At 65.7% G+C, this 55,914-nt stretch carries 58 protein-coding genes, 1 tRNA gene and 1 pseudogene (2 of these 60 cut by a window edge); 27 read left to right on the top strand and 33 right to left on the bottom strand.

Annotated elements, in window-relative coordinates; genetic code table 11:
• The 3 genes in view from RW112_RS09370 to RW112_RS09360 are tightly spaced (at most 4 nt apart) and all read left to right on the top strand, a layout consistent with a single transcriptional unit that may run on beyond the window.
• On the top strand, positions 1-36 hold the final stretch of the coding sequence (locus tag RW112_RS09370) for a class E sortase (protein WP_317781477.1). 759 nt of this gene lie to the left of the window's left edge; 36 of the gene's 795 nt are visible here — the last part of the coding sequence; its start codon lies beyond the left edge, outside the window; the stop codon is at positions 34-36.
• Positions 37-40: 4 nt separating this feature from the next.
• A complete protein-coding gene (locus RW112_RS09365) occupies positions 41-211 on the top strand; it encodes a hypothetical protein (protein WP_305942939.1) in 171 nt (56 codons plus the stop codon).
• Positions 208-846 carry an aminodeoxychorismate/anthranilate synthase component II gene (locus tag RW112_RS09360; protein WP_317781476.1) on the top strand — a complete coding sequence of 213 codons (639 nt, stop codon included), beginning with the start codon at positions 208-210 and terminating at the stop codon, positions 844-846. The genes RW112_RS09365 and RW112_RS09360 overlap by 4 nt, the downstream gene beginning before the upstream one ends.
• Before the next feature lie 25 nt (positions 847-871).
• Here the strand turns inward: RW112_RS09360 and pknB are convergent, their stop codons facing one another.
• From pknB to RW112_RS09325, 7 genes are read right to left on the bottom strand one after another with little or no spacing between them, the layout of a single operon-like run.
• On the bottom strand, positions 872-2,764 hold the full coding sequence (gene pknB / locus RW112_RS09355) for a Stk1 family PASTA domain-containing Ser/Thr kinase (RefSeq protein ID WP_411709888.1): 1,893 nt from the start codon (positions 2,762-2,764) through the stop codon (positions 872-874).
• Positions 2,765-2,820: 56 nt separating this feature from the next.
• A complete protein-coding gene (locus RW112_RS09350; RefSeq protein ID WP_317781474.1) occupies positions 2,821-4,647 on the bottom strand; it encodes a protein kinase domain-containing protein in 1,827 nt (608 codons plus the stop codon).
• Positions 4,644-6,104: a penicillin-binding protein 2 gene (locus RW112_RS09345; protein ID WP_317781473.1), complete on the bottom strand. Its 1,461-nt coding sequence runs from the start codon at positions 6,102-6,104 to the stop codon at positions 4,644-4,646. The genes RW112_RS09350 and RW112_RS09345 overlap by 4 nt, the downstream gene beginning before the upstream one ends.
• Positions 6,101-7,570: an FtsW/RodA/SpoVE family cell cycle protein gene (locus RW112_RS09340; RefSeq protein WP_317781472.1), complete on the bottom strand. Its 1,470-nt coding sequence runs from the start codon at positions 7,568-7,570 to the stop codon at positions 6,101-6,103. The genes RW112_RS09345 and RW112_RS09340 overlap by 4 nt, the downstream gene beginning before the upstream one ends.
• On the bottom strand, positions 7,567-9,228 hold the full coding sequence (locus RW112_RS09335) for a PP2C family serine/threonine-protein phosphatase (RefSeq protein ID WP_317781471.1): 1,662 nt from the start codon (positions 9,226-9,228) through the stop codon (positions 7,567-7,569). The genes RW112_RS09340 and RW112_RS09335 overlap by 4 nt, the downstream gene beginning before the upstream one ends.
• Positions 9,229-9,230: 2 nt before the next feature.
• Positions 9,231-9,713, bottom strand: a complete 483-nt coding sequence (locus tag RW112_RS09330; RefSeq protein ID WP_011689896.1) for an FHA domain-containing protein — start codon at positions 9,711-9,713, stop codon at positions 9,231-9,233.
• Positions 9,710-10,456, bottom strand: coding sequence for a DUF3662 and FHA domain-containing protein (locus tag RW112_RS09325; RefSeq protein WP_317781470.1), 747 nt, complete (start codon positions 10,454-10,456; stop codon positions 9,710-9,712). Before RW112_RS09325 ends, RW112_RS09330 begins: the two co-directional genes overlap by 4 nt.
• Positions 10,457-10,822: 366 nt before the next feature.
• On the opposite strand from RW112_RS09325, the gene RW112_RS09320 reads away from it, so the two are divergent.
• From RW112_RS09320 to RW112_RS09300, 5 genes are all read left to right on the top strand, one after another.
• A tRNA-Leu gene (locus RW112_RS09320) sits at positions 10,823-10,905 on the top strand.
• A 350-nt stretch (positions 10,906-11,255) separates the two neighbouring features.
• On the top strand, positions 11,256-12,350 hold the full coding sequence (locus RW112_RS09315; protein ID WP_317781469.1) for an ABC transporter substrate-binding protein: 1,095 nt from the start codon (positions 11,256-11,258) through the stop codon (positions 12,348-12,350).
• Between the two features lie 5 nt (positions 12,351-12,355).
• Positions 12,356-13,189: an ABC transporter ATP-binding protein gene (locus RW112_RS09310; protein WP_317781468.1), complete on the top strand. Its 834-nt coding sequence runs from the start codon at positions 12,356-12,358 to the stop codon at positions 13,187-13,189.
• Positions 13,186-14,043 carry an ABC transporter permease gene (locus tag RW112_RS09305; protein WP_317781467.1) on the top strand — a complete coding sequence of 286 codons (858 nt, stop codon included), beginning with the start codon at positions 13,186-13,188 and terminating at the stop codon, positions 14,041-14,043. The genes RW112_RS09310 and RW112_RS09305 overlap by 4 nt, the downstream gene beginning before the upstream one ends.
• Complete coding sequence (locus tag RW112_RS09300) at positions 14,040-14,861, top strand: ABC transporter permease (RefSeq protein WP_317781466.1); 822 nt, start codon at positions 14,040-14,042, stop codon at positions 14,859-14,861. Before RW112_RS09305 ends, RW112_RS09300 begins: the two co-directional genes overlap by 4 nt.
• Here the strand turns inward: RW112_RS09300 and RW112_RS09295 are convergent.
• The 4 genes from RW112_RS09295 to RW112_RS20870 form a co-directional block, all read right to left on the bottom strand.
• Complete coding sequence (locus RW112_RS09295) at positions 14,789-16,168, bottom strand: MFS transporter (RefSeq protein WP_317781465.1); 1,380 nt, start codon at positions 16,166-16,168, stop codon at positions 14,789-14,791. The genes RW112_RS09300 and RW112_RS09295 overlap by 73 nt on opposite strands.
• 172 nt (positions 16,169-16,340) lie before the next feature.
• Positions 16,341-16,733 carry a universal stress protein gene (locus tag RW112_RS09290; RefSeq protein ID WP_317781464.1) on the bottom strand — a complete coding sequence of 131 codons (393 nt, stop codon included), beginning with the start codon at positions 16,731-16,733 and terminating at the stop codon, positions 16,341-16,343.
• Entirely contained in the window at positions 16,730-17,680 is a 951-nt protein-coding gene (locus RW112_RS09285; RefSeq protein ID WP_317781463.1) for a 2-hydroxyacid dehydrogenase, read from the bottom strand. Before RW112_RS09285 ends, RW112_RS09290 begins: the two co-directional genes overlap by 4 nt.
• Before the next feature lie 124 nt (positions 17,681-17,804).
• Positions 17,805-17,972 (bottom strand): hypothetical protein, encoded by a 168-nt coding sequence (locus tag RW112_RS20870; protein ID WP_411709887.1) that lies wholly within the window; start codon positions 17,970-17,972, stop codon positions 17,805-17,807.
• Between the two features lie 18 nt (positions 17,973-17,990).
• Between RW112_RS20870 and RW112_RS09280 the strand changes: the two genes are divergently transcribed.
• Genes RW112_RS09280 through RW112_RS09255 form a run of 6 tightly spaced genes read left to right on the top strand, consistent with a single transcriptional unit; the run spans position 17,991 to position 24,423 of the window.
• Positions 17,991-19,547, top strand: coding sequence for an ABC transporter substrate-binding protein (locus RW112_RS09280; RefSeq protein WP_317781462.1), 1,557 nt, complete (start codon positions 17,991-17,993; stop codon positions 19,545-19,547).
• Positions 19,548-19,572: 25 nt separating this feature from the next.
• Positions 19,573-20,502: an ABC transporter permease gene (locus tag RW112_RS09275; RefSeq protein ID WP_317781461.1), complete on the top strand. Its 930-nt coding sequence runs from the start codon at positions 19,573-19,575 to the stop codon at positions 20,500-20,502.
• 8 nt (positions 20,503-20,510) lie between these two features.
• The gene (locus tag RW112_RS09270; protein WP_317781460.1) at positions 20,511-21,509 is read left to right on the top strand and encodes an ABC transporter permease; all 999 of its coding nucleotides are present in this window, start codon (positions 20,511-20,513) and stop codon (positions 21,507-21,509) included.
• Positions 21,506-22,654 (top strand): ABC transporter ATP-binding protein, encoded by a 1,149-nt coding sequence (locus tag RW112_RS09265; protein ID WP_317781459.1) that lies wholly within the window; start codon positions 21,506-21,508, stop codon positions 22,652-22,654. Before RW112_RS09270 ends, RW112_RS09265 begins: the two co-directional genes overlap by 4 nt.
• Positions 22,647-23,696, top strand: coding sequence for an oligopeptide/dipeptide ABC transporter ATP-binding protein (locus RW112_RS09260; RefSeq protein WP_317781458.1), 1,050 nt, complete (start codon positions 22,647-22,649; stop codon positions 23,694-23,696). The genes RW112_RS09265 and RW112_RS09260 overlap by 8 nt, the downstream gene beginning before the upstream one ends.
• A gap of 10 nt (positions 23,697-23,706) precedes the next feature.
• Complete coding sequence (locus RW112_RS09255) at positions 23,707-24,423, top strand: sulfite exporter TauE/SafE family protein (protein WP_317781457.1); 717 nt, start codon at positions 23,707-23,709, stop codon at positions 24,421-24,423.
• On the opposite strand, the gene RW112_RS09250 is transcribed toward RW112_RS09255, so the two are convergent.
• Both RW112_RS09250 and RW112_RS09245 read right to left on the bottom strand, forming a co-directional pair.
• A complete protein-coding gene (locus RW112_RS09250; protein ID WP_317781456.1) occupies positions 24,424-25,455 on the bottom strand; it encodes a 2-hydroxyacid dehydrogenase in 1,032 nt (343 codons plus the stop codon). It abuts the gene before it with no gap.
• Positions 25,449-26,750, bottom strand: a complete 1,302-nt coding sequence (locus tag RW112_RS09245; RefSeq protein WP_317781455.1) for a glucarate dehydratase family protein — start codon at positions 26,748-26,750, stop codon at positions 25,449-25,451. The genes RW112_RS09250 and RW112_RS09245 overlap by 7 nt, the downstream gene beginning before the upstream one ends.
• A gap of 121 nt (positions 26,751-26,871) precedes the next feature.
• On the opposite strand from RW112_RS09245, the gene RW112_RS09240 reads away from it, so the two are divergent.
• Positions 26,872-27,807: a LysR family transcriptional regulator gene (locus tag RW112_RS09240; RefSeq protein ID WP_317781454.1), complete on the top strand. Its 936-nt coding sequence runs from the start codon at positions 26,872-26,874 to the stop codon at positions 27,805-27,807.
• A 37-nt stretch (positions 27,808-27,844) separates the two neighbouring features.
• On the opposite strand, the gene RW112_RS09235 is transcribed toward RW112_RS09240, so the two are convergent.
• The 9 genes and pseudogenes from RW112_RS09235 to RW112_RS09200 all read right to left on the bottom strand — a co-directional run bounded on the left by RW112_RS09235 (position 27,845) and on the right by RW112_RS09200 (position 36,747).
• Complete coding sequence (locus RW112_RS09235) at positions 27,845-28,540, bottom strand: FadR/GntR family transcriptional regulator (protein ID WP_317781453.1); 696 nt, start codon at positions 28,538-28,540, stop codon at positions 27,845-27,847.
• A gap of 10 nt (positions 28,541-28,550) precedes the next feature.
• Positions 28,551-29,678 carry an L-talarate/galactarate dehydratase gene (locus tag RW112_RS09230; RefSeq protein WP_317781452.1) on the bottom strand — a complete coding sequence of 376 codons (1,128 nt, stop codon included), beginning with the start codon at positions 29,676-29,678 and terminating at the stop codon, positions 28,551-28,553.
• Between the two features lie 156 nt (positions 29,679-29,834).
• Positions 29,835-29,995: pseudogene (locus tag RW112_RS20865) on the bottom strand (transcriptional regulator); the annotation flags it as partial.
• Positions 29,996-30,036: 41 nt separating this feature from the next.
• Positions 30,037-30,489, bottom strand: a complete 453-nt coding sequence (locus tag RW112_RS09225; RefSeq protein WP_317781451.1) for an SRPBCC family protein — start codon at positions 30,487-30,489, stop codon at positions 30,037-30,039.
• 281 nt (positions 30,490-30,770) lie between these two features.
• Positions 30,771-31,691, bottom strand: coding sequence for an AEC family transporter (locus tag RW112_RS09220; protein ID WP_317781450.1), 921 nt, complete (start codon positions 31,689-31,691; stop codon positions 30,771-30,773).
• 106 nt (positions 31,692-31,797) lie between these two features.
• Positions 31,798-33,126 carry an enolase C-terminal domain-like protein gene (locus tag RW112_RS09215; RefSeq protein ID WP_317781449.1) on the bottom strand — a complete coding sequence of 443 codons (1,329 nt, stop codon included), beginning with the start codon at positions 33,124-33,126 and terminating at the stop codon, positions 31,798-31,800.
• Positions 33,123-34,739: an aldehyde dehydrogenase (NADP(+)) gene (locus RW112_RS09210; RefSeq protein WP_317781448.1), complete on the bottom strand. Its 1,617-nt coding sequence runs from the start codon at positions 34,737-34,739 to the stop codon at positions 33,123-33,125. Before RW112_RS09210 ends, RW112_RS09215 begins: the two co-directional genes overlap by 4 nt.
• A gap of 42 nt (positions 34,740-34,781) precedes the next feature.
• Positions 34,782-35,696, bottom strand: a complete 915-nt coding sequence (gene kdgD, locus RW112_RS09205) for a 5-dehydro-4-deoxyglucarate dehydratase (protein WP_317781447.1) — start codon at positions 35,694-35,696, stop codon at positions 34,782-34,784.
• 166 nt (positions 35,697-35,862) lie between these two features.
• Positions 35,863-36,747 (bottom strand): LysR family transcriptional regulator, encoded by an 885-nt coding sequence (locus tag RW112_RS09200; RefSeq protein ID WP_317781446.1) that lies wholly within the window; start codon positions 36,745-36,747, stop codon positions 35,863-35,865.
• Between the two features lie 143 nt (positions 36,748-36,890).
• On the opposite strand from RW112_RS09200, the gene RW112_RS09195 reads away from it, so the two are divergent.
• From RW112_RS09195 to RW112_RS09180, 4 genes are read left to right on the top strand one after another with little or no spacing between them, the layout of a single operon-like run.
• Entirely contained in the window at positions 36,891-37,895 is a 1,005-nt protein-coding gene (locus RW112_RS09195) for a tripartite tricarboxylate transporter substrate binding protein (protein WP_317781445.1), read from the top strand.
• 5 nt (positions 37,896-37,900) lie between these two features.
• Entirely contained in the window at positions 37,901-38,419 is a 519-nt protein-coding gene (locus RW112_RS09190; protein WP_317781444.1) for a tripartite tricarboxylate transporter TctB family protein, read from the top strand.
• A 9-nt stretch (positions 38,420-38,428) separates the two neighbouring features.
• Entirely contained in the window at positions 38,429-39,961 is a 1,533-nt protein-coding gene (locus RW112_RS09185; protein WP_317781443.1) for a tripartite tricarboxylate transporter permease, read from the top strand.
• Positions 39,958-40,362, top strand: a complete 405-nt coding sequence (locus RW112_RS09180) for a universal stress protein (protein WP_317781442.1) — start codon at positions 39,958-39,960, stop codon at positions 40,360-40,362. The genes RW112_RS09185 and RW112_RS09180 overlap by 4 nt, the downstream gene beginning before the upstream one ends.
• An 11-nt stretch (positions 40,363-40,373) precedes the next feature.
• Here RW112_RS09180 and RW112_RS09175 read toward each other — a convergent pair whose 3' ends face one another.
• The gene (locus RW112_RS09175) at positions 40,374-41,084 is read right to left on the bottom strand and encodes a TetR/AcrR family transcriptional regulator (protein ID WP_317781441.1); all 711 of its coding nucleotides are present in this window, start codon (positions 41,082-41,084) and stop codon (positions 40,374-40,376) included.
• Between the two features lie 141 nt (positions 41,085-41,225).
• On the opposite strand from RW112_RS09175, the gene RW112_RS09170 reads away from it, so the two are divergent.
• Together RW112_RS09170 and RW112_RS09165 are read left to right on the top strand one after the other, a co-directional pair.
• Entirely contained in the window at positions 41,226-42,611 is a 1,386-nt protein-coding gene (locus tag RW112_RS09170) for an NAD(P)/FAD-dependent oxidoreductase (protein ID WP_317781440.1), read from the top strand.
• 93 nt (positions 42,612-42,704) lie between these two features.
• A complete protein-coding gene (locus tag RW112_RS09165) occupies positions 42,705-43,187 on the top strand; it encodes a pyridoxamine 5'-phosphate oxidase family protein (RefSeq protein WP_317781439.1) in 483 nt (160 codons plus the stop codon).
• 3 nt (positions 43,188-43,190) lie between these two features.
• Here the strand turns inward: RW112_RS09165 and RW112_RS09160 are convergent, their stop codons facing one another.
• Together RW112_RS09160 and RW112_RS09155 are read right to left on the bottom strand one after the other, a co-directional pair.
• Positions 43,191-43,799: a DUF6919 domain-containing protein gene (locus RW112_RS09160; RefSeq protein ID WP_411709886.1), complete on the bottom strand. Its 609-nt coding sequence runs from the start codon at positions 43,797-43,799 to the stop codon at positions 43,191-43,193.
• A gap of 68 nt (positions 43,800-43,867) precedes the next feature.
• On the bottom strand, positions 43,868-44,452 hold the full coding sequence (locus RW112_RS09155) for a hypothetical protein (RefSeq protein WP_317781438.1): 585 nt from the start codon (positions 44,450-44,452) through the stop codon (positions 43,868-43,870).
• Positions 44,453-44,558: 106 nt separating this feature from the next.
• Here RW112_RS09155 and RW112_RS09150 point away from each other — a divergent pair, with 106 nt between their 5' ends.
• Both RW112_RS09150 and RW112_RS09145 read left to right on the top strand, forming a co-directional pair.
• On the top strand, positions 44,559-44,948 hold the full coding sequence (locus RW112_RS09150; protein WP_317781437.1) for a VOC family protein: 390 nt from the start codon (positions 44,559-44,561) through the stop codon (positions 44,946-44,948).
• A 51-nt stretch (positions 44,949-44,999) separates the two neighbouring features.
• A complete protein-coding gene (locus RW112_RS09145) occupies positions 45,000-45,179 on the top strand; it encodes a PspC domain-containing protein (RefSeq protein WP_317781436.1) in 180 nt (59 codons plus the stop codon).
• Here RW112_RS09145 and RW112_RS09140 read toward each other — a convergent pair.
• Positions 45,163-46,224 (bottom strand): LacI family DNA-binding transcriptional regulator, encoded by a 1,062-nt coding sequence (locus RW112_RS09140; RefSeq protein ID WP_317781435.1) that lies wholly within the window; start codon positions 46,222-46,224, stop codon positions 45,163-45,165. The two genes, RW112_RS09145 and RW112_RS09140, sit on opposite strands and share 17 nt — an antisense overlap.
• 39 nt (positions 46,225-46,263) lie before the next feature.
• Here RW112_RS09140 and RW112_RS09135 point away from each other — a divergent pair, with 39 nt between their 5' ends.
• On the top strand, positions 46,264-47,262 hold the full coding sequence (locus RW112_RS09135; RefSeq protein ID WP_317781434.1) for a hypothetical protein: 999 nt from the start codon (positions 46,264-46,266) through the stop codon (positions 47,260-47,262).
• Here the strand turns inward: RW112_RS09135 and RW112_RS09130 are convergent.
• Positions 47,249-47,872 (bottom strand): thymidylate kinase, encoded by a 624-nt coding sequence (locus RW112_RS09130; RefSeq protein ID WP_317781603.1) that lies wholly within the window; start codon positions 47,870-47,872, stop codon positions 47,249-47,251. The two genes, RW112_RS09135 and RW112_RS09130, sit on opposite strands and share 14 nt — an antisense overlap.
• 178 nt (positions 47,873-48,050) lie before the next feature.
• Here RW112_RS09130 and RW112_RS09125 point away from each other — a divergent pair, with 178 nt between their 5' ends.
• A complete protein-coding gene (locus RW112_RS09125) occupies positions 48,051-48,530 on the top strand; it encodes a hypothetical protein (RefSeq protein WP_317781433.1) in 480 nt (159 codons plus the stop codon).
• 5 nt (positions 48,531-48,535) lie between these two features.
• Here the strand turns inward: RW112_RS09125 and RW112_RS09120 are convergent, their stop codons facing one another.
• The gene (locus RW112_RS09120; RefSeq protein ID WP_317781432.1) at positions 48,536-48,940 is read right to left on the bottom strand and encodes a DUF5997 family protein; all 405 of its coding nucleotides are present in this window, start codon (positions 48,938-48,940) and stop codon (positions 48,536-48,538) included.
• 66 nt (positions 48,941-49,006) lie between these two features.
• Between RW112_RS09120 and RW112_RS09115 the strand changes: the two genes are divergently transcribed.
• Complete coding sequence (locus RW112_RS09115) at positions 49,007-49,756, top strand: substrate-binding domain-containing protein (RefSeq protein WP_317781431.1); 750 nt, start codon at positions 49,007-49,009, stop codon at positions 49,754-49,756.
• Between the two features lie 2 nt (positions 49,757-49,758).
• On the opposite strand, the gene RW112_RS09110 is transcribed toward RW112_RS09115, so the two are convergent.
• The 5 genes from RW112_RS09110 to RW112_RS09090 form a co-directional block, all read right to left on the bottom strand.
• Positions 49,759-50,094: a hypothetical protein gene (locus tag RW112_RS09110; RefSeq protein ID WP_317781430.1), complete on the bottom strand. Its 336-nt coding sequence runs from the start codon at positions 50,092-50,094 to the stop codon at positions 49,759-49,761.
• Between the two features lie 142 nt (positions 50,095-50,236).
• Positions 50,237-51,244, bottom strand: a complete 1,008-nt coding sequence (locus tag RW112_RS09105; protein ID WP_317781429.1) for an ABC transporter permease — start codon at positions 51,242-51,244, stop codon at positions 50,237-50,239.
• Positions 51,241-52,770: a sugar ABC transporter ATP-binding protein gene (locus RW112_RS09100; RefSeq protein WP_317781428.1), complete on the bottom strand. Its 1,530-nt coding sequence runs from the start codon at positions 52,768-52,770 to the stop codon at positions 51,241-51,243. Before RW112_RS09100 ends, RW112_RS09105 begins: the two co-directional genes overlap by 4 nt.
• A gap of 5 nt (positions 52,771-52,775) precedes the next feature.
• Positions 52,776-53,774 carry a sugar ABC transporter substrate-binding protein gene (locus RW112_RS09095; protein WP_317781427.1) on the bottom strand — a complete coding sequence of 333 codons (999 nt, stop codon included), beginning with the start codon at positions 53,772-53,774 and terminating at the stop codon, positions 52,776-52,778.
• Positions 53,775-53,973: 199 nt separating this feature from the next.
• Positions 53,974-54,987 carry a LacI family DNA-binding transcriptional regulator gene (locus tag RW112_RS09090; RefSeq protein WP_317781426.1) on the bottom strand — a complete coding sequence of 338 codons (1,014 nt, stop codon included), beginning with the start codon at positions 54,985-54,987 and terminating at the stop codon, positions 53,974-53,976.
• Between the two features lie 154 nt (positions 54,988-55,141).
• Between RW112_RS09090 and RW112_RS09085 the strand changes: the two genes are divergently transcribed.
• Positions 55,142-55,914, top strand: partial view of a Gfo/Idh/MocA family oxidoreductase gene (locus RW112_RS09085; protein ID WP_317781425.1) — the 5' portion only. Its footprint extends 406 nt past the window's final position; only the first 773 of its 1,179 coding nucleotides appear in the window; it begins with the start codon at positions 55,142-55,144; the stop codon falls past the right edge of the window.

Below are 55,914 nucleotides of genomic sequence, written 5' to 3'. Positions count from 1 at the left end.
GCGGCCCAGGTGGCCAAAGCACTCGGGAAGGGCTGACGCTATGTACGGATGGATTTTCCGCCACCTGCCGGGCCCGCTGTGGCTCAGGATTGCGACGTCACTGGTGCTGCTTGCCGGCGTGCTGGTATTGATGGTTCAGTTCCTCTTCCCCTGGATGTCACAGTTCACCCAGTTCACCGACTCAACGATTGGTTTAGTAACTCGACAATGAGCACCAAGATCCTGGTCGTAGACAACTACGACAGCTTTGTTTACACCCTGGTGGGATACCTCCAGGAGCTCGGCGCCGAGACGACAGTGGTCCGCAACGACGACGTCACGCTCGCCGAGGCAATCGAGATGGCGGAAGCGCGCGACGGCGTCCTCATTTCGCCGGGGCCCGGCACCCCCGCGGAGGCCGGCGTCTGCATCGACCTGATCAAATGGTGCGGCAGCCAGGACAAGCCGATGTTCGGCGTCTGCCTGGGGCACCAGGCCCTGGCTGAGGCGTACGGCGCCACGGTGACGCACGCTCCTGAACTGATGCACGGCAAAACGTCCCTGGTGGAGCATGAAGGAGCCAACGTCTTCGCCGGACTCCCCTCCCCCGTAACGGCCACGCGTTACCACTCGCTGGCGGCTGTCCGGGAAACCATCCCCGACATCCTGGAGATCACCGCGCAGACGGCCAACGGCGTCATCATGGGCCTGAGGCACCGGACAGCACCGCTCTGCGGCGTCCAGTTCCATCCGGAGTCCGTCCTCACGGAGGGTGGTTACCAGATGCTGGGCAACTGGCTGGAGTCCCTCGGCATGGCGGGAGCGGCAGAACGGGCCGCCAAGCTGAGCCCGCTCATCCAGCACTAACCCGCCGGAACTGCTTCGACGGGTGCTAGCCCCGGTCCCGGCCCGTCTCCGTGGGCGTAGGCGTGGGCGTCGGAGTAGGAGTGGGCGCCGGAGCCTTGGCCACGATCACGCTAATGGTCTTTCCCTGCTCCACCAGCGCGTTCACGGGATCGCTCTGCTCGGTCACCTTGCCCGGTTCGACCTCGGAGTTTTCGACTTCCCGCACTGCGATGTTCAGGCCCAGGTTCTTGAGTGCGGCCTCTGCTTCCGGCTGCGGCAGGCCGCGGAGTTCGGGCATGGCAACCTTGCCGGTGGACACCACGATTTCCACGGTGGTTCCGACGGCCACCGACTCGCCTGGAGCGGGTTTCGTGGTGATGACCAGCCCGGCCGGGAACGTGGCGCTGTTCGCCATGGTGGTGCCGGGAGCACCGGCAAGGCCGATCTGGCGCAGGACGTCGCGGGCCGCTGCTTCAGTGCGGCCCGGCAGGTCGCCCGGAATCTTGACGGCGCTTGGACCGTCGGAGATGTTCAGGGTCACCTTGGAATCGGGCTCCATGGATGTTCCTGCGGCGGGCACCGTGCCAATGGCTGTTCCCTTGGCGATGGCGTCGTGGGGAAGCCTGCTGATGGTGGGGCTGAAGCGGGCGTTATAAAGCTTCTGCAGCGCCTCGGTTTCCGTTAGTGACGTCACCGTAGGGACGACGATTTTGGCCACCGGGGGCGGCGGCTGGTTCATCATGTTGTAGAGCCACAGGCCGCCGCCCGCCAGGACCAGCAGCGTGAAAATCACCAGGGTGGCAATCCACGTCCGACGGCGGGACTTCTGTCGGGGGGTGCGCTCACGTTCCGGCGGGAATCCCAGCGGAAGATCGTTCGACTCGGACGGCTCGTATACCTGGGCGGGAATGGGCTGGTCGTCGCCGAGGGTGTCGTGGACGGGCCGGAGCCGGCCGCCCGGTGAGTCGTCCAGGAAGCTCGCGCCGGTCAGCGAGTACGGCGCGGCCTGGGCCGTACGCTCTGCGGCCGCGACCGTGTTGACGGGATCCGTTGATTCCTCGCCCGCCGCGACCTCGGGCACCGGAACACCGTTGCGGGCGGCCCTCAGGGCACGCTGGAAGGCGGCCGCATCCTGGAAACGGTCTGCCCGGTTCTTTTGCAGCGCCTTGGCCAGGACGCTGTCCAGGGCCTCCGTCACCTCAGGGTTGAGGCTGCTGGCGGGCTCGGGCATCTCGCGGACATGCTGGTAGGCGACGGACACGGGACTGTCACCAATGAAGGGAGGCCGCCCCGTCAGCATTTCGTAGAGCAGGCACGCGGCGGAGTAAAGATCGCTGCGGGCATCCACGGTCTCGCCGCGGGCCTGTTCCGGTGACAGATACTGGGCGGTGCCCACCACTGCCTGGGTCTGCGTCATGGTGGCGGACGAATCGGCCATGGCGCGGGCAATCCCGAAATCCATGACCTTGATCGTGTCCGAGTCTTCGCAGAACATCACGTTCGCCGGCTTGATATCCCGGTGGACGATGCCCGCCCGGTGGCTGTATTCCAGGGCGGAGAGGACGCCAAGGCTGAAATCGATGGCGTGGTCGATGCTGACTTCCTTCGCACGGATCAGGTCCCGAAGGGTCTTTCCGTCCACGAATTCCATCACGATGTACGGCACCCGGACAGTATCCTCGGGGCCTCCCGGGACGGCGTGGTCCCCGGTGTCGTAGATGGCAACGATCGAAGGATGGTTCAACGCAGCCACAGCCTGGGCTTCGCGCTTGAACCGCGCCTGGAACTGCGGATCCCGGGCAAGGTCGGGCCGCAGCAGCTTGATGGCCACTGTCCTGCCCAGCCGGGTATCCACACCCCGGTGGACGTCTGCCATGCCGCCGCGGCCGATCAACTCACCGAGTTCGTACCGTCCGTTGAGGACGCGCTGGGTATTCACTGGGAGGCTGTCCTCTCTGTGCGACGGGAGACGGGGTGAGTCCGGCACGGTGCGTCCTAGTTCGACGTGGAGGTGCTGGGCGTGGGCAGGATTTCCCGGGCAAGGTGGTACGTCACCACGGAACCTGCGGGCACCTGGCTTCCGGCGCCCGGCTCCGAACTGACGAACGTGCCGGGTTCCTGGCCGGCACTGCCGGCGACGTCCTCGCCCTTCTGCCAGCGCAGCCCGGCGTCTTCGATGGCGCGCTGCGTCTGTGACTCGGAGCTGCCAACGCCAATTGCCGGCACTGAAGACTCCTTGCTTGGGTCGGCGCCCTTTGAATAGGTGACAGTGATGGACTGGCCGGGGTTTACCGGGCCCGAGGGCTCGATATTGGTGACTGTGCCTGCCGGCGCATCGTTGAAGACCTGCTCGCCGATGACCTGCAGTCCCAGACCGACGAGCTGGCTGCGGACGGTGTTGTACGGCTGGCCAAGATAGGCGTCCGGAATCAGGTTGATGGTTTCCGGAGTCGACTGCGTGGGAGTAGGCGTCGGGCTCGCGCTCGTGGACGTGGGGCGGGCGGAGGTTGACGTCGGCGAGGCGCTGCTTGGCTTGGCGCTCGTAGACGTAGCCGACGACTCGGCCGGGCTGGACGGGGAGAAGATGCCTGCCTGGGTAAGCAGGACACCCGCCAGTGCGAAGAGGACGAGCACGATGAGGGCGATGAGCGGCCACGTCCACGGGCTGCGGCCTTTGCGCTGCGGCTCGTCGACAGGTTCGTCGTAGCGGTCCTGCTCCTCTTCCTGCTCCCACGTGCGTTCGGCAGCCAGGGCATCTGCGCGCGACAGGGCGTCGCGCGGGCCGGTGGCTCCTGCAGCAGCTCCGGCGGCGAGTCCTGCAGCGGCACCTGCGCCCGCGGCGCCGACCACCGGAAGGGCGGAGGTCGCCGTCGTCGATTTGTCCTTTTCGGGGGTCTCGATGACGCCGGTGGCGGCCGTGGGAATGTCCACCGGCGCGGTGATCGGACCGGTGGCCGCTTCGAAGAGCAGCATTCCGGGTACGGCCGCGTGGGCGGCAGCGATATCACCGTTGCGGATGGCTTCCGCTGCCTCGGACAGCTTGATGGCGTTCGCGGGGCGGTTCTTGGGATCCTTGGCGAGCATGGACATCAGGAGGGCGCGTACCGGCGTCGGCAGGGTCTCCGGGAGCGGCGGCGGCGCATCGTTGACCTGGGCCAGGGCGATGGCGATCTGCGACTCGCCGGAGAACGGGCGGTGCCCGGTGAGGCACTCGTAGCCGATGACGCCGAGCGAGTAGATGTCCGAGGCACCCGTGGCGGTCTGGCCGGTTGCCTGTTCCGGTGCAAGGTACTGGGCAGTGCCCATGACCTGTCCGGTCTGGGTCAGCGGAACCTGGTCCGCCAGCCGGGCGATGCCGAAGTCCGTGACCTTGACGCGGCCGTCCGGTGTGATCAGCAGGTTGCCCGGTTTGATGTCGCGGTGTACCAGGCCCTGGGCGTGGGCAACAGAGAGGGCGCGTGCCGTCTGGGCAATCATGGACAGTGTCCGGTCCGGCGAAAGGACCTGTTCGTGTTCAATGATGCTGCTCAGGGGCTGGCCCGGGACCAGCTCCATGACCAGGTAGGCCGAGCCTTCTTCTTCGCCGTAATCAAAGACGTTGGCGATGCCCACGTGGTTCAGCAGCGCCGTGTGGCGCGCCTCGGCACGGAAGCGCTGGAGGAACCCGGGATCGCCCGTGTACTCCTCTTTGAGCACCTTGATGGCGACAATCCGGCCAAGGATAAGGTCCTTGGCTTTCCAGACTTCTCCCATCCCGCCAATCGCAATACGCGTGGTCAGCTGGAATCTCCCGCCGAGGGTGATCCCTGATGTAGGCCTCACTTATTCAACACCGCCTCAAAAATCTTCTTCGCGTTCGGACTGGTTAGCTGTGCGCCGGTGGTGATGTCCACGCCCTGCATGACGATGGTCACCGACACCTGCGGGTCGTTGGCCGGGGCGAACCCGGTAAACCATGAATTGTTCAAGCCGTCGGTTCCCAGCTCGGCTGTGCCGGTCTTGCCGGCCACCTGGACACCGGGCACGGCAGCACCGCGGCCGATTCCTTGACTGACCACGCTGGTCATCCACTCCGTGATCTGCCGCGAAATCTCCGGGCTGGTGGACGTCCGTAGGACTTCGGGCTTCGGTTCGCTGATGATGCGCAAATCCGGGGACCGCACCGTCTTGATGAGGTTGGGCCGCATCTGGACGCCGCCGTTGGCTATGGCGGATGTCATCAGTGCGATCTGCAGCGGAGTGGCACGGACATCGCGCTGGCCGATCGCGGACTGGGCCAGTCCTGCCGCATCCAGCTCCTCCTCCGGGAAGGCCTTCTTGGCGTAGTCCAGCTTCAGCTGGTCGCCGAGGTCCTCGCCGAAGCCGAACTTGGCCGCCTGTGTGGCGATGGCCTCCTGGCCCAGGTCCCGGGCGATCTCCGCGAACGGAGTGTTGCAGGACTGCTGGAGGGCGAAGGCGAAGCTCGCCGTGCTCTGTGTGTAGCAGTTGCCTCCGGCGTAGTTCGGCAGCTTGTATTCGATGCCTGGGAAACTCATCTCGGCCGGGTTGGGCAGCTCACTGTCCTTGTTGTACTTGCCCGAGCTGAGTGCCGCGGCGGTGTCCACGAGCTTGAAGACCGATCCCGGTGCCAGGAGGGCGCCGGTGGGACCGCTGACGTTCTGGTTCAGGTTGATCCCGGGAATCTTGTTCAGTTCATTGAAGTTGGCAGCCTCGGCGTCGGCATCCTGCGTTGCGATCAGGTTGGGATCGTAGGACGGTTTGGACACCATGGCCAGGATGTCACCGGTCTTGGGGTTCGTCACCACGATGGAGCCCCGCTGGCCGTCCGGGATCAGGTCGTAGGCGAGCTTCTGGAGCTCAGGGTCCAAGGTGAGTTCAACCGAGGCGCCCTTGGGCTGGTTGCCAAGGAAAAGCTGGCCGATGCGGTCCAGGAAAAGCTGGTCCGAGCTGCCGGCCAACTGCTCGTTAAGGGCACTTTCCAGACCGGTGACGCCGTAATTCTTGGAGAAGTAGCCCGTGATGCCGGCATAGAGTTCAGGTTCCGTGTAGGTCCGCTGGAACTTGCAGCTTTCGGAGGCGGCAACGGACTGCGCGATGGGCTTCCCGCCCACGATGATGGCTCCGCGGTCGTTGCAGTAGTTCTGCAGGATGGCGCGCTTGTTCCAGGCGTTGGCCTGCAGCTCGTCGGCGCCCACAACCTGCACATAGCTGAGCGCGCCGAAGATCAGCGCGAACATGGCGACCGCGGCAATCCATGAATTCCGGATGGCATGGTTCACAGTTGTTTCACCGCTTCAGTTGGTGCGTCGGGATGGGCGGATGAAGGTTGCCGTGCGGGCTGTTTTGCCGGCCGTGGCGGTGACGGCGGAACAGGCTTCTGCTCACCGGGTTCGCCGGGCTCGGCGCCGTGCGGCATGGGAGTGGTGTCCACAGGGCCGCGTGCGGTGTGCGAAATCATCAGCAGCAGGCCAACGATGATCCAGTTGGCCAGCAGCGAGGATCCGCCTGCCGCCAGGAAGGGGGTGGTGAGCCCGGTAAGTGGAATCAGGCGCGTGACGCCGCCGATCACCACGAAGCATTGCAGCGCGATGGCGAAGGACAGACCGCAGGCAAGCAGCTTCCCGAAGGCGTCGCGCGTGCCCAGTGCCGCCCGGAAACCCCGCGTGAACAGCAGGAGGTACATCATCACGATGGCGAAGAGGCCGATCAGGCCGAGTTCCTCGCCGAAGGAGGCAATGATCATGTCGCTGTTCGCGAACGGGACCAGGTTCGGCCGCCCTTGGCCCAGGCCGGTGCCCACGAGGCCGCCGTTGGCCATGCCGAACAGGCCCTCCACGATCTGGAGGCTGCCGCCGTACTGCCGTCCGTAGACTTCGTCGGTGAAGGCGTTGAGCCACCCGTCGATGCGGAGGCCCACGTGGGAGAAGACCCGGGAGGCAATGAAGCCTCCGCCGAGCAGCAGCCCCACGCCGATGATGACCCAGCTGATCCGGCTCGTGGCGACGTAGATCATCACGATGAACAGGCCGAAGAAAAGTACCGAGGAGCCGAGGTCACGCTGGAAGATCAGCACGCCGATGCTGACCAGCCACGCCGTGATCATGGGGCCCATGTCCTTGAACCGCGGGAACTGCAGCGGTCCGATCTTGCGTCCGGCCAGGAGGATGAGGTCACGGTTTGACGAGAGATACCCGGCGAAGAATATTGCCAGGGTGATCTTGGCTACCTCACCCGGCTGGAAGGTCATGGGGCCGATCTTGATCCAGACGCTCGCGCCAAGGATTTCGCCGGCGGAGATGCCCGGCACCAAAGGAAGGATCAGCAGCAGGGCGCTCACGGCAAGTGAGATGTAGGTGAACCGGCGCAGGATCCGGTGGTCCTTGAGGAACCAGATGACGGCGATGGCGACGCCCATGGCAACCAGCGTCCAGCGGAGCTGGTTGTTGCCGGTGTCTTCGCCCACGCGGTCCAGGCGATGGATCATGGCCAAGCCAAGGCCGTTGAGGGCCACCACGAGCGGAAGTATTACTGGATCTGCATATTTAGCACGGATGCGCAGAACGATGTGGAAGACGAGGGCGGCGGCCGCGAGGAGGCTGGACTGGAACCAGAAGTCCTGGTCAAAAGCCTTCTCCTGGTCCACGCCCACCAGGGCATTGGCGCCGATGCCCACGGCAAGGGCAAGGATCAGGAGCGCCAGCTCGGTATTCCTGCGTGGCTTGGGGGTGGCCTCAATCTGTGTCATTTGGCCTCCTCACAAGCGTTGGACGACGGGCTGGGACTTGCTGACGGTGCGGTTGTTCCGGGTGGAGACGCTGTGCCGCCCGGCGCCGGCGCCGTCCCCGAGGCGGAGGGGGTGGCGGTGGCCGTGGGGCTCGCGCATTCGTCGGCCGGCGACGTTGTTCCAGTCAGGTCGAGGTTCTTGACGATCCGCTGCGCGTCGTATAGATCCCGTGCCGGGACGGTCTGGCGGACCCGCTGCTGGGAGAATTCCGGGAGGTCCGACATGCGGATCTCCGTCACTGTCTCCAGCGTTGAGAGCTGGATGGGCCCCAGCCGCTGCGAAACGCCGTTGTAGATGGCAACCCGCTGGTCGTATTCGCCGATGTAGTAGCGCGTCTGCGTCCAGGCATAACCAAGCCACAGGCCGACGCCCAGGATGACGAGCAGGGCAGCTGCAGTGGCCATCGTCACCCAGCGGCGCGGCTTGGCGGCGGGCTTGTACTCGTCGGTTTCCTCGCGGTTCTGATCCGATTTGTGCGTGAGCACGGTTGCCGCGCGGCGCGCCACAGTCCGGCCGGCAATCGTGGGAATGGACCCGGATTCTGCCGCCGCGGCAGCTGCGCCAACGAGTTCATGCGGACGGTTGGACAGTTCCTCGCGGAGCACCGCCGCGGAAAGATGTTCGCCCAGATGAGGGTCCGTGCTGGTGGTCGGCTCACCGGGTTTTGAAGGAGGGTTGGGGCCGGTGTCGTCCGCGCCGGAAGCCGTGTGGCCAGTATCTGCCGCGGGTTTGGGTGTGGCGTCATCGGAAGGGACCGCCTGGGAAGTGGCCGGGGCGGCAGTCTTCGTGGCATCGACGCTGCCAGCCGGCGGCTGAACGATTTCGACGGCGGCCGTGCGGACGTCGTCGGCAGTCTCTTCGACAATTTCAAGCATGACCACTGTGACGTTGTCCGGTGCGCCGGCCTCAAGGGTGAGGTCTACGAGGGTCTCCACGCATTCGCGCAGGTCCTTGGTTTCGCGGACCATGCGTTCCACCACGTGCCCGGCAACGTAGTTCAAACCGTCGGAACAGAGCAGCCAGCGTTCGCCGGGTTCGACGTCCAGGGTGGCGAGGTCGAGTTCGGGGCTGGCGTCGACGTCGCCCAGGACCCGCATCAGGACGTTCTTGTGCGGATGGGTCTCGGCTTCCTCGGGACGCAGCCGGCCCTCATCGATGAGTCTCTGGACGAACGTGTGGTCCACGCTGATCTGTTTGAATTCGCCGTTGCGCAGCCGGTACGCCCGGGAGTCGCCGATGTGGGCGAAGTGAAGCTTCCCTTCGGCAAGGAGCAGGGCCGTCACGGTGGTACCCATGCCTGCCAGTTTGGGATTGATGTGGACCAGTTCAGACAGGAGAGAATTCGCGGTCTGGATTTCATCTGCAAGCACGGTTCCGGCGTCGCCGTCGTAGTGCCCGTGGTCCAGGTGGAGCATGTCCAGGACAGTCGCCGCGGAGGCCACGTCACCCCCGGCATGGCCTCCCATGCCGTCGGCCACGATGGCCAGGTGCCGGCCGACGTAGGCGGAGTCGTCATTCTTGGCGCGGATGCGTCCCACATCCGAGCGGGCCGCATAGCGCATGATGAGCGGCCGCTTCGGGACGGGGCCCTTGTCGGCGGGGTTTTCCGGGACGGCCACGGCTATGGCCTCAATTCGATGACCGTCTTGCCGATTCTCACGGGGACACCGAGCTCCACCGGGAGGGCGCGGGTGAGCTGCTGATTGGCCAGGTATGTGCCGTTGGTCGAGCCGAGATCCTCGATGAACCAGCGGCTGCCCTGCGGGAATAGCCGGGCGTGCCGGCCGGAAGCATAATCATCCTCAAGTACCAGGGTGGCCTCCTGGGCGCGGCCCAGGAGGATGGGACTGTCCGCAAGGGGGATCGTATGGCCTTTGAGCGGACCTTCCGTGACCACCAGCTGGCGGGCCTGCTGCTTCGCGGGCGGCGGTGCTGTTTCCGCCAGCTCGGGGTGTTTCCGCACCTGGCGGGCAGTGGGAGCACCCATTGCCGCTTTCCTGCCGATCATCAGGTCCCGCCGCATGGCGGACACGATGCTGAAGATGAGAACCCACAGCAACAGGAGGAATCCGAACCGCAGGGCCGTAATGGTCAGTTCGCTCACGGGCGGCCACCGGAGTTGGCGGGCAAAAGGCGGAAGATGATTTTGGTCCGTCCCATCGTGATGGTGGAGCCGTCAGTGAGGTCGACGCTGCCGACAACCTTGTGTCCATTGACGTAACTGCCGTTGGTGGATCCCAGGTCTACGGCCTCTGTGGTGCCGTTGGCGGTGCGGATTTCGAGGTGGCGGCGTGAAACCCCGGTGTCGTCCACCAGGATGTCCGCCTCCGACGACCGGCCCAGCACGATGGACGGGGCGTTCAGCGAGTAGCGCTGGCCATCAATGTCCAGGACGGGCTGAAGCCGCACCGGCTGCCGGCTCGGCGCGGCGGGCACGTTGTTCCTTGGCATGGGCGGAGCCGCAGCGGAACCGGACGCCTGCTCCGTTTTCGAATCGATTTCGAAGTCGCCGGCACGGATTTCCTCGTCGCGCCGGAAAGAAATACGCACCGATCCCCGGAGGGTGTAGCCCTGGCTCCGGACATGGTTGATGACGACGTCGCAGAGCTCCTCGGCCAGGGGCGTACCCCATTCCTGCGCCCGCTTGAAGTCGTCCTCGCTGAGGCGGACGTCAAAAACGTTGGGGGCGAGGGTGCGGCCCGCTGCGATGGTGATGGCCTTGTGGTCCACTTCGCGGCGGAGCCGGCTGGCGATTTCCACAGGCTCAACCTGGGCCCGCGAACCGGTGGAGAAGACACCGCGGACGGCCTTTTCGATGCCGCGCTCGACTTTGTCCAGCATTCCCATGGCACCTCTCCTCTCCTGGCGGCTGCGGGGCAGCACTCGTTTCGGAACTCAGTTCACAACATTGCCGGGAGTGCGCCGGGGACGGGCACTCCTACATCTGATACTACTGGCCGGTGCTGTGAATGACCTTAATGCACAACGCCGGGGCGGGGAGATTCGTTCATTCCGTCCCGCGCTGGTGCCTATCCTGACAGGGCCCGGACGACCGCGTTCATGGTGATAGTCGCCGGCCGCGTTTTCGGCTACGGAGCCTGCAACCGGGCCCGATTGGTGTTTTCCCGCAGTTGTCCGTTATGCTTGATCTCGCTGCTTTCACAGGGCTGGCAGTCCGAAAAACCGGGCTTCCTGCCGGACGAAAGAAGTTGCGCGCGAGTGGCGGAACGGCAGACGCGCTGGCTTCAGGTGCCAGTGTCCGAAAGGGCGTGGGGGTTCAAATCCCCCCTCGCGCACGCAGATGAAGAACCCCGGTCTTAGGACCGGGGTTCTTCTGTTTAAGCACCGGCCCCGATGACGATTCCCCGCTGCCCGGTCATTTCCCCTTGGCGATACCGGGGGATATGTCCATCTGGCGGGGAAAGCCTCGCCGCCTCGCCCGGACTCGTGCCGCGCCGCCGCGCCCGGAATCTCGCCCCCGCGCCGCCTCGCCCCAAATCTCGCCGCCGCGCCTCCCCTGCTAACTGACAGTTAACTTCGCTGAAACGGCCGAAGCAGATTCCTGAAACAACTGTTCCATAGTGTCGGTGCCAGACGGCCCGCAGGGGCCGCTTCATGTGACCGCCTCCCGATTTGGAGTAGAAGAATGACAGCTTTCAGTTCGGAAAAAGGCCCGCTGCGCCCGTCGCGGCGGATGGTGCTGGCAGGATTTTCGTCAGCGGCACTGGTGGCCCTGACCGGCTGTGGAGGTGAATCGGGCGCCACTGCACCCGCTTCGGGAGCGGCGTCCGGCGCTGCTGCCGACTTCGGCACCCTCGAGGTCCAGCTTTCGTGGTTGAAGAACGCGGAGTTTGCCGGCGAGTACTTTGCCGACAGCAAGGGCTATTACAAGGACGCGGGCTTTAGCGCCGTCAACCTGATCGCCGGGGGACCGGGAGGGGCTTCGGCGGAAACCATGGTCCTGTCCGGCAAGGCCCTGGTGGGTACGTCTTCGCCCGTGGGAGTGGCACCGGTGGTCCTCAACGAGGGCGCGCCGCTGAAAATTATCGGTTCCACGTACCAGAAGAACCCGTTCACCATCGTTTCCCTGGCTGCCAACTCGATCACCGCCCCGGATGACCTGGTCGGCAAGAAGATCGGGGTCCAGGCCGGTGTCAATGAGACGTTGTTCGATGCCTTGCTGGAGGTCAACAAGATTGACGCGTCGAAGGTCACCAAGGTGCCGGTGCAGTACGATCCGCAGCCGCTGCTGAACGGCGACGTCGAGGGATTCTTCGCCTACCTGACCAACGAGGTGCTCACCCTTGAGCTGGGCGGGCACAAGACGGCGGTCCTGCCGTTTGCGGACAATGGCCTGCCTTTCATTGCAGAGAGCTTCGTGGTCACGGAGGAGTCCATCAAGGACAAGAGGCCCGAACTGAAGGCGTTCCTGGCGGCCACCATCAAGGGCTGGAAGGATGCCCTGGCGGATCCTGAGGAATCCGCCCGGCTCGCGGTGGAGGTGTACGGCAAGGAACTTGGCCTGACCATGGCCAAGGAAAAGGGTCAGGCGGAGGCCCAGAACACCAAGCTGATCGCCACGCCCGAGACGGACAGCAATGGCCTCTTCACTGTGTCCAAGGAGCTGATGGACAAGAACATCGAGATCCTCAAGCTCGCAGGCTACGACACCACCGCGGACGCGATCTTCGACCTGAGCCTCCTCGACGAGGTCTATGCCGAGAACCCCGACCTTAAGTAGGACGCATGACTGAAGTGAGCATGGAGGCCGTGGCCGGAGGGCTGCTTTCCGGCACAGGGATTTCGCTCAGCAACCTGGGCAAGAGCTTCCGGATGGGCCGGAAGAGCGTGGTGGCACTCGAGGACGCCAACCTGATGACATCGAAGGGTACGTTCCTTTCCCTGCTGGGTCCGAGCGGCTGCGGCAAGTCGACCATCCTGAGGATCCTCGCCGGACTGGAAACGCCCACCACGGGGGAAGTGACAGTGGACGGCCACACGCCGGCGGAACTGCGGACCCGGCACGAGCTGGGGATCGCCTTCCAGGATCCCGCGCTGCTGCCCTGGCGGAGTGTGGTGTCCAACATCCGGCTGCCCTTCGAGGTGGCCGGCCTCCCCGTTGACCACGCGATGGTGGACGACCTGGTGGAACTGATCGGCCTGAAGGGCTTCGAAAAAGCGAAACCTGCCCAGCTGTCCGGCGGCATGCGGCAGCGGGTGTCGATAGCAAGGGCACTGGCGCTCAAGCCGTCGGTGCTGCTGCTGGATGAGCCGTTCGGGGCGCTGGACGACATGACCCGGCAGCGGCTGAACCTGGAACTGCTGAGGATCTGGACGGAGAAGCCCGCCACCACGCTGATGGTCACCCACGGCATCGCCGAGGCCATGTTCCTCTCCGATGTGGTGGCCGTCATGAGCGCGCGGCCGGGCCGGATCCAGGAGATCATCACCGTGGACCTGCCGCGGCCGCGGACACCTGAAATGATGCGGACACCGGAGTTCCATGCGCTGTGCGACCGGGCCTCCGAACTTCTGTTCGGCGGCGCCGGAGCGCCCCTTGAGGAAGAGAAATCACTGTGATCCGGCCTTTCCTGTTAAGTACGAGGCTGCAAAGCACGACGGCGGCACGGCCGCTGCCGTCGTGGGCTGCGGCCGTGGTGGGGGTGGGGGCCACCGTTGCGGTCTGGTGGCTGGCCGCGGCAACGGTGCTTTCCGGTGTGGGTGCCAGTGCGGACGGTTCCGGCGGTGCTGTACCGACGCCGCCGGAAGTGCTGGGGCAGCTGGTGCGCGACGGCGTCGGGTTTTACTGGCCGAACCTCGCAGTGACGATGGCGGAGGCTTCTGCGGGGTACTTGTGGGGGAACGCCGCTGCGCTGCTGCTGTCCGCGAGTGTCCTGGTGGTTCCGTCCCTGGAACGGCTGGTCACGCAGCTGGCGGTGATCAGCTATTGCCTGCCCATCGTGGCCATCGGGCCGCTGGCCTTCATTGTCATCGGCTCGCCGGCACGCGGGGAATCGTCCGGAACGGCCGTGCTGCTGGCCGGGATCTCGGTCTTTTTCACTACCGTGGTGGGCGCGCTGGCGGCGCTGAAGAGCGCGGACCGGGCCAGCTTGGACCTCGTGGCGGTCTACGGCGGGGGCCGGCTGAAGCAGTTGGTGAAGGTGCAGCTGATCTCAGCGCTGCCCGGAATCCTGAACGCCTTGAAGATTGCTGTCCCGGCCGCCGTCCTGGGTGCGGTGCTGGGCGAGTACGTGGGCGGCGTGGACCGGGGGATCGGCCCGGCCCTGGTCAACGCACAGCAAAACCTCGAGATTGCCCGGGCGTGGGGTGTTGCCTTGGTGGCGGGACTCCTTGCCGGAGCCGGCTACGGAGTCTTCGCGCTGCTGGCAAGATTCGTGACGCCATGGTCCTCCGGACGCCAGGCGGCGGCATGAAGCCGGGATCGGCGGCAGGCATGGCCGCATTGAAGCGCGCGGGCCGGGCGGGCGCGGGCCTGCTTGTTTCCTTGGCGGTGGTCCTGCTGCTGTGGGTCGCACTGCTGAAGGCCTTCAACATCTCGCCGTTCGTCGGCAAAGGACCGCTGGACGTGTTCAACTTCCTGTTCACGGTGCCCGCCGCGGAGAACAACCGGCAGGTCATCCTGCAGAACCTCGGCCAGACCATGGTGGATGCGTTCCTGGGCTTCGCAGCAGGAATGGTGGGCGCCGTGGTCATTGCCGGTGTATTCGTGCTGTTCCGCGGAGTGGAAAACGCCCTCATGCCGGTGGCCATGCTGCTGCGCTCCGTGCCGCTCGTGGCTTTGGCACCCATCATTATCCTGATCTTCGGCCGGCAGGAACCGGCTGTGGCGGCCATCGGCGGGATCGTGGTTTTGTTCCCCGCCCTCGTCACGATTGTGTTCGGGCTCCGCTCGGCCTCCCCGGCCATGCTCGAAGTCATCGACGTCTATGGCGGCTCACGCTGGACCGCCCTGCTGAAAGTCGCACTGCCGTCGTCACTGCCGGCTTTCTTCACCGCCGTGAAAGTGTCGATTCCCGGCGCGATCACGGGAGCGCTGCTGGCGGAGTGGCTCGCCACCGGCAAGGGAATCGGCTACGCCATCATCTCCGCTGTGTCCCGGGCAAGGAACAACGAGGTGTGGGCGTCGGTGGTGGTGATCACCGTGGTGTCGATCCTCCTTTACACTGTGGTGGCGCTGCTGGAGGAGGCCATGCTGCGGCGGTCGGGCACGTCGGCGTCAACGTCCGGGTGACCCGCCGTCGTCGTCCGTTCCTTGAGGAAGTACACCAGGCCGGCGGCGAGGGTGGAAGCCGCCGCCAGGGCGAACAGTCCCGGGACCACGCTGCCGGTCTGTTCCTTGATGATGCCGAATCCTAACGGGGCCACGAAGCCGCCCAGGTTTCCGAGCGAGTTGATGATGGCGATGGCCGGCGCAAGGACCAGGGGGTGCAGGCCTGACTGGGGGATGGTCCAGAACAAGGGGGATGCGCTCTTGAAGCCCATCGCGGCAACGGCCAGGAACACCAGGGCCAGCACCGGGGTGGCCACGGCCGCGGCGAAGGTGCCCACCGCGGCTATGAGCAGGGCGAGCACCAGCAGGGGGCGCTTGGATGTGGCCCGGTCCTGCCACTTGGCCGCGAAGTACATGGCGACGACGGCGCAGACCCAGGGGATGGCGGACAGGAAGCCGACACTCAGGTCCGTGGTGCCGGGAATCTGCTTGACGATACTCGGCAGCCAGAACGTGTTGGCGTAGATGGACAGCTGGACGGCGAAATAGATGCCGCACAGCAGGAGGATCTGCGGGTTCAGCAGCATGTTCCAGCGGTTGACCTTGGTGCCGCTGCTGTTGCCGTTGGCAGTGGCGTGTTGGGCATCCTCGTTGGAGATCGCGCCAATAAGCGCGCTTTTCTCCCTGAGGGTCAGCCATTTGGCGTCCTCGATCCGGGCATCGAGCAGGAAATAGACCGTGATGCCGACAACCACGGAGAGCAGGCCTTCGAACCCAAAGAGCCACTGCCAGCCGCGGAATCCCAGCGCGCCGTGGAGGCTGAGCAGCATTCCGGCGATGGGTCCGGACAGTGCCGCGGCAACGGAGGAACCGGCGATGAAAATGGCGGTGGCCTTGCCCCGCTGGCCGGCCGGAACCCACCGGGCGAAATAGAAGATCACGGCGGGGAAGAACCCGGCCTCAGCCGCGCCGAGCAGGAAGCGCAGCACGTAGAACATCATCTCGTTCTGCACAAACGCCATCAGGAAGGACACGATGCCCCAGCTGACCATGATGCGGGTGAGCCACACCCTGGCGCCGAACTTCTCCATCATCACGTTGCTGGGGAGTTCGAAGATCGCGTAGGCGACGAAAAACAGGCCGGCTCCCAAACCGTAGGCTGCGGCGCCGATTCCAACGTCCGCCTCCAGGTGCTCGTGGGCATAACCGATGTTGGACCGGTTCAGCTGGTTGCAGACGAGCATGACCAGCATGATGGGCAGGACGCGCCGGAAGAACTTCCTGGTGGCTGACGCCAGATCCGTGACAGCGGTGTCGACAGACTGCATGGGAAGAATCCTCTGAATCGATGAGTGGAGCTTGCTGCGGGGACCGGGAGGCCTGCCCTTTGTGGTCCTCGCCACAGCGTCACCTAGACTTTATTCACCCTCCGCGATGCACGTCCAACACGTTTCTTGCATTACGTGATACCCGGAGGGAACTATCTGGTGACCCCGCGGCTCAGGAGCGCGGTCCGACGTCAGCCTTAACCGCAGTGACCGGGCAGCCCGCCTCGAGGATGACCCGCTGGGCAGTGCTGCCCAGGAAAAGCTTCCCCACGGGGGAGCGCCGCCGGACTCCGATCACTATCAGCTCAACGTCCTCCTCATAGGAGGCATCGATCATGAACTCCGCTGCGTCAGTGCCTTCAGTGGGGCGGAGCGATGCCTCCACGCCCGCAGCGGCTGCCGCGGCGATGGCGTGGCGGATGTCCGAGTCCGCCTCCGCGGACCCCTCGCCCGCCACGGGGCCCATAATCTGCAGGGCAGTCCTGCGCAGCGCCGCCTCTTCGATGGCGGCACTCAGTGCGGCGCGGCCCTCCTGGCTCGCGACGTATCCCACTGCGACGCTCATGCCTGCACCGCCGTCAGGACGGTACCCGTGGCGACGAAGTGTCGCAGGTTGGCGAGCGTAAGTTCTGCCATCGCGGCCCTCGTTTCGTGGGTGCCGCTTCCGAGGTGCGGCAGTAGGGCAACGTTGTCCAGGGCGAGGAGGTCTTCCGGAACCTTGGGCTCCTCCGCAAAGACGTCCAGCCCTGCGCCGGCCAGGCGCCCGGCGAGCAGGGCAGCCACGAGGGCTTCCTCATCCACCACGGTTCCTCTCGCGATGTTGATCAGGTATCCCTCCGGCCCGATGGCATCGATGACGTCGGCGTCCACGAGTTTGGCCGAGCCGGACCCGCCGGCCGCGGCGACAATCAGGACGTCGCAACCGGCAGCGAGTTCACGTGGTGAAGCCTTGTACTCGTAGCTGACCCCTTCCACCCGGTTGCGGCTGTGGTAGCTGATCTCGCAGTCGAAGCCTTCCAGACGGCGGGCGATGACCCGCCCGATCCGGCCGAGCCCGAGGATGCCCACCTTCTTCCCGCTCGCTTTGGTGGCCAATGGAAAGTTACCTTTGCTGAGCCAGTCACCCCTGCGCACGAAGCGGTCCGCGGCGCTCACCCTGCGAAGGACGTCCAGGTAAAGGGCTACGGCGGTGTCTGCCACGCAGTCGTTGAGGACATCGGGGGTGTTGCTGACCGTAATGCCGCGCCAGGCGGCCTGGGCAACATCCGTGGTGTCATAGCCGACGCCAAAGTTGATGACCCCCCGCAGGTTGGGAAGGGCACCCATCAGCTCCGGCCCGACGCCGAACTTTCCGGAGGTCACGGCCACCTCGAAGGAACCGCCGTGGCGCTGCAGGAATTCCTCCCGCTCCGGGGTGGAGTCGGGGAGTCTCACGGCGTCGTACTCGCTCCGGATGGATTCTTGGACGGATGGCATGAGTGGCCCTACCTGCAGGACAGCGATGTTCTTCATATCTGCACCCTAGGTTTACGATCCATACGCGTCCAACATGTAAATGGCATTGATCGATGCCCGAAGTGAATCGATTGCAGCACTCCCCCGGAAGCGCGCGGATTTTTGGGGAGAGTGGTGCCCGTCACAGGGTGTTGACGACGTGAGCGGGTCTTGCCGGGCACCCCGGGCGGCCGGCAAAAACCTTGTGGACCCCTAAGACCTCAACTAGCTTGAGTCCAGCGCGGCCCGAGACACCTGGTCTTGATGCCTGGTTTCCACTCGTACAAGAGCAACCCCCTGCCGCAAACACCCAATTCGGAGGAATCCAATGACGTCTTCTTCAAAGCCCCCCTTTCCTGCCTTGCTCAAATGGCCGGCCCTGGCATCCGTAGCGATGCTCGGGCTTAGCGGCTGCTCCGTAGCCAATTCCGACGCCGGTGCCGCCTCCTCGAATACGGTGCGTGTGGTGCTCGGCCAGGAACCACCCACCCTGGAAGCCTGTGAGTCGAACCTGACGTCCACCGGTGTTGTGGTGCGCTCGAATGTCACCGAACCGCTGATTGAACGCAACCCGCAGAGCGGCGAACTCGAGCCCAAGCTCGCCACCGAATGGAAAGCCACCTCCGATACCGAGTGGACCCTCAAACTGCGCGAAGGCGTGATGTTCCAGGACGGCACGCCGTTCAATGCCGACGCTGCCGCCTTCACCATCGAAAGGGCGGTCAACTCCAAGCTCGGCTGCAACGTGGAAGGCTACGTCTTTGGCGACGCGGACCTCGCCGTGAAGGCTGTGGACGCGACCACCCTGACCGTCACCACCCCGGAGCCGGATCCCATCCTGCCGCTGCGCCTCTCGTTCCTCGAAGTGGTTCCGACCTCCACGAGCGCCACGGAGAAAGTCCGTGAACCGATCGGTACGGGTCCTTACAAGATCGAGCAATGGGACGCCGGCCAGAAGATCACGCTGTCCAGCTGGGATGGCTACTGGGGCGACAAGCCCGCCTACGCCAAAGCTGAGTACCAATGGCGTTCGGAGAGCTCAGTGCGCGCTGCCATGATCACCAGCGGCGAGGCTGATGTTGCCATGGGACTGAGCCCGGACGACAACATCGGCGACCTGGGCGTCGACTACCCCAACAACGAGACCGTTGCCCTGCGGCTCGATGCCAACGAGGCACCCCTCAATGACATCCGCGTCCGCCAGGCAATCAACTACGCCATCGACAAGGAGGGAATCGTCAACTCGCTCTACCAAGGCAAGCACCAGGTTGCTGCCCAGCTGGTTCCCGAAGGAATTGTGGGCCACAACGCTGAACTGAAGGGCTGGCCGTTCGACCTGGACAAGGCAAAGTCCCTTATTGCCGAGGCCAAGGCCGACGGCGTTGATACTTCCGCGCAGATCTCGATGGTGGTCCGCAGCGCACAGTTCCCGAAGATCACCGAACTGGGCCAGGTCCTCCAGGAGCAGCTGAGCCAGGCCGGCCTGAACGTCAAACTGAAGATGCTCGAAACCAGCCAGCACCTGACCTACCAGGTACGCCCCTTCCCCGACGATGAGGGCGCGGTGGCCCTGATGACCCAGCACGGCAACCAGGCGGGCGATGCAGCCTTCACCGTGGACCAGTACATGCTGTCCACCGGCGCCCAGAGCTACTTCGGCACCCCCGAGTTCGACGCCATGATCAAGAAGGCGGATGCGGCGTCCGGCGATGAGCGGAAGAAGGACTTCGAGGAGATCTTCGCCTACCAGAACGACAAAGTGGTCCAGTTTGCCCACATCTCGCACCAGACCGGCATCATCGGGAAGGCCAAATCCGTGAAGTACACACCCAATTCGTCCAGTGGCGACGAGCTGCGTGTTTCGGAAATGACCCCGGCAAACTAACGCGGACCTGGAGATAAGGACAGCCATGCTGATCTACTTGAGAAAGCGGATTGTCTCCAGCGCGTTGCCGCTGGTGGTGGTGATTGTTGGCGTGTTCGCGCTGGCCAGGATGACGGGAAACCCCGCCAGCCTCTACCTGCCGCTGAACGCCACCCAGCAGATGCGCGACGACTTCACCGCACGCAACGGACTGGACCAGCCGCTGCTGGTGCAGATGGCCGACTACTTCGGCGGAGTGCTCCGGCTCGATTTCGGGCAGTCCCTGCGCACAGGCCAGGATGCCGCAGCCATGGCACTGCGCGCCTTCCCGGCCACCCTGCAGCTGGCGGCCACCACCATGGTGCTGGCCGTGCTGCTGGCGCTGGTGGTCGGTTGCTGGGCTGCGCTCAAGCCGAACGGCATCGCTGACCGTATCTCAAGTTTCGTCTCCATGGCTGCCGCTTCGATCCCTGATTTTTGGCTGGCAATCGTGGGCATCTGGGTCTTCGCCATCACCCTGGGCTGGCTCCCGACATCAGGTGTGTCGGGAGCCGGCGCCTGGGTATTGCCGATCGCCACGTTGCTCTTGCGGCCTTTCGGTGTGCTGGTCCAGATTGTCCGCGGCTCCATGGTCTCCGCCCTCTCGGAGCCCTACATCAAACTGGCCCGCAGCCGCGGAGCAGGCGAACTCCGGGTGGTCACGCACCACGCGCTGCGCAACGCGGCCGCCCCCGCTCTGACGGTGGCCGGCGACCTGACCGTGGGCCTCGTCAACGGCGCCGTGGTGGTGGAGACCATCTTCGGCTGGCCGGGGATTGGAAAGCTCATGATCGATTCAATCCTGCAGCGGGACTTCGCTGTCCTGCAGGCAGCCGTCCTGCTCACCGCCGTCGCGATCTTTGCCCTGAACATCCTCATCGACATGGGGTACGCGTTGCTGGACGCGCGCGTCCGTCCGATCACGGTTAAGGCTTAGGAGTAGCCATGAAGAGTTCACTGACTGAAGGTGCGGCGCCGGAGCAGCTGCCGGCGGCCGACGAACGCGGCACCGAAAAGAAGGGCGGAAACCAGGATGGAAAGCTGAGCCTCTTCCGCCTGCTGCTCAAGGACCGCTTTGCCACCGCCTCTGCGCTGATCCTGGTTTTCATCGGCCTGACCGCACTCGTGGGCCCTGCGCTGATGGGCGATTTGGCCACCAAGCAGAACCTGCTGTTCGCCAACAAGGCACCCTTCACGCTGGCGCACGGCTGGGAATACTTCCTAGGCAGCGACTCACTGGGCCGCAGCATGCTGGCCCGCCTTGTCGTAGCCAGCCGGACCACCCTGTCCGTTGCTTTGCCCGCGGTGGCAGTGGCCCTCTGCGTTGGCTCCCTGTGGGGCGTGTGGGCCGGCTACCACCGGGGCTGGCGGGAGAACGTGTCCATGCGCATCGCCGACGTGATCATGAGTTTCCCGTCCCTGCTGCTCGCCGTCGTCGTGCTCTATGTCTTTAGCCCCAGCGCGGCGAACATCGTGCTGATCCTGGCCCTCACCCGCATCCCGATCTACCTGCGCACCGCACGCGCCGAGTCGGCGGAGCTCCAGAGCCGGACATTTGTCGACGCGGCACGCACGTTCGGTGCCAAACCCAACGCCATCATCGTCCGGCACGTCATTCCCGTGGTGCTGCCGACGCTCCTGACGCTGGCCACCCTCGAGTTCTGCTACGTGATGCTGGCTGAGTCCTCTCTGAGCTTCCTGGGCATCGGCATCCAGCCGCCGGACGTCAGCTGGGGCCTGATGGTGTCCCAGGGCCGGCAGTACCTGCAGACCGCATGGTGGCTGTCGATCTTCCCCGGCGTTGCCATCGTGGTCACGACCATTGCCGCCAACGTCCTCGCCGCCTGGCTGCGGATCGCCACCGATCCGGCCCAGCGCTGGCGCCTCGCACTTCCCCGCAAGCGGATGATCGCCCGTATCCCAGCCAAGGAGGCACAGCCGTGAAAACAGCTGCCCAACAAGCCCCAATCCAGCGCACCGCCGCCGCGCCAGGCACAGCGTCAGGGCAGGCGAAGGCACACGACGTGGTCCTGCAGGTCCGTGACCTTGCCGTGGACATCCGCACACACCGCGGCACCGTGCGCGCCGTCAACAGCGTGGCTTTCGAGGCCCGCGCCGGTGAAACCCTGGCGCTGCTTGGGGAATCCGGCTGTGGAAAGTCCATGACAGCCAAGGCCCTTGCCGGGATCATGGATCCTGTCTGCGACCTGGCCGGCGGAGTGATCCTCCTCAACGGAACGGACCTCGCCGCACTCAGCCCCAAGCAACGGCTCAAGTTTGCCGGACCCGAGCTTGGCATCGTCTTCCAGGACGCACTGACTGCCCTCAACCCGGTCTACACAGTGGGTACTCAGCTAGGTGAGGCCTTCCGCATCCACCGGGGCCTCAGTGCCAAGGAAGCGCGGGCCGAAGCGATTGACCTGATGAAGCGCGTCGGAATCCCCGAGCCGGAATCCAGGGTCAATTCCTACCCGCACCAGTTCTCCGGCGGCATGCGCCAGCGCATTCTCATCGCCATGGCCGTGGCCCTCAACCCGCGCCTTCTGATCGCAGATGAACCCACCACCGCCCTGGACGTCACGGTCCAGGCACAGATCATGCAGCTTCTTCGGAAGCTGCGCGAGGAGGGCCAAATGGCTGTCGTCCTCATTACCCACGACCTCGCGGTTGTCGCCGAGGAAGCCGACTCGGTGGCTGTGATGTACGCCGGGAACGTGGTGGAGAGCGGACCGGTATCCGAAGTTTTCGCCGACCCCCGCCACCCCTATACCAAAGGGCTGCTGGAATCGGTGCCCGTCCACCTGGAGCGGGGCGCGCAGCTGAAGTCCATTGCCGGGAGCCCCCCGGAGCTCCATGACATTCCCGCCGGCTGCGTCTACCAGTCCCGCTGCCCGCTGGTGCAGGACGTCTGCCGGGCCGAGCGGCCCGTGCTCCGCACGGTTACCGGAGCACGCCCGGTAGCCGGCAACACTATCGAAGGCAACGCCGTCGCCGGCACCGGCGACCCCGCGAACATCCCTTCCGGCAGGGAGCCGCGGCCTGCCCGTACGGCCGCCTGCCACTTCAGCGAGGAGATCAACAATGCCTGAGCCGCTTCTTAAAATTGACGGCCTGACCAAAACGTTCCACGTGGTGAAGAGCGCCAGCGGCAACACCCGGCTCAAGGCCCTGGACGGAATCAGCCTGACAGTAGGCCGCGGGGAGACCCTTGGGCTGGTGGGCGAATCCGGCTGCGGCAAGTCCACTTTGGCACGGACCCTGATGATGCTGGAAACACCGGACGAAGGCACCGTGAGCTTCGAAGGAACCAACCCCTTCGGGCTCCGCGGGAAGGAACTGCTGGGCTGGCGGCGGCGTGTACAGATGGTCTTCCAGGACCCGTTTGCCTCCTTGAACGCCCGGATGAACGCCGGCGACATCATCGCTGAGCCGTGGGCCACCCACCGGGCCCTCTACCCGACGTCCCGGGAACGCGACGCCAGGGTCCGGGAACTGCTGCACATGGTGGGGCTGCGTCCTTCCGATGCACGCAAATCGCCGCAGGAATTCTCCGGCGGCCAGCGCCAGCGCATCGGCATCGCCCGGGCCCTGGCCTTGAACCCGGACGTCATCATCCTCGACGAGCCGGTCTCGGCCCTGGACCTTTCCGTCCAGGCGCAGGTCCTGAACCTGCTCAATGAGCTCCAGCAGGAACTCGGTGTTTCCTACATCTTCATCTCGCACGACCTGACCGTCGTCCGCCATGTGGCGGACAGGGTCGCCGTGATGTACCTCGGACGGATCATCGAGACCGGGGCCACCGAGGAAGTCTTCGAACACCCCCGGCACCCCTACACGGCGGCCCTGATGTCGGCGTCGCCGAAGCTGGACGTCAGCGGAACCAGGAGGGACAGGATCGTCCTCCAGGGTGAGCTGCCCTCTCCGCTGGATCCGCCGTCGGGCTGCCGCTTCCGGACGCGCTGCTGGAAGGCGCAGGACATCTGCGCTGAAGTATCGCCGGAACCGCAGGTCCTTGCGGCTCCTGACGGCACGAAGCATATTGCCGAATGCCATTTCCCGCTCGATTCCCGCAAGGGCCTGACCGGCGCCGCTGCAACTGCTACTGCTACCTCCACTGTGCCCGTCCAGTGACGGATCCCGAGTGACAGCTGCCGAGTATGCCGTCATCGCCGGGGTGATCTTCCTGGCCGCATGCCTGCAGGCGTCCAGCGGCTTCGGCATGGGCATGCTGGCGGCGCCGGTGATCGCGATGGTGGATCCGGCACTGCTTCCCGCTACGCTGATCGTCCTTGCGCTGTTGGTGACCGTCATGGTGACCGTGCGGGAACGCCAAAGCCTGGACCTCCGGGGTACTGGCTGGGCCCTGGTGGGCCGGATTCCCGGGAGTTTCCTGGGCGCGTGGCTGGTGGCGGCGCTGTCGAAGGACGGACTGGCCTGGGTGGTGGTGGCCGTGGTGCTTACAGGACTGGTGCTGGCGGGCAGGGGCTGGGCTCCCCGGCCGGCACCGGCCACCCTGATCGCTGCCGGCGCGGCCTCCGGCATCATGGGCACGGCCACTTCGATCGGCGGACCTCCCATGGCATTGGTCTGGCAGGGACATGATGGTCCCAGGCTGCGCGGCACCATGAGCGCCTTCTTTATGGTGGGTTCGACAATTTCGATGGTGATGCTTTGGCTAACCGGTGCCGTCACGGCAGAGATGCTGGCACTGGCGCTATGGATGGTTCCGGCGGCTGTTGGCGGCTACGCCGCATCCCGGTATGTCAACCGGTTCCTCAACCCCGCGCGCCTGAAAGCGATTGCCTTCGGCGCGTCGGCGCTGGGAAGCACCCTGCTGATCGTGCAGCTGGTCCTGTAGCTATCGAGCTGAAACGGGACGCGCCACCAGGTTCACCAGCTCCTCGCCGCGGGCGAGCCGCCCGATGTTGGCTGCAATATCGGCCGCCCTGCGTTCAAACGTGATGCGTGCATGGCCGGAATGGTGCGGGGTCAGCACCGTGTTCAGCAGGGATGCGAAAGGCAGTTCCGCCGGCGGAACGACGCCGTCCGCGGGGGCTCCCCACCAGACGTCCAGGCCGGCCCCGGCGATGCGCCGGTCCTTCAGCGCTGCATACAGCGCCGCCTGGTCAACAACCGGGCCGCGGGCCACGTTGATCAGGAAAGCCGACGGTTTCATGGCAGCCAGTTCAGCCGCCCCGATCATCCCTTCCGTTCCGGAATCCAGCGGTACTGTGACCACCACGACGTCGGACGCGGCCAGGAGCTCATGAAGCTGGTGATCTCCGCCCACCCAGTCGAGCCCCACGCCGTCCGGGAGACCGGCGTCGGGGTTCCGCCGGACAGCGCGCACCTTCATGCCCAGCGCCCCGGCCACGCGGGCCACTTCGGCGCCGATGGATCCGAGGCCCACCAGTCCCAGTGTCAGGTCGGCAAGGACGGGGTGGAACGGAACGTCGTCGGCCGTGGCAATAGTGCGCCACTGCCCCTGGCGGACTTCGCGGTCGGCATCGGCAACCCTGCGCGACAGCATCAGGGTGACCATCAGGACGTGCTCGGCGATGGGCCGCGCGTGGTGGAAGGTGTTGGCCACGATCGCCGACGGTGCCAGGTGCGGGAAGGAAATCTTGTCGTAGCCTGCGCCCGTGACGTGGACCAGCCGCGCGCGGCCGGCAACCTCCGCTTCCACGGGGCCGAGGGTGGAGCAAACCACGACGTCGGCGCCCGCCAGGGCGCTCAGGCGCCGTTGGGGAGTCCATGCCGCCGCCATGTCCCACTGGTGAGTGCCGCCGTCGGCCTTCAACCGGTCCTCGAAGCGGCTGATAATCGGGTCGGTGACCACGATCTTCAGTGATTCACGGCGGTCCGGAGCCTGGCCCCCGGTGGTTACCATCGGGGGCCCTGAAGCTCGTAGGAGGGATGCAGGCGCTGCATGTATCCGGTGTCATCCCTGCTCCTGATCCCGCAGTCCAAGTACTGGCGGTGCAGGCGTTCCAGGGCGTCATGGTCCACCTCAATACCCAGGCCAGGGCCGGTGGGGACCTGGACGGCGCCGTCCTTGAACGTGAACACACCGCCCGCGATGACGTCCTCCGACGGGTCCTTCCAGGGCCAGTGCGTGTCGCAGGCGTAGTCGAGGTTGGGGGTTGCCGCCGCCAAATGGACCATGGCGGCGAGGCTGATGCCAAGGTGGGAATTGGAGTGCATGGACAGGCCAAGTCCGAAAGTCTCGGTGATGCCGGCCAGGAACTGGGTCCGGCGGAGGCCGCCCCAGAAGTGGTGGTCCGAGAGGATGACGTCCACGGCGCCGGCCGCCACGGCAGGGGCCACATCCGCGAAGCTGACCACGCACATGTTCGTGGCCAGGGGCATGCCGACCTCGCGGCGGACGGCCGCCATGCCTTCGATGCCTGGTGTGGGGTCCTCAAGGTACTCCAGTACGCCGTGCAGTTCCTTGCCCACCCGGATGGAGGTCTCCACTGTCCAGGCGCCGTTGGGATCGATGCGGAGGGGGAGGTCGGGGAACTCGGCGCGGAGTGCGTGGATAGCCGCAATCTCTTCTTCCGGTGCGAACACGCCCGCCTTCAGTTTGAGTGCGCTGAAACCGTAGCGGTCCACCATGGTCCGGGCCTGCTGCACAATCCCGGCCGGGTCCAGGGCCGCACCCCAGGCGTCGTCCGCTTGGCCGGGGTGGCCCGCCCACTTGTAGAACAGGTACCCGCTGAACTGCACGGAGCCGCGGACGGCGCCGCCCAGGAGGTCGCTGACCGGCCTGCCAAGCAGTTTGCCCTGGATATCCAGCGCTGCGACGTCGAACGCGGACAGCACGCGGTCGGCTGTGCTCGAACCGGTGACCATGCCGCTCATGCCGTGGCCGCCCTGGATGGTGTCCTGCTGCAGTGCCGTGGCGATCCGGCTGCGCAGCGCGTTGATGTTGAAAACGTCCGTGCCGGGCACGGCCGCAGCTGCGAGCCGGAGCCGGGCGATGTGGCCGGCATCGCCATAGGTTTCACCGAAGCCCGATACGCCGGCATCCGTCCGGACCTCCACGATGGCACGCAGCGCGAACGGTTCGTGGACACCTACGGTGTTGAGGAGCGGGGGGTCCTTGAAGGCCACCGGCGTGATCGAGACGCCGGTGATCCTGGCCTGGTTGACGTACTGGGCGGGATCGTAAGCCTGGTCCACTGCGCGTGCTCCTTGGGTTGGATCGGGGGTTGATTTACCTGCTCCGTTCACCGACCATAAGGGGAGTCATCGATCCAAGTCCAAGCTAATTTGAGCACTCAACAATTCAGTAAAGGTATGAATGTTTTCCCTACCCCAGTTAGAGGCGTTCGTGGCCGTCGCTGAAGAGCTCCACTTCGGTGCCGCGGCTGAGCGGCTGAACATGACCCAGCCGCCGCTGAGCCGCCAGATCCAGATGCTCGAGAAGAAGCTTGGAACCCAGCTTTTCGGCCGCACCAGCAGGAAAGTGGAGCTGACCGCCGCGGGCGCCACCTTGCTGCCGAGGGCGCGGCAGATCCTGGACATGTGCATCAAGACGGACCTTGATGTCCGCCGGGTGTCCTCCGGTGAAGCGGGTGCCATCACCGTGGGGTACACGGCCATCGCCGGCCAGAGTGCACTGCCGCTGATGCTGCGCCGGGCTGCGGAGGGGATGCCGGGCGTGTCCTTTGTGCTCCGGGAACTGGTCTCCACGGACCAGATGGACGGGCTGGTGAAGGGTAGCGTGGACATCGGACTGCTGCGGCCCATCGTGGCCCGGCCCGGGGTGGTGTCCCGGCCGCTCATGCAGGACCGGCTGGTGGTGGCGCTGCCCGAGGGGAGTTCGTTGCTGGGCAATATGGCGGTGCCGGCGGGTCAGCCGCTGCCGCTGGGGTCCCTGGACAGGCTGCCGCTGCTGATGTACTCCACCAAAGAGGCCCGGTACTTCCACGACCTGGTGCTCCGGCTGTTCGCCAGCGCCGGCGCCCACGCCAATATCACCCAGTACGCCAGCCAGGTCCCGGCGCTTCTGGCTTTCGTCCAGGCCGGCCTGGGGGTGACGCTTGTCCCCGCCTCGGCCATGGCCTTCGCCCCCGACGGAGTGGAATTCCATGAGATTGACGGACGGCACGGCATCCAGGAGCTGAACCGCGTGGACCTGGAGCTGGCGTGGAACGAAGAAACAGCCAATCCCGCCGTCCTGCGGCTGCTGCGGCTGATCGACACGCCTGAGCGGCCAGCTGACTCAAACGCGTGAGCGCGCGCTGAGCGGCAGGCGGTGATCCGCACGCGCCCTACTGGCGTCCGGCCCTGAGCCGGCGCCTTGAGTTGGCCAGGTGGCTGCGCATGGCAGCCGACGACGACGGCACGTCCCCTTCCGCGATGGCCGAGTAGATGGATTCGTGTTCGTGGACCACCTGTTCGAAGTGCTCGCGGGCATAGTGTTCGTCACCGGTCATCAGCCGGGTGCGGGGCATCGCGATCATGGTCTGGCCCAGTGATGCCAGGCAGTCCGAGTAAAAGGGGTTTCCGGACGCGGCGGCGATGGCCTTGTGGAATTCGTAGTCGGACTTCATCGCGTGCGCCGGGTGGTCGCCGCTTGCGGTGAACTCTTCCAGTGCGCTCAGGACGGCTTTTAGCTGCCGGTCCGTGCGGTTGCGGGCGGCCAGGGCGGCAGCTTCTGCCTCAACGCCCATCCGGAACTCGAGCAGGTGGAGCCGGTCCTCAAGGCTGGTCACCGGCCGGCCGCCGGAGGAGTGCGGATCGCCGGGGCGGGGCGGGGTCAGCGCGAAGCTGCCCCGCCCGCGTTCGGTTTCCACCAGGCCCTCGGCTTGGAGCCGGGTCAGGGCTGCCCGGACCACCGTGCGGCTGACGCCGAACTCGCCGATGAGGGTGTTCTCGCTCGGCAGTTTGTCGCCGGGCTGGATGACGCCGTCGACGATGCGCGTGCGAAGATCGGCGGCGAGGTCCGCGGTCAGGTTCCGGCTCATGCGTTCAAGGTTACGCGCCGAACTCCACGGAATCGGTGGTCCAGGCGCGGGCCTGGTCGCTGAGGGTCACGCCGAGTCCCGGGCGGTCCGGAACCAGCATGCGGCCGTTCTTGGTTTCGAGGCGCTCGTTGAACAGGGGGTCGAGCCAGTCGAAGTGTTCCACCCACGGTTCGCGGGGGTAAGCGGCGGCAAGGTGCAGGTGGATTTCCATGGCGAAGTGCGGTGCGAGACCCAGGCCCCGCTCGTCCGCCAGGGCGGCCAGGCGCAGGAACTGGGTGATGCCGCCGACGCGGGGTGCGTCGGGCTGGATGATGTCGCAGCCGTTGGCATTGATCAGGCCCTTGTGCTCGGCCACCGATGCCAGCATCTCGCCGGTGGCGATGGGCGTGTCCAGGACGTTGGCCAGGTGCGCGTGGCCCTCGAAGTCATAGGCGTCCAGCGGCTCTTCGATCCAGACCAGGTTGAATTCCTCCAGCTGCCGGCCCATTCGAAGCGCGGTTGCGCGGTCCCACTGCTGGTTGGCGTCCACCATCAGCGGCACGTCCCAGCCGATGTGTTCGCGGATGCCGGCCACCCGGCGCAGGTCCTCTTTGCTGTCGGGCAGGCCAACCTTGATCTTGATGCCGCCGATGCCGTCGTCGATGGACTGGGTGGCACGGGCCTTGACCTCATCCAGCGAGGCGTTGAGGAAGCCGCCGGACGTGTTGTAGGTCTGGACGGAGTCGCGGTAGGAACCCAGGAGCTTTGCGAGGGGAAGGCCGGCGCGCTTGGCCTTGAGGTCGTAGAGGGCGATATCGATGGCGGCAAGGGCCTGCGTGGCCACGCCGGAGCGGCCCACTGATGCGCCGGCCCAGAGCAGTTTGGTGTAGATCTTGCCGATGTCGTTGGGGTCCTCGCCGATGATGCCCTCGGCCACCTCCTTGGCATGCGCGTACTGGGCGGGTCCGCCTGCGCGCTTGGAGTAGCTGAAGCCGATGCCGCTGTGGCCCTGCTCGGTGGTGATTTCAGCGAAGAGGAAGGCCACCTCCGTCATGGGCTTCTGGCGGCCGGTGAAGACCTTGGCGTCGCTGATCGGCACGGCAAGGGGAAGCCTCGCGGTGGAAAGTTTGACGTGGCGGATGAGGTCTACGGTGCTCATGGGGGGCTCCTCGGAATCTGAAAGGGGCTTCGTCGCCCGCACCTCTTATGCTACAAGTAAAGAACTTGTAATACAAGTAGGTGTTTCCGCAGACGAACCGGCCGGCGGCGCCGCCGTCGGCGACCCCCACGCGGTCAGTCTTGCAGAGTCCCGACAATCGTGGGTTGGTTCGCCGGTGATCCGATGTTCCGCGTGGGTGGTGGTTTCCCTGATGAGGCGCACGAGGTGCCCGTCATGGAGTGAGTAGATGACGTGGCGGCCATCTCTTCGGGTGTCGACGAGCCCGCTGAGGCGAGTTTGGCCAGGTGCTGACTGACGAACCCAAAACGGGCGGCTGGACTGACGCGACCGCGCGTCTCTAGAGGGAAACCTGTTCCTCTACCATTACCCGTATATTGCGCATTACCCGCCTCGACTGTCTCGCCAGCACGAGTCTAAAAACGGGCTCAAGGAGACGCATGGGACCGCTCATGACCTGCTGTAGCTCGAAATCCAGCTTTGTTCCGTGATCGCCCACCGGAGACATTCCAAGGGCGAAATTGACATGGACGCCCGGGCTGTCGCCAGTGAGAGCAATGCGTTGGTCCTTTTCAAACTCGACGCATTCGTATTCGGATTCCGACCGCTGCCCAAAGTCACGACGCTCCATGATGGACTTACTGCCCACGTCCATGGCACCGGACGTGACGCGACGTATGGCCACGACCTCCTTTTCCCACAACGGCTGAGTCTCAAAAATTCTCGTACCCACAACGTCGAAGACTCCAGAAGGAGGTCGGTTGACATAGATTGAATCTGTATACCGCAGCATGGTGTGCCTCCTGAGCCCACGATCGAAACAGGGTCATATTCAAAGCCATCTGGATCTGCCGCCACCCGGCCTTCCCAGCTGTTCCAGTCTCTGCCGGCTGGCGGCCTTCCGCCAGTGCGGGATGTGGATGCCATCAGTACGAGAGCCATGCAGGGGAAGAGGCTCCCTAGCTATGCCGTACCAACGATAAAGAAAGCGTCGAATTCGAGGCAGCCGTCGCCGAAGCGCTTGCTTCAGTTCCGGGGGGATTGGCACTGTTGGAGGGTCAGCGGCCCGAGGCCCTACCCCAGCAACCACGCCACCACCAGCAGCGCGCCGATGCTCAGCACGGTGGTGCAGAGGATCACATCGCGGGCCACCGTCATTCCCCGGCCGTAGGGGGAGGCGAAGAGGAACACGTTCTGTGCCGTGGGCAGTGCGGCCATGATCACGCTGGCCAGCAGGTGCTGCCCCTCCAGCCCGAAAACGAAGCGGCCGAGGACCCACACCACCAGGGGCATCCCGGCAATTTTCAGGAACGTTGCCACGAGCGTTTCAACCCGGCCGTCACCTTTCTGTAACGGGGCCCGGCCGGCCAGTGACAGCCCGAAGGCCAGCAGCACCATGGGCACGGCACCGCCGGCGAGCATGTCGATGGGTTTCTGCAGCAGGTCCGGGGCGGTCCAGCCGGTCAGGGCTACGGCTGCGCCGAGCCCCGAGGCGATGATCATCGGATTGGCGAAGGGGGTGACCAGCAGCTTCTTCCAGGAGATCTTGGAGCCTGACACCAGGCCCAGCACCGTGAGGTAGAACGGCGCCATCACCAGGATCTGCACCAGCAGCACCGGCGCGACATGCTGAGCCGTGCCCACCGCATACAAGGACACCGGAATGCCGATGTTGTTCGCGTTGGCATAGCTGCTGGCCATGGCGCCCACGGCTGTTTCGGCTGCGGGCCGGGGGAAGACCAGGAAGCTGGACAGGCAATAAAGAAGCCCCACAATCGCTGCCGAGAGCAGCGCGAGCGGGGCGTCCGTTCCGAGGGCTGCCCGGATGTCGCTGCCGGCCACCACTGTGAACAGCAGCGCCGGGTTGGTGACGTAATAAGCGGTCCGGGTCAGGGCGCCCTGGATTTCCGGTCCCAGGATCCGGAAGCGGGCCGCGAAATAGCCCACGGCAATGACGGCGGAGACGATGAGTATTCCGGAGACAACGCCGCCCAAAAGTGCGCCCTTCTATTTATCTGTAAGTCTTGGGTCCCGCACGGCCGTCTTCCTGTTTCATTAGGAGGGCCGGCCGTGCGGAAGCTTCAGTTCTATCGCAGGACGCCTAGCGCACCAGGCACGGCCGCTTCGGGTCGAAGGACCAGCCGTCGATGTAATACTGCATGCCGATGCTGTCGTCCCGGGCGTCCAGCCCGTGCTCGAGGTACAGCTGGTGTGCCTTGTCCAGGGCATCGCGGTCCAGCTCGATGCCCAGGCCCGGTGCGTCCGGAACTTCGATGGCGCCGCCCTTGATCTCCAACGGGTTCGTGGTGAGGCCCTGCCCGTCCTGCCAGATCCAGTGTGTGTCCAGTGCGGTAATCTCGCCGGGGGCTGCTGCGCCGGTGTGCGTGAACATGGCGAGCGAGATGTCGAAGTGGTTATTCGAGTGCGAGCCCCAGGTGAGCCCGAACTCGTGGCAGAGCTGCGCCACCCGGACCGAACCGTGCATGGTCCAGAAGTGCGGGTCCGCCAGCGGAATATCGACGGCGTTGCTGCGGATCGCGTGGGACATTTCGCGCCAGTCTGTTGCAATCATGTTGGTGGCCGTCTTGAGCCCGGTGGCGCGGCGGAATTCCGCCATAACCTCGCGGCCGGAGAATCGCCCTTCGGCACCGCAAGGATCCTCGGCATAGGCAACCACTCCTTGCATCCGCTTGCCGAGCCGGATGGCCTCCTCCAGGAGCCAGCCGCCGTTCGGGTCCAGCGTGACGCGGGCGTCGGGGAAGCGCTTGGCCAGGGCGGTGACCACGTCCACTTCGTCGTCGCCGGACAGCACGCCGCCCTTGAGTTTGAAGTCGCTGAAGCCATACCGTTCCTGCGCAGCTTCGGCCAGGGCCACAACCGCGGCCGGTGTCATGGCCTCCTGCCGGCGCAGCCGCTCCCAGCGGTCCGACGGCGCCTCCTCCACCAGGTACGGCAGGTCCGTCCGCCGGCGGTCGCCGATGAAGAAGAGGTAACCGAGCATCGGAACCGAGGAGCGCTGCTGCCCGTCACCGAGCAGTTCGGCCACCGGTACGCCCAGGAACTGTCCGTGCAGGTCCAGCAGGGCGGATTCGACGGCGGTGACCGCGTGGACGGTGGTCCGAAGGTCGAAGGTCTGGAGCCCGCGACCGCCGGCGTCGCGGTCCGCGAACTCGGCTGCGATCTCGCGGAGCAGAGAGCGGTAGCGGGCCACCGGCTTGCCCGCGATGAAGGCCCCGGCCTCCTCGATGGTGGTGCGGATCTTCTCCCCGCCGGGAACTTCACCCAGGCCCGAGCGTCCGTCCGAGTCGGTAATGATCACCACATTGCGCGTGAAGAACGGTCCGTGCGCGCCGCTGAGGTTCATCAGCATGCTGTCGTAGCCGGCGACGGGAACTACCTCAACCTTGGCGATGGTGGGCTGGGTGCTCATGCGTTGACCTTATCTTCTGCATCGGCTGCGCTTTCCACGACCCCGTCGATCCTGCGGTTCAGCTGCCACGGGTTGGCGTCCTGCAGCGGAGCCGGGAGCAGTTCCTGGGGCAGGTTCTGGTAGGCGACCGGCCGCAGGAAGCGGTTGATGGCCAGCGTACCCACGGAGGTGGTCCTCGTGTCGGATGTTGCGGGGAAGGGGCCGCCGTGGACCATGGCGTGGCCTACTTCGACGCCGGTGGGCCAGCCGTTCACGATGATGCGGCCCACCTTCTGCTCGAGGGCCGGCAGCAGCCGCGCCGCCGTCGGATAGTCCTCCGCAGTGAGCTGCAGGGAGGCGGTGAGCTGGCCCTCGAGCCGGTTGACGGCCTCGATCAGTTCGTCGGTGGTGGTGTAGCGGATCACCAGGCTGGCCGCGCCGAAGATCTCGGCGTGCAGGACGTGGTTGCTGACGAAGTCGGCGATGCCGGTGCCGAAGATGGTGGGGGCCGGCGCGTTTTCGGTGGGGCCGGCGGTTCCCTGGCCGACGACGGTCACGTTGGCGGCGGATCCGAGCGCCTCGGCCCCGGTGTTCCACGAGCCGGCGATGCCTGCGGTCAGCATGGTCTGGCCGGCACAGGCGGATACTGCGCGTCCGACGGCGGCAGCCAGTTTATCGCCCAGCTCACCTGCGGGGGCGAACAGCAGGCCGGGGGAGGTGCAGAGCTGTCCGGAGCTGCCGGTGACGGCGGTGACGTACTGCTGCGCCAGTGCGTCGATCTGCTCGGCGGAGCCGGTGAGGGCGCCGGGGAAAACGAAGACCGGGTTGAGTGAGGACATTTCCGCGTAGACCGGGATGGGCTCCGGGCGGGCGGCCGCGGTGCGCATCAGCGCGATGCCGGCGCTCTGCGAACCGGTGAAGCCCACGGCCTTGATGGCCGGGTCCGCCACAAGGGCCTGACCGATGCTGCTGCCGGGTCCGTAGATCAGCGAGAACACGCCCGGGTGGAGCCCGGAATCGCGGACCGCTTTGACGATGGCCTGGCCGACAAGCTCGCCCGTGCCCGGGTGGGCGTTGTGGGCTTTGAAGACCACGGGGCAGCCGGCGGCGAGGGCGGAGGCGGTGTCTCCTCCCGCCGTCGAGAAGGCCAGCGGGAAGTTGCTGGCACCGAACACCGCCACGGGTCCCAGCGGGATCTGGCGCTGGCGGATGTCGGCGCGGGGGAGCGGGGTGCGTTCCGGCAGGGCCGGGTCGATGCGGACGCCGCGGAAATCGCCCTGGCGGACCACGTTCGCGAACAGGCGGAGCTGGCCGGTGGTGCGGGCCCGCTCGCCCTGCAGCCGGCCCGCGGGCAGTCCGGTCTCCTGGCCGGCGCGAATGATCAGGTCATCGCCGATGGCCTCGATGTTGTCCGCGATGGCTTCGAGGAAGTGTGCGTGCGTCTCGGGATCGAGCGTGCTGAAGGACGGGTAGGCGTCGGCGGCCGCGGCCGTGGCTGCCTTGAGCTGGTCCTCGGTGAGCAGGGTGTAGGGGGGCTCAAGCTGTTCGTTGCTGGCGGGGTTGAAGCCAAAGGCGGCTTTGCCTTCGCCTGCCACGGGCTGCCCTGCAATCAGGGAATGTCCGGTGAGTGTCACGGTGGTAACTCCTAGGAAGGGGATCGATCAGGAGACGGTGGGTCAGGAAACAGTGGCGATCAGGGCCTTGAGGTCGGCGAGGTCCTGCGGCGCCAGGTTCTGCAGCGGCGGGCGGACGCCGCCGGCCGAGCGCCCGATGGCATCCAGGCCGCCCTTGACGATGGACACCGAGTAGCCCTTGACCCGGTCGCGGATGTCCAGGTAGGGGATGACGAAGTCGTTGAGCTTCTTGTTCACGGCCACGCGGTCCTGGTTGCGGACGTCCTGGTAGAAGTCCAGGGCGAACTGCGGGACGAAGTTGTACATGGCACTGGAGTAGGTGCTCATGCCCAGCTGCAGCAACGGCAGGGCGAAAGTTTCGGCGGTCGGAAGGCCGCCGAGGTAGAACAGGCGGTCGCCGAGCTTGGCGTAGACGCGGGCGTCGTGTTCCAGATCGCCCACGCCGTCCTTGAAACCGATCAGGTTCTCGTGGCGGTCGGCCAGGGCGGCCACCGTGGAGTCCTTGTAGATCGCGTTGGCGCGGTTGTAGATGATGACGCCAAGCGAGGTGGAACTGCAGACGGCGCTCACGTGGTCGATCAGGCCGCCCTGGTCCGCTTCCGTCAGGTACGGCGGCAGCAGCAGGATGCCTTCGGCGCCCGCGGCCTCTGCGGCCTGGGCGTTTTCGATGGCCTGGGCCGTGGAGCCGCCAGCGGACGCCAGGACGGGAACGGTGCTGCCGACTTCCTCGACGGCGGCGCGGACCACGCGGGCGGATTCGGCAGGCGTGAGGGAGAAGCCTTCGCCGGTGCCGCCGGCGGCGAAGAGCCCCGCCACCGGGTAGCTGGCCTGCCAGGCTAGGTGCTTTCGGTAATTTTCCTCATCGAACTGGAGGTTCGCATCGAACGAGGTCACCGGGAAGGAGAGCAACCCGTCTTTGAGAACGCTGGCAAGTTCCTGGGGTGAGTATTTGGCCACGGTGGGTCCTCCATGTTGGCGCCGCAGCGGTGCGGCATTGGGTGTCTTCGCCTCCAGCCTAGGGAGCCACGTAATGCCTGTCTAAGTTCATTTTTGTATGCATTGATACCCTTCCTGCATCGCGTGCCGGTGCCCACCCGGAAGGAAGGTTCTTTCTGCCCGCCGCCTAGTTCTCCTGGAAATCCAGGGTGCGCAAGGCAAGGGCGAGTGCGGGGTTGCTGTTGTTCCGGCTCCAGATGGCGTGGAGTTCCACGGGATCATCCACGCTGCTCTCCAGCGGCAGGAACTCGACGCCGTGGACCCCCAGAAGCGTCGCTGAGTGCGGAACGAAGGCTACGCCGCGTTTTGCGGCCACCAGGGACACCATGGTGAGGATCTGGCTGACGGTGTGCACCACGTTGGCGTGCTGGATGGGGATCATCCGCACCACCAGGTCGTAGAAGTACCGGGCCTGGGTGGAGGAGTGCATGATCAGCGGCTCGCCCCTGAGGTCTTTTTCGGTGACGTCACGGCTGAGGCCGGCCAGCGGATGGCCGGACGGTACCGCCAGGACCATCGCTTCCCGGTACAACAAGTGCGAATCGAAGACCTCATTGTCAAAGGGCGGCCGCGCGAGGCCGATGTCGAGTTCGCCGGACTGGAGTCCGGCGATTTGTTCGCCCGTCACCAGTTCCTGCAGGTCAATGTCGACGTCGGGCAATGCTGCGGCAATTTCTTCCAGCAGCGGGCCGAGGATGCTGAAGCCGCTCGCTGCCGTGAATCCGATCCGCAGCAGCCCCGAGCGTCCCGATGCGATCCGGCGTGCAGTCACGGGTGCCCGGTTGGCCAGGGCCATCAGCCGCCGGGCCTCGTCCAGGAAGGCCCGGCCCGCGGCCGTCAGCTGGACTTTCCGGTTGTCCCGCTCCAGGAGTTCAGCGCCTACGGCCTTCTCCAGCTTCTGGATCTGGCGGCTTAGCGGCGGTTGCGTCATGTTGAGCCGTTCGGCCGCCCGGCCGAAGTGGAGCTCCTCAGCGACGGCGATGAATCCTGCCAGCTGGTCAAAGGTAAACATGATGCCTTCCGGGTATCACTCGATGCATATTTGGGCTTAGACATGCATCATAGTGGCTTCCTAAACTCAGTACAGCCAACCGGCAGTGATCCGGTTCACAGACATATGGGGCGCAAGCCCTGCAGCGCCAACGAGGAGTTCCAATGATGCACTTCCCCACCCGCCGAGCCGTCCTCGGGGCAGCTTCTGCCATGACGCTCCTGGCACTGACCGCCTGCGGCAATGTCGCAGGCGGCGGCAGCGCAGATTCATCCAAATACCCGTCTGGCCCCGTCAACCTCTCCGTCGGCCAGGCTGCCGGCGGCAGCACCGACCTGATCGCCCGCGCCCTCGCCGAAGGCGCCACCAAGACCCTTGGCCAGCCGGTGCCCGTGGTCAACAAGCCCGGTGCAAACGGCGCCCTCGCAACGAAGGAAGTGGCCGGCAAGCCCGCCGATGGCCAGGAGCTGGTCCTGCTGAACGCCTCCCTGATCACCATCACGCCCTTGGCGGTCTCAGCTGACGAAGCCGTGAACATTGACGATCTGGACATCATTGCCGGCCTGTCCCAGGACGACTACGTCCTGGTGGCAAGCCCCGGGTCCGGATTCAAGACCTTCAAAGACGTGACGGATGCCGGCCGCAACGTGACCTTCGGTACCACGGGCGTCGGCACCGGCAGCCAGCTGGCCCAGACCGTGCTCTTCAAGCAGGCCAATGTCACCGGCACCGACATCCCCTTTGACAGCGGCAAGCCCGCCCTGACTGCAGCCCTGGGCAACCAGGTGGAGCTCGCAACCATCCAGCTGGGTGAAGCAATGCCGCAGATCGAAGCCGGAAAGGTCGCCCCGCTCCTGGTTTTCTCCGAAGAGCGCAACACGTTCCTGCCGGACACCCCCACCGCGAAGGAAGCGGGATATGACGTTCCCGTAGCCCAGTACCGGGCCGTCGCCGCTCCCAAGGGCACCCCGCAGGATGTCAAGGACAAGCTGTTTGCCGCATTCCAGGAGGCTTTCAAGTCGGACGCCTACAAGGAGTTCAACAAAAAGAACATGCTGACGCCCAAGGAAATCTCGGGTGAGGAAGTGGTCACCGAATGGAAGGCCTATGCAGCGAAGTACAAAGAGCTGGTGGAGAAGTACGACATCAGCCTCAGCGGAAATAAGTGATTCCAGTGAAGGAAACACCTGCGATCACAGAGGATGACCTGACGCCGGAGCAGCTCGCGGCGCAGTGGGAAGAGGAAAAGCCGCCGGCCGCCGGCGCCCTGGCCAACGCAGCCTCATCCTTGGTGGTCGTGGGCGTGGGCATCGGTGCGGCCATCCTGTCCGTCGCGATGGGTCTCGGCACACCCTCGGCACCGCAGCCTGGCCTCTGGCCGTTCATCATCAGCTGCGTCATGGTGGCGCTCGGGCTCTTCCAGCTGATCGCCGGCCGGCGCAACCGGGATGCGGAGAAATTCACCCGCATGTCCAGCGCGCCGCTGACCGGGCTGGTGACCCTCGCCGCCATGGTGGCCCTGATGCCGCTCATTGGCTTCGAACTGCCGGCGCTGGTCCTGTGCATCATCTGGATGCGGTTCCTGGGCGGCGAAACCTGGCGCTCCACCCTCGTTGTCAGCGCAAGTGTCGTCATTGCCTTTTATGGGATCTTCGTCCTGGCGCTCAACACCTCCATTCCCCACCTCTTCTAGGAGACCCCCGTGGATTTTCTCAATCCCGTTATCAACGGATTTGCGGTTGTCCTGGAGCCGACAAACCTCCTGTACTGCCTGATCGGCGTCGTGATCGGCATGCTGATCGGTGTGCTGCCCGGCTTGGGGCCCGCGGCAACCATCGCCATCCTTCTTCCGCTCACCTACAACGTGGAGCCCGTGACGGCCATCATCATGCTGGCCGGCATTTTCTACGGCGCCCAGTACGGCGGCACCATCACCTCCGTGCTGCTCCGGCTTCCCGGTGAGGCGTCCTCGGTGGTTACCGTGTTCGACGGCTACCAGATGGCAAAGCAAGGCAGGGCCGGTACCGCACTGGGCCTGGCATCGATCGGTTCCTTCGTTGGTGGCACCGCCGCCATTATCGGCCTGACCTTCCTGGCTCCCATCGTTGCCAGCTTCGCCCTGGATTTCGGGCCGCCTGAGTACACCGCCCTGGCACTGCTCGGCATCCTCCTCGTGGCAACGATCAGCAACGGATCGAAGGCCAAAGCGCTCATCGCCGCGGCCCTGGGCCTCCTGCTGGCCACTGTCGGCAGGGACATTTTCACTGGTGAAAGCCGCTTTACGTTCGGCAGCCTGCAACTCGCAGATGGGATCGACTTCGTGCCGATCGCGATGGGCATTTTCGGCCTCGGTGAGATCCTCTACAACCTGGAGGAGCGGCACCGGTCCGCGAAGGCGCCGTCGAAGGTCACCAACGTCTGGCCCTCCCGGAAGGACCTGAAGCAGGCCTCCGGCGCCATCGGCCGCGGCTCTGTCCTCGGCTTCTTCCTGGGCATCCTCCCCGGCGGCGGTGCGACCATCGCCTCCATGGCCTCCTACGCCATGGAAAAAAAGCGCGCCAAACAGCCGGAACGTTTCGGCAAGGGCGCACCTGAGGGTGTCGCCGGGCCGGAAACCGCCAACAATGCCGCAGCAACCTCGTCCTTTATCCCGCTGTTGACGCTGGGAATCCCCGCCAACGCCACCATGGCGCTGATGTTCGGTGCCTTGCTGATCCAGGGCGTCACCCCGGGGCCGCAGTTGGTGGAGCAGAACCCTGAGCTCTTCTGGGGCGTCGTGAACTCGATGTACATCGGCAACATCCTGCTGCTGATCATGAGCCTGCCGCTGGTGGGAATCTTCGTGAAGATCCTCCGCGTTCGGGCAGCCATCCTGGCGCCCGTCACCGCCCTGATCACGCTGCTCGGTGCCTACACGATCAACAACAGCATGTTCGATGTCACGCTCGTAGTGGTCTTCGGCATCGTGGGCTACCTCATGAAGAAGTTCGGCTTCGAGCCGGGCCCGCTGGTCCTGGCCTTCGTGCTGGGAGAACTGCTGGAGAGCTCCATGCGGCGCTCACTGCTGGTCTTCGGCGGCGATCCCATCGGCTTCTTCGGCCGCCCGATCTCGGCCACGCTACTCGTGGTGTTCGTTCTGGTCGCCGTGCTTCCGGGCATCCGGTCCCTGCTGGCCAGGCGCAAAGCCCCCGCTGCGGCAGAGCCCGCACCCACCAAAATCAAGGAGAAGGTATGAGCATCATCGTCGGATTCGTTCCCACGCCTGCCGGCGAGGCGGCGCTCACTGCCGGCATCGCCGAGGCAACACTCCGCAACGAGGAGCTGGTGATCGTCAACTCCGCCCGTGAGGGTGCCCTGGTGGACAAGTCAGTGGCGGGCGATGACGTCCTGGCCTCGGCCGCCAGGCGTGCGGCCGAGGCCGGCGTCACGGCAAGGGTCATCCAGCCGCCCTACCACCACGACCTCGCAGACGAGTTCCTGGACGTGGCCCGTGAAGCTAATGCCTCCCTCATTGTCATTGGCCTGCGGCACCGCTCCCAGGTGGGCAAGTTCATCCTGGGCAGCCACGCCCAGCGCATCCTGATGCAGGCGGACCGCCCGGTCCTGGCTGTCAAAGCCGACGGCGCGCACTTCTAGCGCGTGCCCGCCTACTTCCGCAGCGCCCCGAGCCCGGAGATCAGCGCTTCCAGGCCCAGGCTGAACGCGACGTCGGCGGGCTTTTCGTGGCCTTGTTCCGCCAGGCTCTGCACTGCGGCCGTGAAATTGGGTGTGGATTCCGCCATGCTGCCTGGATCGAAGATGTCCGCAGGTGCGGTGACATCGAAGGCCGAGCCGAAGATGAAGGATTCCAGCGCCACAATCGAGGAGATGATGCGCTCTTCGGGGAACCCGGCGTCCCGCAGCCCTGCACTCACCGTCTCGTACATGGCCAGGGTCTGCGGCGCGTCCGTCACGGGCAGGACCGCGATCACCGGGATCAGCGGCGTGTGCTGGGAAAAGACGTCCCGGTAGCTCCACGCCCACCGCCGCACGGCTTCGTCCCAGGGCTCACTGCCGAACGCGGACACGTCCACCAATGCTGCGAGGTGGTCCTCCACCAACACCAGCACGTCCCGCTTGGATGCCACATGGTTGTAAAGGGCCGACGGCGCCACGTCCAGTGAGCGGGCCAGCGCAGCCATGGTGAGGCCGTCGTAGCCGTTCTTTCCGATCAGCTGCAGTGCTGCAGAGGTGATCACCGCCTGATCCAGTACCGCCGACGCCGGCCTGCCGGCGCGGCGCTTCTGCGGGGTGCGCGGGGTGCCATCCGGGCGGGCATCCGCGGGGGACTCGGTGTGTTGGCGGGCGGCTGCCGGCATCGTCGGCCTTTCTGCTGGCGGGGTCCCCAGCATTATTCCACTGACCTCTTCCGCGACGTCACGGAAACAGCTATAGTCTAAATAAATGAATGGCATTCATTTAGTGGTCCGCATCACTCGCGCGGCCACAGAGAGGACATCATGCTGGAACTTGACCGCGACGTCGTCGTCGTAGGTGCTGGACCCTCGGGCCTTACCGCCGCCCGCGAGCTGAAGAAAGCCGGATTCAGCGTTGCCGTACTGGAGGCTCGGGACCGCGTGGGCGGCCGCACCTGGACGGACACCGTTGACGGGGCCATGCTGGAAATCGGCGGCCAGTGGGTCTCGCCGGACCAGACCGTGCTCCTGGAGCTGCTCGACGAGCTGGGCCTTGAGACCTACTCCCGCTACCGGGAAGGTGAATCCATCTACGTCGGTGCTGACGGCAGGAAGATCCGCTACACCGGCGATTCCTTCCCGGTCAGCGGAACAACCGCCGCAGAAATGGACAAGCTCATTGGCCTGCTGGACGGGCTGGCAGCGGAAATCGGCCCCGCCGAGCCCTGGGCGCACGCCAAGGCGCGCGAGCTGGACACCATTTCCTTTCACCACTGGCTCCGCCGGAACTCCCCGGACGAGGAGGCCTGCAACAACATCGGCCTGTTTATCGCCGGCGGCATGCTGACCAAACCCGCGCACGCATTCTCCGCGCTGCAGGCCGTCCTGATGGCTGCCTCCGCAGGATCCTTCAGCCACCTGACGGATGAGGACTTCATCCTGGACAAGCGTGTGGTGGGAGGCATGCAGCAGGTTTCGCTGCTGCAGGCACGCGAGCTGGGTGACGACGTCGTACTTAACAGCCCGGTGCGCACCATTAACTGGACGGAAGAGCGCGACGGCGGCCCCCGGGTCACCGTGGTGTCCGAGCGGGCCACGGTCAACGCCCGCTACGTGATCATGGCGGTGCCGCCCAACCTGTACTCGCGGGTTTCCTTCAACCCGCCGCTGCCGCGCCGCCAGCACCAGATGCACCAGCACCAGTCGCTGGGCCTGGTCATCAAGGTGCACGCCGTCTACAAGACGCCGTTCTGGCGCGAGGAGGGGCTGTCCGGTACCTGCTTCAGCGCCGGCTCGCTGGTGCAGGAGGTCTATGACAACACCAACCACGGTGATTCCCGCGGCACCCTGGTGGGTTTTGTCTCGGACGAGAAGGCCGACGCCGTGTTCGAGCTCAGCGCCGAAGGCCGCCGCCGCGCCATCCTGGAGTCCATCGCGGCCTTCCTGGGGGACAAGGCGCTTGAGCCCGAGGTGTACTACGAGTCGGACTGGGGCTCCGAGGAATGGACGCGCGGGGCCTACGCCTCCAGCTACGACCTCGGCGGCCTGCACCGCTACGGCAAGGACCAGCATCGGCCCGTGGGTCCCATTTACTGGAGCTCGTCAGACCTGGCGGCGGAAGGCTACCAGCACGTCGACGGCGCCATTCGGATGGGGAAGCTGACTGCCGCCCGGGTTGCCGCAGCCGCCAGGGTGGGCGCTCCGGCCTGACTCGGATCCAGCCCCGCCGTTGAAAGTAAGTACGCTTACTAATAGGCTGGGTTGGCGGGGATCTTCCCCGTTCGAGACGAACGAGGTGAATGCATGTCTGAGACTGAGAACATCAGCAAAGTCACGAGGATCATCAACGATTCCCACATCGGGATGCTGACCACCATCAACGAAGAAGGTGCGCTGGTCAGCCGGCCGCTGGCCGTCCAGGAAGTTAAGGACGACGGCGACATGTGGTTCTTTACGTCATCGGAAACTTCCCAGGTGGCGCATGTCCGCGCCGATCCGCGGGTGAACGTGTCCTTCGGCAAGAACACCGAGTGGGTGTCCGTGGCCGGCACCGCGGAGGTTGTCACCGACCGGCAGAAGATCCACGACATGTGGAACCAGGTGGTTGAAGCCTGGTTCCCGGACGGTCCGGACACCCCGGAGGTTGTCCTGCTGCGGGTCGACTCTGATTCGGCGGAGTACTGGACCAGCCCCGGCGGCAGGGCCGCCACGGTGCTTCAGTGGGTCAAATCCAAGGTGACGCACAGCCGCATGAGCGTCGGTGAGAGCGGGACAGTGGACCTGTAGTCCTCACTGCAGCTGCCGGAGGGCCGCCAGGACCTCCGGCAGCAGCACGTCGTTCCGGCCCCACACGGGATCCAGGACTTCCACGTACCAGGAATCAGCGAGGAGCAGGGCCAGCGTTTCGTTGGTCTCGTCCGACCAGTCGCGGAGCTGGTCCTCGTCCACCGGGTTCTCACTGGACCCGAGCACGGTGACCACGGCATCGCCGTCGAACGTGACCGGGACTGCCGCCGCGCTCACTTCGCCTGGCGCGTGGCCGATGGTGACGAGATCGGACCTGGTGGACAGGGCCATGAGTTCGGCCGCGGCCCCGGCGCTGCAGAAGCCCGTGACGTATTGTCTCTGTGCGTGGCCGGCGTCGGCCCGCATGCCCGGCTGGGACTCCTTGGTGAACAGGCCGTTCCTGTTGAGTTCCGCCAGTTCGGCCGCGATGGGCCGGGTCTCCTCATCGAAGCTGGGCGCAAAAGTGCCCGGCTGGTATTCGCTGCGGGATTCCAGCCACCGCGCGGTCAGTTCCCCGGCGGCTTCGAGCGTTGTTGCCTGACGCCAGACTCCCCGGTCCGATCGCAACCTGCCGTGCTGGTCTCGTGTGTCCGTGACTAAAGGCTCCATCATGGGATGCTATCGCCGCCGTTGCGGCCTTCCCAACAGCCGCGACACACCGGTTAACGTCCGGGACCCTTTTACTGCGCCCGCACCCCGGCAGCGGCTTCCGCCCTGCCCAGGGCATTTTCCAAGCGGACGACGGCGGGAAGGTAACCGGCTGTTTCGACCGCCCGGACCCGTTCGGCCTCCTTCATCGCCTTGATCAGGGCCGCCGTTTCCGGCCGCCTGACGTCGGTCATGTGCGGAAAGTCAATGCAGCAGGCGGGGTCGAGCTCGTACCGCTGCCACCTGGCCAGCGCCGTCCGGTGCCGTGCCTCCGCGGCGGCCAGCTCCTCACGCTCGGCTGCCTGGTGCAGGCGCGCCGCATGCCGGGCCATCGCGCGGGGACTGTATATATAGGCCGCCACAGCCGTCGCGGCGGCGAGGGAGCCCGCCGCAAGCCCCAGCCAGGGGGACGCCAGGGACGGTATGAGCACGGCCGGGAAAACGATGACCAGCCCGGCGAAGGCGTCCCAGAAAACGGCGTCTGTCAGCTGCCCGGCGTCGCGCCGGGCGTGGTACCGCGCCGAAAAGACTGCGCCGGCCACACCGCACACCACGACGGCGGCGCATGCTGCCAGCTGCCAGGGCCCCATGGGGACCGATTCCGTAAGGACAGACACCGTTCCACCTCCAGCGGAACCCGCCGCGGATGGCTGGTTCCGGTACTTCCATTGGAATCCCGGCGGGTCCTGCCGTCAATGGGCGGGCCCGGGTAGCCTAGGCACCATGCGACTAAAAATGTGCAGCATCCACGTCAAGGAGCCCGCCGCGGCCCACCAGTTCTACACGGAGACGCTGGGCTTCGAAACCCTGATGGCCATGCCCGAATACAACCTGTACATCGTGAAGGATCCGGGTTCCGCCGGGGGCAGTTCCGGATCCGTGGGGCTTCTGCTGGAGCCCAGCGACAATCCCATCGGAGCGAACTACATGAACGCCCTGCACGACGCCGGGATGCCGGCCATCGTCTTCGGCGTTCCCGATGTCCGGGCGGAGTACAAGCGGCTCTCAGGCCTGGGTGTGATCTTTCAGGACGAGCCGATCGAAGGACCCACGGGAACCTCCGTGGTCCTGGATGACGGCTGCGGCAACTTCGTCCAGCTGCACCAGGACTAGGGGCTAAAGGACTCTGGACCCAACCAATGCACCGGCTGGTACTGTGGCCGCATGACAGGTGCATTGGTACGGCCCAGGAATGGCAAAATGATCGCCGGCGTCTGCGCCGGCCTGGCAGCCCGCTTCGGCATTTCGAAGGCCCTAGTCCGCATCGGCTTTGTGCTGTTCGGCCTGTTCGGCGTGGGCGAGCTGGTCTACATCGCTTTGTGGATCGTCATGCCCAAGGAGTGACGCCGCGGTTCAACGGAACGGGGCCCACCGAGTCCCGCTGAACGAGCGTGCACTCCAGCACGGCCTGCCGGGCCGTCCTCGTGCCCGGTGTGCCTTCGACGGCATCAATAAGGTGTTCCGCGGCCCGGGCGCCCATCGCGTAGCGGGGCAGTTCCACCGTGGTAAGCGCCGGGTGGAGGTTGCCGGCAATCATTTCCTGGTTGCCGAAGCCCACCACTGACAACGCGCCGGGAATTGTCAGGCCCATTTCGGCGGCGGCCCGGTACAGGCCCATGGCCATCGCGTCGTTGAAGCAGAAGACGGCCGTTGGCGGGTTTTCGAGCTTCAGCAGTCTCAACGCCGCCGCGTAGCCGCCGGCTGCTGTGGACGGTCCTGACTGGACCAGGTCGCCACGGAATTCCAGGCCGTCGTCCGCCAGCGTGTCCTGGAAGGCGTGCAATGTGGATTGCCTGGCCGGGTCTTCGTCACTGGTGTTGAGCATGCCGACCCGGGTGTGGCCGGCGTCGGTGAGGGCCGTGACGGCCAGCCGCACGCCGCCCGGCCGGTCCGGCTTCACCGACGGGAGGGTATCAGCGACGTCGTCGGCGTCCACCAGCACGGCCGGTAGGCCGGTGAGCCTGGTTGGGAGCCGGAGTGCGCGGCGGCCCGAGGCGACATAAAGGACGCCGTCCACCTTGCGGTCCAGCAGTTCCGCCACGTCTGATTCGCTCGGGCCGTCCGACCCGGTGGCGACGGAGCTGATGAGCATGATGTTGTAGCCGCGGCGCCTTGCGGCTTCGTCAGAACCGAGTATGACCCGCCCGGCGTCCGGAACCGTGGCAATCTCCTCGCAGATGACCCCGATGACTCCCGACCGCCTGGTCCGCAGGGCCCGCGCAAGCCGGTTCGGACCGTACCCGAGCCGGCTGGCAGCCTGGCGGACCCGGTCCCGGGTCTCAGCTCCCACCCTGGCGTAGGCCACGTTGTTCAGGACTTGGGAGACGGTAGTGACGGACACTCCTGCGGCTGCTGCGACGTCCTTGATTCCCACTGGCTTGCTGCTCATGCGTCTCCCGCGTCCTGATGGCCTAGTGAGAATTCTAGGGTGCACGCTGGTCCCGGGGCGCTCGCCCGGGCGGCAGGTGAAGGGACCTGTTCAGCAGCCCGGGGCGGGGAGCAGAATGAAGCAACCCAAACATTGGTGGTGAGGCCGGTGGCGCTGGCAATCGTGGTTGTGTGCACGCTGTTATTGCTGGTTGCCGTCATCCTGGTCGTCATCTGGGGCGGGCGCCTCTTCCGGAAGCCCGCCGACCCCGGCGCTCCCGATGAACAGGCTTCCCCGTTGCGGCTCTACCTCTGGTGGGCAAACGTGGCAACGGCTTCGGCCCTCGCCTCCGGCGTTTTGGTGGGATGGGCCGGCGGCAGGCTGGTGATGCGGGTGCTCGCCGTCACCTCGCCGGCATCAGCCCAGGGCCGCCTGACCGAAGCGCAGGCGAACGTCGGATTCCCCACGATCGACGGCAGCATTGCCCTGCTGTTCTTCGGGGGACTGCCGGCAGGATTCGCCGCGGCCTTCATCTACCTGTTCATCCGCCGCTGGCTCCCTGCCGGCCGTTGGGCGGGCCCCGCACTGGGGGTGTTGCTCCTCCTGGTCTTCGGCGCCTCTGTTGACCCGCTTCGGGCTGACAACATCGACTTCGCGATTGTGGGGCCCGGCTGGCTCTCCGTGGTGCTCTTCTCTGCGATGGCCGTCCTCCACGGCGCGGTGGTGGCGGCCGTGGCCGGCGCGTTCAGCCAGCGCCTTCCGCTTCCGTCCGGTCGGGACTGGAAGTACTACCTCCCGCTCGCCGGAGCCATCCTCTTCCTGCCAGCGGGCATCCTGCTTGGCATTGGTGCGCTGGTTGTCATGCTGTGCTCGTGGCTCGCGCATGTTGCCCGGGCCGGGCGGCAACATGTGGAAACGGGTCCGAATGACGTCCGGTCGGCGCGTGCCCTGCGGCGGGCGGCAGCGGTGTCCTGGGGAGGCCGTGCGGCTCTGGGCCTGGCTGCGGTCGTGGCCCTGCCCCCGTTCATCACCGCTGTCACGTCGATTATTTCGCGCTGATCCTGGTCGGCCCTGCGGCGGACGTCTCGGGGATGGCTGTTGACGTGGCGGCGCTGATCGCTGCGGTGAGCGCGGCCAGCACCTCGTCGTGGCCGCCGCCGGCGTCGATGCGGACGAACCCGGGGAACTCCGGAAGGGCGCGGTAACCCTCGCTGAGGGCAGTCAGTTCCTCAAGGGTTTCGCTGTCCGTGCCGCGCAGGAGGACGCGTTCCAGGGCCTGCTCGGGCGTGACGTCGAAGTGGATCACCAGGTCCGGTGCCGGGAGGCGCTTCAGAAGCCAGGGGAGGAACCGGCCGTGCGGGAGGCCACGGACGCTGCGCAGGGCCATTTGGCAGTATAAGTGGCGGTCCATGACCACGAGGCCGGAATAGCTCCGGGCGCGGGCATGCGACACCAGGACGTTGACCGTCCGGATCACAGTTTCCAGGGCATCGGCCAGGCGCGGGCTGAGGGGAATTCCGGAGCGCTCGGACCACTGGGACATGTTGCGGCGGCCGGCGTGGTTGCGCAGCAGTAAGGCCTTGCCGCCTGCCAGGCGCGCGACTTCCACGGCTGCGCGTGCGGCGGTGGTTTTTCCGGCACCGTCGATTCCGGTGAGGACTATCAGCAGGGGTGGCTCGATTCGTTGGGGCGGACTGTATGGCTCGACGCGTCAATGGTTCAACGAGGCGCCGGATCAGATTGTCCCCGAGGAACTTGTTTTCTGTTCGCCGTCCCGATTTCACGCGGTGTTAATGGCGGGGTTCTAGCGTGGGTCTTCAGGCACCATCCGCAAGAAGGGATCCATCATGGCCGATATTGCTGCTGTGCTGGGGCGGCTCTCCCCGGAAGAGCTCGATGAGCTCCGGGAGATTGGTCCCCAGGGGCACCTCACCAGGCGCCTGGTCGATGCCTTGGACAGGGCCGCCGGCGGGTCGGGCGCGGGCCGCGGTTACTACGTTCCCACGGGCAGCGTGAGTGCCACGGGCGGACCCCACCTCGTACTGCGCAGCGACGTCTCGGCGTGGCTGTTCGGCGCAAACCCGCAGATACCGCACGGACAGCAGGCGGCCAGCGAGGCAGCCGGGTCCGCGCAGCCGGAACGTGACTGGTCCGAACTGCGACCCGGCGACAAGGTGGCCATTGTGCGGGGCAACCGTGTCACGGCGTCGGGCATTGTGGACGCCATGACCGACGATGCCTCCACCGTGTGGGTGCTCTTCGAAGGCGTTGCGCCGCGGAGGATGTTCCACCGGGGCGATCCCGACGACCTTCGTCCCGTCCGCTAAGGCACTTACTCGGCCTTGGCGCGGGCTTTCTTGGCGTCCTTCTTGGCGGTCTCGTCCTTGACACGCTGGGCTTCGGCGCGGACCGCGGCGTGCGTGGAGCGCTCGGTGACCAGCCAGGCCGGGGGAGCCTGCAGCAGCGCTGTGATTTCCGCCGTCGTGAGTGCATCTTCGACGCCGCCGCGGGCCAGGCCGCTGATGGAGACGTTCAGTTTCTGCGCCACCACCGGGCGGGGGTGCGGGCCGTTGCGGCGGAGTTCCGCCAGCCACTCCGGCGGGTTGGCCTGGAGCTCGGCGAACTCGGCGCGGGTGATAACCGAATCCTGGAACTCCTGGGGTGTTGCGGGCAGGTAGATGCCAAGCTTCTTGGCAACGGTGGCCGGCTTCATGGACTGGGAGTTTGCAGAGGTCATGCTTCAAGGGTATCCGGAGGGCGGGCCCGCAGCGCCATCCTGCAGCACTGGCGGTACTGTGAACGTGTGTCCGCTGAAGAAGAAGCCCCCCAAGTACCCGCCCCTTCCGAACCGGAAAGGCGGGAGCTGCGCTTCGCCTACGTTGCCGGCGTGACGCCGGGCAAATGGATCCGGCGCTGGGAAGAGCGGATGCCGGATGTTCCCTTGCGCTCATTTATGTCCGACGACGGCGCTCAGCTTTCCGTCCTCGGCGACGGTTCCGCGGACCTCAGCTTCGTCCGGCTTCCGGTGGAGCGGGAGGGCCTGAACGTCATTCCCCTCTACGAGGAGCAGCCCGTGGTGGTCGCCCCCAAGGGACACGAAATTTCCGTGTTCGACGAGGTGGCGCTGGTCGACCTTGACGCGGAAACGTTCCTGGATGTTACTGAACTGGGCGGGCCGGAAATGGCCCTGCAGGTGGTGGCTTCCGGTGCCGGGCTCGCCATCCTGCCGATGTCCGTTGCCCGCCACTTCAACGTCAAGGACACGGTGGCGCGGAAGCTCACCGGCGCACCCACCACCCAGATTGCGCTGGCGTGGCCCCACGCAACCCAGCCGGACGAGGTGGACGAGGTGATCGAGGAGTTCATCGGGATTGTCCGCGGACGCACCGCCCAGAGTTCCCGCCAGCCATCGGCGAAGGTGGAGAAGCCCAAGAAGGAACCCAAGCCGGACCGCCGGGGGACGGGCGTCAAGAAGCCCAAGGTGGCCCAGCGCTACGCCCCCAACCCGGACAAGGGCCGCGGCAAGGGATCACGCAAGAAGGGCAAGCGCTAGCACTATGCGGTGCAGGCGTCCTTGAGCGCGGTGACGGATTCGGCCGGAACCTGGTCGCCCGCTTCGGCGATCTGACGCAGGGGAGTGGTGATCTCGGCGGGCACGCCGGCGGTCTCCGCGCCGCCCACGAGGCCAACGAGCAGCTCCTTGTCCTTGACGCTGACAAGCCCGTCCTCCACGAGGGCGCAGACCTGCGCCTTGACCTGGTCGGCCGCTGCGGTGGCAACCTGCGAGGCGCCGTCGCTCACGGCTTTTTCGGTCGCTTCCTGGACCTGGCCGCAACCGGTCAGGGCGAGGATAAGGGCGGCAGCGGACAGGGCGGCGAGGCGGGATTTCATGCGTCCAGCCTAGCAAGGGCAGCCGGGAGGACTGTCAGCGTCGGCGTTTCGGTCGCGGCAGCAACGTCGCGGCAGCAACAACGAGTGCCGGCGTCCTGGACGGACGCCGGCACTCGTGGTGTGGCCGAAAGCGGGGCGGTGCCTAGTTGCGCTTGTTGAAGATGACGTCCACCGCCACGGCGAGGATGATGACCGCGCCCTTGACCATGCCCTGCCAGTAGGCGGCGACGCCGAGCAAGACCAGGCCGCTGGAGAGCGAAGCGAGGATGAGTACTCCGACGATGGTGCGCGGGATGGATCCGAAGCCGCCGCTGAGCCGGGTGCCGCCGATGATCACGGCGGCGATGGCATCCAGTTCGGCCCCGGGCAGTGCTACCGGCGAAGCCGTCTGGAGCCGGGCGGTCAGCAGGATCCCGGCGATGCCGGCGCAGAGGGCGCAGACGATGTAGGCGATGGTCAGGACCCGGTTGACCTTGATGCCGGCCAGGCGGCTGGCTTCGAAGTTCCCGCCGATGGCGTAGATGTGGCGTCCGAAGCGCGTGTGGGCCAGGACGATGTGGGCGGCAATGGCGATGCCAATGAACCAGAACACGATGCTGGAGACGCCCATGATCTTCAGGGATGTGAGGCCCGTCAGCCAGCCCGGGAGGTTGCTGACGGAACCGCCGTCGTTGATCAGCAGTGCCACGGAGGTGAGGATCGTGTACATGCCGAGCGTGACGACGAACGGGTTGACCTTGGCCTTGGAGATGAGCGTGCCGCTGACCAGCCCGACGATGATGGAGGACAGCACAGCGAGGGCAATCGCCGGGAACATGCCCAGGGGGCTGACCAGGCCAACCACCATACCGGCGACGACGGCGGTCCGGGCGACCGCGAGGTCGAACCCGCCGGTGAGCATCACCACGGTCTGGCCGATGGCGAGGATGCCGATCACCGAGGCGCTCAGGAGGATGTTCCGGATGTTGCCTTCGGAGAGGAACTCCGGCCTGACCGCCGCGAAAACCAGCAGCAGGACGCCGAAGAAGATGATCAGGCCGTTGCGGCGGAGGACCGGGCGAAGCTGTTTGGTCCAGTTGGGCCGGGACGGTGCCTTGGGCAGTTGCACACCGTCCGGCGTGGCCGTGGGGGCCGTGGATTGGATTGTCATAACGTTGCTCCCTGCTCGAGGTGTTCTTCGGCCGCCATGCGGGCGCGGAGAACTGCTTCTTCCGTGGCGTCCTTGCCACTCATTTCGGCCACTACCCGGCCTTCATCAAAGACCAGCACGCGGTGGCTCATGCCCTGCAGTTCGGCCTGATCCGCCGAGACGATGATGACGGACATGCCTGTTGCGGTCAGTTCCACGATCTGGTCGTAGATTTCGCGGCGTGCGCCGACGTCGACGCCGAGCGTGGGTTCGTCCAGGATCAGCAGCTTCGGTGAGACCGCTGCCCAGCGTGCGAGCAGGGCCTTTTGCTGGTTTCCGCCGCTGAGGGTAACGATCTCCTGGTTGGGACTGGCCGATCGGACGTCGAATTTGCGGATCAGCTCCAGGCCGATTTTCTTCTCGGTCCGGGGGTTCAGGACTCCGAGGCGGCCGAGCCGGTGGGACTTGACCAGGGTCGCGTTGCGCCAGACCGACAGGGACGGGATCAGCCCGTCCGTTTTCCGGTCACCGGAGACGTACCCGATTCCGGCGGCCGTGGCCAGGTCGGGCCTGCCGTGGGGGAGCGGCTTACCCTTCAGCGTCATGGTTCCGCGGCCGTTGTCGGCACCGAAGATGATGCGCGCAATGTTCCGCTGGCCCGCACCGATGGCGCCGGTGATGCCAAGGATTTCCCCCGCATGGACGGTGAAGCTGACATCGCGGGCCCGCTTCCCGGACACGCCCTTAACTTCCAGGACGGCGTCAGCTCCGACGGCGGGAAGTTCCGGGAAGAGGTCGGTGATCTGCCGGCCAACGAGCAGCGGGATGATCTCGTCCGGCACGGAGTGTTCCTTGTCCAGCTCGCCGGCGTAGGCGCCGTCGCGCAGCACCACCACCCGGTCGCAGATCCGGGGGATTTCATCAAGCCGGTGACTCACATAAAGCACGGGGATCCCCTGGGCTTTGAGTTTGCGGATGACGTCGAACAGTTCGTCCACTTCGTCCGGGTTCAGGGCCGCCGTGGGCTCATCCAGGATGATCAGGGTTCCCGCCTCGCTGGAGGCCTTGAGGATCTCGACCCTCTGGCGCTGGGCAACGGTGAGGTCCCCGGCCAGGGTCTTGAGGGGGAGTTCGATGCCGGAGCGGTCCACCAGCTCCTGGGCCTGCCGGAGGGTCTCGCGCTTCCGGATCCAGAACCTGGCGGCTTTGGTACCGGGCTCCTTGCCCAGCACCAGGTTCTCGGCGACGGTCAGGTTGTCCGCCAGCATGGAGTGCTGGTGGACGGTGGCGATCCCGGCGGCCAGGGCTTCCGACGGTTCCTTGAAATGGGTGTCGGTGCCGTTGATGACGATGGTGCCGCCGTCCGGCCGGTAGACACCGGACAGGATCTTGATCAGCGTTGACTTTCCCGCGCCGTTTTCGCCGAGCAGTCCGACGACTTCACCGGCGTAGAGGTCAAGGTCGATTCCCTTGAGGGCCGGCACGCCGGCGAAGAGCTTACGGATGCCCTTCGCCGACACGCGGGGCGTTTCTGTGGTGGCAGGCACTGCTGTCACCACTCGCCCGGGTACTGGCCAACGTTTTCCTTGGTCACCTTGACCGCGGAGACCTCGACGGTGGGGCGGTCACCAAGGGTGGCGGTGGTCACCGCCTCCTTGCGGAGGATCTTCACCAGCGTTTCGACGGCGGCGGTTGCGTCCTGCTTGGCGGACACCCAGACGGTGCCGTACAGCTCGCCGGACTGGACGGCGGCAGTGCCTTCGATGCTTCCGCCGATGCCGATGACCTTGACGCCGTCCTGGCGGCCCTGCTCCTTGATGACGCGGGCAGCAGCGACGGCTTCGGGATCTGTCTGGGCCAGCATGATGTCCACCTTGGGGTGCTTCTGGAGGAGCGTCTGTGTGACCTCCACTGCCTTGGTGGGGTCGAAGTCATTGGACTGCTTGTCGATGATCTTGACGTTGGCTGCCCCCTTGATTCCTTCCATGAGGCCCGCCGACCGTTCGATCTGCGGCGTGGATCCCAGGGTTCCTTCCTGCAGCACTACCTGGCAGGGGTTGATGTCCTTGCAGGCCTGGACCACAAGTTCGCCCTGCATCTTGCCGATCGCAACATCGTTGAATCCGACGTGCACGCGCGGGTTGGCGCCTTCAAGTCCGCCGTAGGGAACCTCAAGGGTGCGGTTGCCCGTGATCAGGACGGCATCGGCGTCGGACGCCGCCTGGGCCACGGAGGCGTTGGCTTTGGGATCGACGGAAGCGATGATGATGCCCTTGGCGCCGCCCACGAGGAGGCTGTTGACCTGGTCATTCTGGGTGTTCGCATCGCCCTTTGCGTCCGAGAAGGAGGCGTCGACGCCCAGTTTCGCGGCGGCGTCGCGCGCTGCGTTCTGCCAGCCCGTCCAGAATGTCTGGTTGCCGGCGGGAAGGGCGATGCCGATCTTCTCCTTAGCGCCGCTTCCTGATTCCGTGCCGGCGCCCGCTGCTGAGCAGCCGGCGAGGGCGAGGGCGGCGACCGCGCTGAGGGCGGCGGTTTTGGCGAGGTTGTTCATGTGTTTCTCCTGGGAGTTCTTCGTCGGACTGGCGCAGGTGGAGGTACCCGGAAATCGCAATGTCAGTACGTTCTAATGTCAAGACAAATGCGGTGTGAGGAAAACTGTAGCGCTCCAATGACGCAGATCACAAGAGATTCGGGAAGAAAATTGTTGCGCTCCAATTTTGGTCGGCGCGCGAAGTAGCCCGGAGGCTTGGTTACCTGGAGGGGCGGGCCGTGGTGCCCCGGACGATGAGCGCCGGCTCGATCAGCTTCCGGCCCGGTTTGAGGCCCGGGTCCTGGATCCGCGCGAGCAGCGTGTTCGCCACGTCGACGCCCACGAGGTCGCTCCGGTTGTCCACGGAGGTCATGTCGAGGTAGCGCGACTTGGCCAGGGGGGAGTTGTCGTAGCCGATCACGGAGAGGTCCACCGGAACGGACAGGCCGCGGGCCTTGGCTGCCGCGAAGGCACCCAGGGCCATGGTGTCATTGGCGGCGAAGATGGCCGTGGTGTCCGGGTGGTGGTCGAGGATCCAGCAGGCGGCCGCGTAGCCGTCCTCCTCGGACGTTCCCTGCGTTTCGCCGGCGATCCGGATCTCAATACCGGCTTCCACGAGTCGGCCCCGGAACCCCTCGCGGCGGTGGGACGCGGCGCCGCCGGTACCCGAAAGGTGTCCGATGCGGGTGTGGCCCAGGCTGAGCAGGTGGTCGGCAGCCATGCGGCCGCCGCCGTCGTCGTCGTTCGTGATGAGGTCGGCACCCGCCGGGACGTCGTTGCGCCAGCCGGCCACAACTGCGGGGATCCACGTTCCGGCCATCATGGATTCGCTGGGTTCGGCGGCGATGACGAGCCCTTCCACGTGCATGGCCAGCAGGCCGTCGGTGGCTTCGGTGATGCGGTTCTCGCCCGGGCGCGAATCCGCGAGGGTGACCTGGTAGCCGTGGGGTGAGAGCGCGGATTCCATGCCGCGGAGTAGGTCCACGAACCAGAGGTTCCGGAAGTCGTCAATGACGAGCCCGATGCTCTTTGTTTGGCTGCTGGCCAGGGTGGTGGCCGCCCGGCTGGGGCGGTATCCCAGTTCTGCCATTGCCGCCCGGACCGCAGTCCGGCGCTTCTCGCTGACCTTGGACGGGTTTTGCAGCACCAGGGATACCAGGGACGGAGACACGCCGGCGGTCTGGGCGACGTCGTAGATCGTCGGTCGGCGCGTCCTGGAGGTGTTCTGCGTCATGTGTAGAGCCTTTCACATCTGATCCGAGGATAGTTCTCCCGGCTATTGACAGGACATATGCACATGTCTAATATTTTCTTCAGCGCCGGTTTTTGTAGCGCTACAATTTTCCCGGACGGGCGATGGGCCTGACGGAATTTCAAAGGAGAAATCAATGGCTGAAAGCCTCGGCGTCGCCGTCATTGGCGCAGGAATGGCCGGCAAGGCCCACGCTGCCGCGTATCGGACGGCTTCAACGCTGTATAGCCCCGTTCTTCCCGCGGTGCGCCTGGTCTCGATCGGCGACGTCAACGCCGAATTCGGCTCCCTGGCCGCCCGCCGCTTCGGTTACGAGCGCAACGACACGTCATGGCAGGCAATCGCCGAGGCCGATGACATCGACGTCGTCAGCGTGGTCATCGCCAACTCCCTGCACCGCGAAGTGGTGGAAGGCCTCCTTGCCGCCGGCAAGCACGTACTGTGCGAGAAGCCGCTGAGCGATTCCATCGAGGATGCCCGCGCCATGGCGGAGGCGGCCCGCAGCGCGAGTTCGATCGCACGCATCGGCTTCACCTTCCGCCGCACCCCGGGCATCGCCTACATCCGGGACCTCATTCGCACCGGCGTCCTCGGGAAGGTGCTGCACTTCAGCGGCCGCTACTGGACCGACTACGGCTTCAGCCCCTCCGCTCCCATGAGCTGGCGCTACAAGGGCGGGCCCGGCTCCGGCGCGCTTGCCGACGTCGGAAGCCACCTGGCCTACGTCTCCGAGTTCCTCTGCGGCGACATCAAGTCCGTCAGCGGCGGGCGGCTCAGCACCGCGATCGACAAGCGGCCATTGCCGCTGGGCGCCGTCATCGGGCACGATCACGCTGCCGTCAGCGACACGTTTGAGGCCGTGGAGAACGACGACTACGCCGCGTTCTCCGCAGAGTTTGAAAACGGCGC

Origin of the sequence: Arthrobacter sp. B10-11 (assembly GCF_033142195.1) — a bacterium.
Taxonomy (GTDB): domain Bacteria; phylum Actinomycetota; class Actinomycetes; order Actinomycetales; family Micrococcaceae; genus Arthrobacter; species Arthrobacter oryzae_C.
Note: the sequence above shows the minus strand (reverse complement) of the source record. Positions and strands in the feature narration are given on the sequence as shown.

Coding starts and splice junctions, on each gene's coding strand:
- RW112_RS09365 (WP_305942939.1), top strand. CDS start 41: ATGTACGGATGGATTTTCCGCCACCTGCCGGGCCCGCTGTGGCTCAGG.
- RW112_RS09360 (WP_317781476.1), top strand. CDS start 208: ATGAGCACCAAGATCCTGGTCGTAGACAACTACGACAGCTTTGTTTAC.
- RW112_RS09340 (WP_317781472.1), bottom strand. CDS start 7,570: ATGACACAGATTGAGGCCACCCCCAAGCCACGCAGGAATACCGAGCTG.
- RW112_RS09325 (WP_317781470.1), bottom strand. CDS start 10,456: ATGGGAATGCTGGACAAAGTCGAGCGCGGCATCGAAAAGGCCGTCCGC.
- RW112_RS09315 (WP_317781469.1), top strand. CDS start 11,256: ATGACAGCTTTCAGTTCGGAAAAAGGCCCGCTGCGCCCGTCGCGGCGG.
- RW112_RS09310 (WP_317781468.1), top strand. CDS start 12,356: ATGACTGAAGTGAGCATGGAGGCCGTGGCCGGAGGGCTGCTTTCCGGC.
- RW112_RS09300 (WP_317781466.1), top strand. CDS start 14,040: ATGAAGCCGGGATCGGCGGCAGGCATGGCCGCATTGAAGCGCGCGGGC.
- RW112_RS09295 (WP_317781465.1), bottom strand. CDS start 16,168: ATGCAGTCTGTCGACACCGCTGTCACGGATCTGGCGTCAGCCACCAGG.
- RW112_RS09290 (WP_317781464.1), bottom strand. CDS start 16,733: ATGAGCGTCGCAGTGGGATACGTCGCGAGCCAGGAGGGCCGCGCCGCA.
- RW112_RS09285 (WP_317781463.1), bottom strand. CDS start 17,680: ATGAAGAACATCGCTGTCCTGCAGGTAGGGCCACTCATGCCATCCGTC.
- RW112_RS09280 (WP_317781462.1), top strand. CDS start 17,991: ATGACGTCTTCTTCAAAGCCCCCCTTTCCTGCCTTGCTCAAATGGCCG.
- RW112_RS09275 (WP_317781461.1), top strand. CDS start 19,573: ATGCTGATCTACTTGAGAAAGCGGATTGTCTCCAGCGCGTTGCCGCTG.
- RW112_RS09270 (WP_317781460.1), top strand. CDS start 20,511: ATGAAGAGTTCACTGACTGAAGGTGCGGCGCCGGAGCAGCTGCCGGCG.
- RW112_RS09260 (WP_317781458.1), top strand. CDS start 22,647: ATGCCTGAGCCGCTTCTTAAAATTGACGGCCTGACCAAAACGTTCCAC.
- RW112_RS09250 (WP_317781456.1), bottom strand. CDS start 25,455: ATGGTAACCACCGGGGGCCAGGCTCCGGACCGCCGTGAATCACTGAAG.
- RW112_RS09240 (WP_317781454.1), top strand. CDS start 26,872: ATGTTTTCCCTACCCCAGTTAGAGGCGTTCGTGGCCGTCGCTGAAGAG.
- RW112_RS09235 (WP_317781453.1), bottom strand. CDS start 28,540: ATGAGCCGGAACCTGACCGCGGACCTCGCCGCCGATCTTCGCACGCGC.
- RW112_RS09230 (WP_317781452.1), bottom strand. CDS start 29,678: ATGAGCACCGTAGACCTCATCCGCCACGTCAAACTTTCCACCGCGAGG.
- RW112_RS09225 (WP_317781451.1), bottom strand. CDS start 30,489: ATGCTGCGGTATACAGATTCAATCTATGTCAACCGACCTCCTTCTGGA.
- RW112_RS09215 (WP_317781449.1), bottom strand. CDS start 33,126: ATGAGCACCCAGCCCACCATCGCCAAGGTTGAGGTAGTTCCCGTCGCC.
- RW112_RS09200 (WP_317781446.1), bottom strand. CDS start 36,747: ATGTTTACCTTTGACCAGCTGGCAGGATTCATCGCCGTCGCTGAGGAG.
- RW112_RS09195 (WP_317781445.1), top strand. CDS start 36,891: ATGATGCACTTCCCCACCCGCCGAGCCGTCCTCGGGGCAGCTTCTGCC.
- RW112_RS09180 (WP_317781442.1), top strand. CDS start 39,958: ATGAGCATCATCGTCGGATTCGTTCCCACGCCTGCCGGCGAGGCGGCG.
- RW112_RS09175 (WP_317781441.1), bottom strand. CDS start 41,084: ATGCCGGCAGCCGCCCGCCAACACACCGAGTCCCCCGCGGATGCCCGC.
- RW112_RS09170 (WP_317781440.1), top strand. CDS start 41,226: ATGCTGGAACTTGACCGCGACGTCGTCGTCGTAGGTGCTGGACCCTCG.
- RW112_RS09165 (WP_317781439.1), top strand. CDS start 42,705: ATGTCTGAGACTGAGAACATCAGCAAAGTCACGAGGATCATCAACGAT.
- RW112_RS09160 (WP_411709886.1), bottom strand. CDS start 43,799: ATGATGGAGCCTTTAGTCACGGACACACGAGACCAGCACGGCAGGTTG.
- RW112_RS09150 (WP_317781437.1), top strand. CDS start 44,559: ATGCGACTAAAAATGTGCAGCATCCACGTCAAGGAGCCCGCCGCGGCC.
- RW112_RS09145 (WP_317781436.1), top strand. CDS start 45,000: ATGACAGGTGCATTGGTACGGCCCAGGAATGGCAAAATGATCGCCGGC.
- RW112_RS09140 (WP_317781435.1), bottom strand. CDS start 46,224: ATGAGCAGCAAGCCAGTGGGAATCAAGGACGTCGCAGCAGCCGCAGGA.
- RW112_RS09125 (WP_317781433.1), top strand. CDS start 48,051: ATGGCCGATATTGCTGCTGTGCTGGGGCGGCTCTCCCCGGAAGAGCTC.
- RW112_RS09120 (WP_317781432.1), bottom strand. CDS start 48,940: ATGACCTCTGCAAACTCCCAGTCCATGAAGCCGGCCACCGTTGCCAAG.
- RW112_RS09110 (WP_317781430.1), bottom strand. CDS start 50,094: ATGAAATCCCGCCTCGCCGCCCTGTCCGCTGCCGCCCTTATCCTCGCC.
- RW112_RS09105 (WP_317781429.1), bottom strand. CDS start 51,244: ATGACAATCCAATCCACGGCCCCCACGGCCACGCCGGACGGTGTGCAA.
- RW112_RS09095 (WP_317781427.1), bottom strand. CDS start 53,774: ATGAACAACCTCGCCAAAACCGCCGCCCTCAGCGCGGTCGCCGCCCTC.
- RW112_RS09090 (WP_317781426.1), bottom strand. CDS start 54,987: ATGACGCAGAACACCTCCAGGACGCGCCGACCGACGATCTACGACGTC.